Source organism: Streptomyces sp. TS71-3 (assembly GCF_018327685.1).
GTDB lineage: Bacteria > Actinomycetota > Actinomycetes > Streptomycetales > Streptomycetaceae > Streptomyces.
Genome location: NZ_BNEL01000001.1, coordinates 341163 through 398833, shown reverse-complemented (window position 1 = coordinate 398833; position 57671 = coordinate 341163). Strand labels below are relative to the sequence as shown.

Here is a 57671-nt window from a genome sequence, read left to right as displayed (position 1 = left end):
CTCGACGTCGTAGCCGACGCCCCGGGTCCCGTAGGAGCCCAGGTAGGAGAAGTCCTTGCGGAGCTTGGCGGAGTTGACCCCGGCCGCGGCCGCCAGCTCCTCGGAGGAGACAGTGGGAACCGATCGCTCCGACAACGCGGTGAGTGCCCTCAGGTACAGCGGGAGCCGGGCGACGGTGGCCTCGGGGATTCCTCGGCTGCGGGTCGCCGGTCGGTGCGTTCGGCCTGTTGCCACGATGCTCCTGCGGGTAGAGCGGGGCTGTGGGCGGTCATGCGTCCCGGGACCGCCCCGTCGTATGCAGGCTATGTCTTTGTGAACGCGTGCACAAAGATTGTGTCCGAATTGCCCGTCCAACGTGACCGGGGTCACGCGTCCCGGGAACCGGCCGGAAGATCCGCCTCTCAGGCGGCTCCGTTCCTCAATGGATGAGGGCAAAGCCGAACACACTCCTCACGATCTTCGCCCCCGAGATCCGACCGCCTTCGATCGTAAGCGTCATTCGGCCCCCGTTGCGCCGTCTGACATGACTGTTCCATCACGAACGACACACGCGACACGGGATGTCCGCGATACGAGACGGAGCGCCGCGGCCGTACGAGGCGCAGCGCCGCGGCCGACGGGCGGGCCCTACGCGTGAGCGCGCGGGCGGGCCCTATGACGTGAGCGGCCCTACGACGCGGGCGGGCGCTACGACGTGAGCGCGCGGCGCAGGCGGTCCGGGTCGACCCGCCAGAAGTCGTGCTGGGCGCCGTCCACCAGCACCACCGGGATCTGCTCCCAGTACTCGCGGTGCAACTCCTCGTCCTGGGTGATGTCGCGCTGCTCCCAGGTGGATCCGAGTTCGGCGCAGACCTTCTCCACCACGGCCTGCGCGTCGTCGCACAGATGACAGCCCGGCTTGCGGATCAGCGTGACGACCCGCTCCTCGGGGGGCTTCTTCCGGGGCCGCCGGAACACAGGGCTCATGCCCCCATTCTGACCCCGCTCCGCCCGCATTCAACGACTGGTCGCGGAGAGTTCACGCATCGCGAATCCGGGGGACTCCAGAGCATCGCACGAACTGGCTATGCTCACGTCATGTCCGCTCTGGGATGGCTCCCCCACCGCAAGCACTCCGCCACCGCGCGGAGCGTGCTGGCAGGTGAAGCCTCGGCCGAGGCCGCGCGCCAATCGTCCCTCGGGGAAGCCGCCGCCGCGGAGTTCCCCGTCATCGGGGACGAGAAGGCCGCCGCCTTCTTCGACCTGGACAACACCGTGATGCAGGGCGCCGCGCTCTTCCACTTCGGCCGCGGCCTGTACAAGCGGAAGTTCTTCCAGCGCCGCGAACTTGCCCGGTTCGCCTGGCAGCAGGCGTGGTTCCGGCTGGCCGGCGTCGAGGACCCGGACCACATGCAGGACGTCCGCGAGTCCGCGCTCTCCATCGTCAAGGGCCACCGTGTCGCCGAGCTGACGTCCATCGGCGAGGAGATCTACGACGAGTACATGGCCGGGCGGATCTGGCCGGGCACGCGCGCGCTCGCGCAGGCCCACCTGGACGCCGGGCAGCGGGTCTGGCTGGTCACCGCCGCCCCCGTGGAGACGGCCGCCATCATCGCCCGCAGGCTCGGCCTGACCGGCGCGCTCGGCACCGTCGCCGAGTCGGTCGACGGCGTCTACACCGGCAAGCTGGTCGGGGAGCCGCTGCACGGCCCGGCGAAGGCGGAGGCGGTGCGCGCGCTCGCCGTCGCCGAGGGCCTCGACCTGTCCCGGTGCGCGGCCTACAGCGACTCGCACAACGACATCCCGATGCTCTCCCTCGTCGGCCACCCGCACGCCGTCAACCCGGACACCAAGCTGCGCAAGCACGCCCGGGAGCACGAGTGGCGGCTGCGGGACTACCGCACCGCCCGCAAGGCGGCCAAGGTCGGGCTCCCCGCCGCGGCGGGCGTCGGCGCGGTCGCCGGGGGCACGGCGGCGGCGATCGCGTACTCACGGCGCCGCCACACGTGAGCCTGACGGCTCGGGCGACCCCGGAAGGGGTGCGGGGCTGTATCGATATGCGGCTCCGCCGCGCGGGCACGAGCAACCACCACCTGCCGGTGGTCGGGAAGACCAGAACCAGCCCCTTCAGGCCGGTGACGACCCGACGGTCACGTCGCGGCTCGTCGCTCCCCCACTGCCTTGAGGGCGTGGGAGGTACCCCCACCCCGCGCCCCGCATAGGGCTGAACGGAGCCGCGCGGTCCACGTACGGAGTACAAGCAGGCGCTCCGTTCGGCCCAACCACGGAGCCGCTTTCATGCGTCCGTACGGCGCAAGGGCACACAATCCGACTCAAGCACGGACACGCGCACGGACACGCGGCAATCTTGCCGTCTTACCCCTGCACACCCCTCGCCAGTCGCGTTGATGCCACTCGACCACAACACACCTCGGAACCAGACCGAACTCGAACCCAAACGATCAATATTCGGTCACCGATTGCTACTTGAACGGTCGTCGATCGATAACAGAAGCGACGGAACCGACGATTTGAGCAACTGGGTGTAGTGCTGCCTGTACGAAGCGTTATTCTCCTCAGACGAAAACCGGTACCCACGCGTCGCCACGACGGGTGAATGGTCCCGTACTGCACGTGATGGAAGCTCTGCCTCTGGGAGTCTTGTGTACCCACACGTCGGGGTTGACGCCTCGGGCCTGGCTACGCTGCGCGCTACGGTCCTCGACCGCCTGCGCGGCTTCGTCCCCACCGTCCAGACCGCGTACGCCGCACCCACCGCGTGCGCCGTAGCGTACGCCGTGCCCGCGGCCGTCACCGTCCCCACCCGCACCCCGCCTCGCGACACCCCCCGCCCCACCGGACCCGCCGGCCCCTGCTACGCCCTGGCCGACGGCAGCGCCGCGGTCGGCCGCCGGGGCCGCTCCGCCCAGCCCACCGCCCCCGCCGCCCGCCGCCCGGCCGCCGACACCGACAGCGCCCGCATGATGGAGCTGGTCGAGCGGGCCCAGGCCGGCGAGGCCGAGGCCTTCGGCCGCCTCTACGACCAGTACAGCGACACGGTCTACCGCTACATCTACTACCGCGTCGGCGGGAAGGCGACCGCAGAGGACCTGACCAGCGAGACGTTCCTGCGCGCCCTGCGCCGCATCGGCACCTTCACCTGGCAGGGCCGCGACTTCGGCGCCTGGCTGGTGACCATCGCCCGCAACCTCGTCGCCGACCACTTCAAGTCCAGCCGCTTCCGCCTGGAGGTCACCACCGGCGAGATGCTCGACGCCAACGAGGTCGAGCGCAGCCCCGAGGACAGCGTCCTGGAGTCCCTGTCCAACGCCGCCCTGCTCGACGCCGTACGCCGCCTCAACCCCCAGCAGCAGGAGTGCGTGACGCTGCGCTTCCTCCAGGGCCTCTCGGTCGCCGAGACCGCCCGCGTCATGGGGAAGAACGAAGGCGCCATCAAGACCCTCCAGTACCGCGCCGTCCGCACCCTCGCCCGCCTGCTGCCCGAAGACGCCCGCTGACCGCACCCGGCCGCCGCGCCCAGCCACCGCGGACGGCCGCCTTCGAACGGTCACCACGCGGCCCGTCGCCGCCGAGCGCCCCGTGCCTCTGAAGCCCCCCATCCCGGGCCTTCACCGGGGCCGCCCCCTCCCGGGCACCGCCGACCTCCCACGGCCCCTGCGGCCACCCCTGGGCGCACCCTGCCACCTCCCCACGCCCCGAGCCGCCGCCACTCACCGTCACCCGCGGACACCCTCCGGCACATCGAAACACCCTCCGGCACACGGAGAGCAATTGCCAATTCACCTACGGTGAAAGACATTTGGCGTCACGATCCGATCATCTTTCGTCCGTAACCCATGTGCCGCGCCACTCGTTGTGCGGGATGCAGGATCCCTGCGGTTGCACGCCCACTGCCCTGACTCACTCGATCGTGTGAGCCTGGTTGGACGCTGCAACCCCCAGGGACTCCTGGGGAGTCGACCGTCATGACGAGAGGAGGTGCCGCCAGTGATCGCAAACGTATCGGCACACCGGCGGGCGAACGCCTTCGCCCAGGCCCTGGAGGAGCGATCCGACCGGGGCACCGCTGCCGAGCGCCCCGAGCGCCCCGAGGAGCCGGCCGAACGCACCGAGCACGGCCGGATGACGGCCCTGGCCGGCGGCCTCGCCGACCTGCCGAAGCCCGAGCTGGACAGCGACGTCAAGACCGTCCAGCGCGCCCGGCTGGTCGCCGCGATGGAGGCTTCGCAGCAGAGCGGCGAGGCGGCCACGGGCGAGACCGGCGGCGCCGAGGCGGCCGTACCCGAGCAGCGTTCCCCCCGCCGCAAGTCCCACCGAGCGGGACCGCTGCGCGGCCTGCGCCCCAGGACCCGCCTGACCAAGGGCCTGGCCGCCGGCGGGCTCACGGTCGGCGTGGCCGCGGGAGCCTTCGGCGGCGTCGCCGCGGCCAGCACGGACGCCCTCCCCGGTGACTCCCTCTACGGCCTCAAGCGCAGCATGGAGGACGTCAAGCTGGGCCTCGCCGACAGCGACTCCACCCGCGGCCAGATCTACCTCGACCAGGCCTCCACCCGGATGAACGAGGCGCGAAGACTCATGGAGCGCCGCCGCTCCGGCCCGCTCGACACCGAGTCCGTCTCCGAAGTACGGCACGCTCTGGCCGGCATGCGCCACGACGCGTCCGAGGGCCACCGCCTGCTCTTCGCCGCCTACAAGCGGGACGGCTCGCTGGCGCCGATCGAGGCCCTCTCCTCGTTCTCCCAGTCGCACCGCGACAGCTGGACCACCCTGAGGGAGCAGCTGCCCGTCCAACTCGGAGACGTCCGCGACCAGGTCACCTCGGTCCTCGACGCCATAGACCAGGAAGTCGACCCGCTCCGCCGGCTGCTGCCGCGCACGCCCTCCCAGGGCCCCGGCAGCCAGCGGCCCGGCGCGGGCCGGGACTCCGCCGGCCCCTCCGGCTCCGGCAACCCCGAGCCCTCCGCGTCCGGCGGATCCAAGAACGGCAGCCGCGAGCACACCGGCGACCCCGAGCCGTCCACGTCCGGATCGGGTGACGGCGGCGGGCTCCTCGGCACCGGCCCCGGCGGCATCTTCGCCCCGCCGACGACCGACACCGATCCCCCGAGCCCCTCCGCCAAGGGCGGCCGGAGCAGCACCCCGGAGCCGGAGATCACCCTCCCGCCCCTCCTGCCCGACGTCCTCGGGCTGGGCATCGACGGCCAGGGCGGCAAGCAGAGGTAGCGGCAGAGGTTGCGGGGCCCGTTCGCCGCTGTGCCGCCCCGGGCCGCGCCGGCGGCACAACTCCAAGTCCCCTCAAAGCACGCGGAGTTGATCGTCGTGGCTGATCGCGCAGTTCCCCGCGCCCCTAAGCGGGCCGGGGCGCGAAGCCCCATGTACGGACGCGCCCCGAAAGGGGCGCGGGGAACTGCGCGAGCAACCACCCACCCACCGGTGGCCGGGACACGACAGAAGCAGCCCCTGCCCCCGCCCCGCCCGAGGCAGCGGGCAGATTCAGAAGAAGACCGACCGCCGCTGCACCAGCAGCCGATACAACGTGTGCTGAATCCGCTCCCGCACCTGATCCGTGAGGTTGAACATCAGCATCGGATCCTCCGCGGCCTCGGCCGCGTACCCTTTCGTCTCGATCGGCTCCCCGAACTCGATCGTCCACTTCGTCGGCAGCGGCACCGCCCCCAGCGCCCCCAGCCACGGAAACGTGGGCGTTACCGGGAAGTAGGGGATGCCGAGCACCCGGGCGACCGTCTTCGCGTTGCCGATCATCGGGTAGATCTCCTCCGCCCCGACGATCGAGCACGGCACGATCGGCACGCGGGTCCGCAGGGCCGTGGAGACGAAGCCGCCGCGCCCGAAGCGCTGGAGCTTGTAGCGCTCGGAGAACGGCTTCCCGAGGCCCTTGAAGCCCTCGGGCATCACCCCGACCAGTTCACCGCGTTCGAGGAGTACCTCCGCGTCCTCCGCGCAGGCCAGCGTGTGGCCCGCCTTGCGGGCGAGTTCGTTGACGACCGGCAGCATGAAGACGAGATCCGCCGCGAGCAACCGCAGGTGCCGGTCCGCGGGGTGCCGGTCGCGGACGGCGACCTGCATCATCAGCCCGTCCAGCGGCAGCGTGCCGGAGTGGTTCGCGACGATGAGCGCCCCGCCCTCGGACGGGATGTTCTCGATGCCTTTGACCTCGACGCGGAAGTAGTTCTCGTAGAAGAGCCGCAGCAGGGAGATCAGCACCTGGTCGGTGAGCTCGGCGTCGTAGCCGAAGTCGTCGACCTCGTAGTCGCCGGTGAGGCGGCGGCGCAGGAACGCGAGGCCGTTCGCAAGGCGCCGCTCCCAACGGCCGGGCTCGCCACCCGTCTCCTGGCCCGCGGAGCCGTCGCCGGCGCCCGTCTCGCCTCGGGCCCCTTCGCCGTCGGGCTTCCCGCCCGGAGCCTCTTCGCCGGCCGTACGGTCGGCCCCACGGCCGCCCGCGCGCTCGCCCGGCTTCGCGCCGCCCGCCGCCCCCCGGCCCGGCGCCGTGCGGGAGGCAGCCCGGGTGGGTGCGGGTCCCGAGCCCGCGGCGGCATCGTCGGCAGGGGCTGCCGCACCGGTGCCCTCCGCCCCGTCTTCCTCCGCGCGCTTGCCGCGACGTGCGGGGCGGCGGGGCGCCCGGCTGGTGCGGGTCCCGCGGGTCCCGGACGCGGGGCCGCTACCCGGTGCGCGGGATTCCGTACGGCGGTTCTGCTGGCCGGGCAGCGTCGCCACCTCACCCGCCGAACCCCGGGTGCCGTCCTCGGTGTCCGTGGAGTCCGTGGCGTCCGTAGCGTCCGCTTCCGCACCGCCCGCCGAGTCGTCCGTGTCGCGGGCGCCTCGGGTATCGCGGGCGCCTCGGGTGCGGCGGGTGTCTCGCGTGTCCCGGCCGTCGCGTCCGTCCCGGCTGTCCCGGCCGTCCGCCACGTCCTGGTCGCCGTCACCGCCGTCGTCGCCGTCCCGCGCGCCCCGGCCCTCGCGACCGTCATCACGGCCGCGGGCGCGGTCCGAACCGGTGGACTGGCCGCGGCGGCGCCCGGAGCGCTGCGCGCCCCCGCGCGACCTGTCGTCGTCGAAGGGAATGACCTTGGCGTCCGCCATCGTTGCTGCGCTCCTCTATCGACGCTGGTCGGAACGGCGTTCGTCGGCACCGGAGGCCGCCGCCGTCCCGGAAGCCGCCGCACCGGACGCGCCGGCCGGTTCCGGCCCGCCGCCCGTGCCGGGTCCGCCGGCCGCCGCGGACGCCGCACGGGCCACGAACGGCAGCGCGGCCACCCGGTCGACGGCCGCTGCCACCCGTTCGGGCGGCAGCAGTCCCGCGCCGCGGTCGCGGACGAACTCCGTGAACGTTTCGGCAGTGCTGTACCGGGGCGTGAATCCCAGGGTTTCCCGCATCCGCCCGGTCGACACCACCCGGCCGTGGGTGAGCAGCCGCAACTGCTCCGGCGAGAAGTCCGTGAGGCCGACGGTCCGCAGCGCCGTGCCGGCCCAGGTGACGGCGGGCAGCAGGACGGGGACGGTGGGGCGGCCCAGGCGGCGCGCGCACTGCGACAGCAGCAGGACTCCGTCCCCTGCGATGTTGAACGTGCCGCTGCTGGGTGCCTTCGGCTCGGCCTCGTACGCGGCCAGGGCCAGCACGTCCAGCACGTCGTCCTCGTGGACGAACTGGAGCCGGGGGTCGTAGCCGAAGACGGTCGGCAGCACCGGAAGCGAGAAGTACTCGGCGAGCGAGGTGTCCCCGGTGGGGCCGAGGATGTTCGCGAAGCGCAGGATGCACACGGCTACGTCGGGCCTGCGCCGCGCGAAGCCCCGTACGTACCCCTCGACCTCGACGGCGTCCTTGGCGAATCCTCCGCCGGGCAGCGACTTGGGGGGTGTGGTCTCGCCGAAGACGGCGGGGTCGCGGGGCGCGGAGCCGTAGACGTTCGTGGAGGACTTCACCACGAGGCGCTTGACCGTGGGCGACTTCTGGCAGGCACCGAGGAGCTGCATGGTGCCGATGACGTTGGTCTCCTTGACCGTGCCCCGGCTGCCGCCGCCGAGCGCGGTGCCCGAGACGTCCATGTGCACCACGGTGTCGACGGCGTGCTCGGCGAGCACGCGGCCGATCGCGGGCTGGCGGATGTCGGCCGCGACGAACTCGGCGCCGCCCAGGTCCTGCTCCGGTCTGACCGCGTCCACCGCGACGACACGTTCGACCCCCGGGTCCCTCGCCAGGCGCCGGACGAACCGGCTGCCGAGCTGCCGGGCGACCCCGGTCACGAGCACGATCCTGCCCAAGATCAGCGCCTGCCTTCCCACTCCGCGGAGCGCCGTGCCGTCAGGTGCCGACCGTACGCCGTTCCCGGCGCGGCTCAGCGGGACCTCCGCCGTGATCGCGCGCCGTCCGTACTGTCCTACAGCCAGACCGCCGCCGAGGGGACGTGACGCGGACGAGACGTTATCGGAACGCAAGCGGCTGTGGCCCTTCCACCGAGGGTGGAAGGGCCACAACGCGCGCTTGCTCCTGCGGTCGTCGCTACTTCTTGTTGCGACGCTGAACGCGGGTGCGCTTGAGCAGCTTGCGGTGCTTCTTCTTCGCCATCCGCTTGCGCCGCTTCTTGATGACAGAGCCCACTACAACCCTCGCTCACTTCTCATGGCGGCCCCTGATCGACAGGGGCAATCACACGGTGCGGGGCTGCATTGGGGCCCACACGACCTACGAACGGCTAGCCTACCCCGGCTGTACCCCAGGGTCGTAATCGAGGGGTCGGAAACCCTCAGGAGGAGCGGTTCACCCCGGGAACGGGGACCTCGTGAGAGGCGTCCGGCACCCCTCGCGGGGATTCCGAGAAGACGGCGGTCGGGCCGACTCCCCGGAATCCCGGATATCCACCGTCAGGCCGTCTCCACCCCCACATAAGAGTCGCGAAGGTACTCGTGAACCGCTTGCTCCGGGACTCGGAAGGACCTCCCCACCCGGATCGCGGGCAGATGACCGCTGTGCACCAGCCGGTACACGGTCATCTTCGACACACGCATCACCGAGGCGACTTCCGCCACGGTCAGGAACTGAACCTCGTTCAGAGGCCTCTCGCCAGCAGCCATGACACACCTGAACCTTCCGCACATGACGGGCACCGGCTTCCCCTCCGGTGACTCCTCGTCGCTGTGCGCTCACTCCCCAGAGTAGGGGCGGGTGATGCGAGTGGGGAAGAGGAGCAGCATTCAGCCGCCTACTGTGACAGACACGCCCGTTTGAGTACATAGCGAGTAAGCGGCCACTGGGACAGGGAGCGTAGGACGCCGACACCCCGAGCACCCCGTGGGACGCCCTCCCGGCCCGCACCTCCCGCCGCCGCCAACCCGCCCCCACCCGCCGCCCGGACGCCGCCGCACAGGCGCTGACCTGCGTCGATGCGGTGCCATCCAGGGCCGATGAGGGCTTCGGAACCGGCTCGGACGGAACGCCGGCGCGGCCGGAGCGAGACGCATGAGATGAGGTGGACGGGTGTGTGCGCCGGTCTCATTTGCCACGAGGCGTGCGCCGGGTTCCCGCACCAGAGCGACCGTTCATACGTCGTCGAGATTGCAGATGCGTAGACGGAACTGGGTCGTTTTGTCGACACGTCCACCATGCAATGAGCGGAGGGCGAACCAGTACACCGCCGACAAAGTGTCTGCACGGACCGACGGTTGGGGCGCCGCAACGGCCCGCCGGGGGTCTTCGCTGTGCGATCGCGAGCAGGGGACAGGGGGCGCGCCGGAGGCCGCCGGGAGCACAACCGGTCCCGTGCACGCCCCTGATGCTGCCGTATCGGACCGCCCCGGACAGCGGAATGGGGAAAACTTGCCGGGACGGAGGGCGGAGGACTACGGCAGTATGCCGCGCAGCGGGAACACCGCCTTCCGGGTGGCGCGCACCGCCTGGTCGAGCCGCGCCGCCGGGTCGTAGCCGTCCTCCCAGGCCGCGTACGCGACCGGCCAGCGGCCGTCCGTCATCCGCCCGGGCGCCACGCCCCCGCCCCTGGCGAGCACCTGGCCACGCCACTCCTCCGGAAGATGCTCCTCCGGCTCGATGGGACGGCCCGCGGCGATGGCCACCAGGTGCGTCCAGGACCGCGGGACGACGTCGACCACCGCGTATCCGCCGCCGCCCAGCGCGATCCAACGGCCGTCCGCGTGCTCGTGCGCCAGCTCATGGCAGGCGACCTGGGCGGCACGCTGGGCGTCCACGGAGAGGGTGAGGTGCGCCAGCGGGTCCTCGAAGTGCGTGTCGGCGCCGTGCTGGCTCACCAGCACCTGGGGGCGGAAGTCGGCCACCACCTCCGGCACCACGGCGTGGAAGGCCCGCAGCCAGCCCGCGTCGCCGGTGCCGGCGGGCAGGGCGATGTTCACCGCGGAGCCCTCGGCGCCCTCGCCGCCGGTCTCCTCCGGCCAGCCGGAGCCGGGGAAGAGGGTGCTGGGGTGTTCGTGCAGGGAGATCGTGAGCACCCGGGGGTCGTCCCAGAACGCCGTCTGCACGCCGTCGCCGTGGTGGACGTCGACATCGACGTACGCCACGCGCTCCGCGCCCAGCTCCAGGAGGCGTGCGATGGCGAGCGCCGGGTCGTTGTAGATGCAGAAGCCGGAGGCGGCGGAGGGCATGGCGTGGTGGAGGCCGCCGGCGAAGTTCACGGCGTGCAGGGCCTCGCCGCGCCACACGGCCTCGGCCGCGCCCACGGACTGGCCGGCGATCAGCGCGGACACCTCGTGCATCCGCGGGAAGGCGGGGTCGTCGAGGGTGCCGATGCCGTACTCCCCGTACGCGGAACCAGGGTCGGCGGAGGCCGCCTTGACCGCGTCGATGTAGTCGTCGGTGTGCACCAGCCGGAGGGTGGAGTCGCCGGCCGTCGGGGCGGCGACGACCTCCAGCTCCCGGTCGAGCCCGAACGCCGAGATCAGGCTTCTGGTGAGGCCCAGCCGGACCGGGTTCATGGGGTGGTCGGGCCCGAAGTTGTATCCCGATACTGCTTCATCCCACATCAAGTGCGCGCGGCCGCTCATGCCCGCCACCGTATCTGGCCCGGCCCGCGGCGAACGATCCGGCGTATCCCAGCGTCACCAGCACGAGCACCATCGGGACCAGCATCGCCGCCCGGTAGTTCCACGCGTCGCCGATCGCGCCGACCAGCGGCGAGCCGATGAGGAACCCCACGTAGTTGAAGACGTTCAGCCGCGCGACGGCCGCGTCCGAGGCCCCGGGACCGTGCCGCTCGGTCGCCTGCCGGCCCGCCGCCGCGAAGGTCTGCGGCACCAGGACGCAGAGCCCGAGGCCGAGCAGGGTGAAGCCGGCGATGCCCGCCCAGGCACCGGGCGCCCCCGCGACCACGGCGAAGCCGACCGCGGCGAGCACCGTCCCCGAGCGCACCACACCGACCGCCCCGAACCTGCGTACCCCCAGGTCACCGAGGGCGCGGCCGAGCAGCGTCATCGCCATGTAGACGTTGTAGGGGACGGTGGACAGCTGATCGGAGCCGCCCAGTACGTCCTGGAGGTACTTCGCGCTCCAGTTGGAGACCGTCGAGTCCCCGATGTACGCGAACGTCATCACCAGGCAGAAGGGCAGCAGGAACCTGAAGGCGAGGGTGATGGGGGCGGGTGCGGAGCCGGCAACCGGGCCGGGGCCGGGGTCAGGAGCCGATGCGGGAGTGGGCGTGGGCACGGCGGAGGGCTCCGCGGCATCGGGCCGCGCGGTGCCGTCGACGTACCACCGGCTGCCGAGCAGCGCGGCGGGCAGCAGCACCAGCACGACCGGGAGGTAGGTGAGGGGCAGCGGCAGTTCCCAGTGCGCGCCCGCCCAGGCGAGGGAGGCACCGAGGATCCCGCCCAGGCTGTACGTGGCGTGGAACCCGAGCATGATGCTGCGCCCGTACGCGTGCTGGAGGCTCACCCCGAGCATGTTCATGGACGCGTCCAGCGCCCCGACGGAGAGCCCGAACCCGGCGAGCGCCAGGGCCACCTGCCACACCAGGTGCCCGGACCCGGCGGCGAGCAGCGCCAGCAGCACCAGCGGCTGTGACCAGCGCAGCACCCGGCTGGGCCGGACCCGTCGCACCAGGCGCTCGGTGGACACGCTCCCGACGCCCGCGAGGACGGGCACGGCCGCGAGGAAGGCGGGCAGCAGCGCGTCGGACACCCCGTACCGGTGCTGGATGGCGGGGATGCGCGTCACGAGCAGGGCGAACGCGGCCCCTTGCGCGAAGAAGGCGAACGCCAGTGAGAACCTGCCGCGCCGCAGCACACCCGTCATGGCGGCACAGCGTACGGCCCCCGGCTACCGACGGGTAGACATGCGTCAGGCGCGATCGTCCTCACTCGCAACGGCGAGCGGGCGTACGGGCGCGGCCTGTTGGGGGCTGGTGGCGTCTCCCGCCAGGGCGTCTCCCAGGCCGTCTGCCGGGGCGTGTACTGGGGCGCCTCCCGGGGCGCCTCCTGCCGCTGACATGCCCTCTGCCGAGGTGCCTCGGGACGGGTCCCCTTCGGTCAGCAGCAGGGCGGGCAGCTGGACCATGTCGTCGAAGAGGTGCCGGGCGCCAGCGTCCAGGAGCCGCTGGGTGGGCGTCATGGCGGTGAATCCGTAGACGTCCATGCCGGCCGCGAGAGCCGCCTGGACCCCGAGGGGGCTGTCCTCGACGACCACGCAGCGGCCGGCGGGGACACCCATATGCGCGGCGGCGTGAAGGAAGAGGTCGGGCGCGGGTTTGCCTCGTCCCACGTCCTGCGAGCTGAAGATCCGGCTGTCGTCGAACCAGGCGTCGAGCCCGGTCTTGCGGTGCCCGACCCGGATCCGCCGATGGCTTCCGGACGAGGCCACGCAGTACGCGACATCGGAGGCTTTGAGCGTCTCCAGCACCGCCGGGACTCCGGGGACCACGTTCAACTCGCGCTCGAAGGCGTCGAACACGCGGGCGTGGTACCCCTCGTCGAAGTCGGGGGGCAGCTTCTGGCCGCTTCGCTCGAAGACGATGTCGTGGACGCGGTGCACGGCACCGCCGAGGTAGTCGCGGAGCGAGTCCTCGTACGTGGTGGGGTGCCCCAGCTCGGTCAGGTACTCGGCGAGAATCCGGTTGGATATCGGCTCGCTGTCGACGAGTACGCCGTCGTTGTCGAAGATGACCAAGTCGTAGCGCATGGTCTGACAGTAGAGGATGCGGCCACCCCAAAAAGCAGAGAGCCCTGGTAGCGGGTTTCCACCCGCTACCAGGGCTCTCCAACAAGGAGTTCGGCGGCGTCCTACTCTCCCACAGGGTCCCCCCTGCAGTACCATCGGCGCTGAAAGGCTTAGCTTCCGGGTTCGGAATGTAACCGGGCGTTTCCCTCACGCTATAACCACCGAAACACACACCACCAACCACCACACCCCCCACCCCATACGGGCAGAAGCATGTGTGTGGTTGTTCGTGGTTTCAGAACCAACACAGTGAACGCGAGCACCTGAGGACAAGCCCTCGGCCTATTAGTACCAGTCACCTCCACCCCTCACAGGGCTTCCAGACCTGGCCTATCAACCCAGTCGTCTACTGGGAGCCTTACCCCATCAAGTGGGTGGGAGCCCTCATCTCGAAGCAGGCTTCCCGCTTAGATGCTTTCAGCGGTTATCCCTCCCGAACGTAGCCAACCAGCCATGCCCTTGGCAGAACAACTGGCACACCAGAGGTTCGTCCGTCCCGGTCCTCTCGTACTAGGGACAGCCCTTCTCAAGACTCCTACGCGCACAGCGGATAGGGACCGAACTGTCTCACGACGTTCTAAACCCAGCTCGCGTACCGCTTTAATGGGCGAACAGCCCAACCCTTGGGACCGACTCCAGCCCCAGGATGCGACGAGCCGACATCGAGGTGCCAAACCATCCCGTCGATATGGACTCTTGGGGAAGATCAGCCTGTTATCCCCGGGGTACCTTTTATCCGTTGAGCGACGGCGCTTCCACAAGCCACCGCCGGATCACTAGTCCCGACTTTCGTCCCTGCTCGACCCGTCAGTCTCACAGTCAAGCTCCCTTGTGCACTTACACTCAACACCTGATTACCAACCAGGCTGAGGGAACCTTTGGGCGCCTCCGTTACCCTTTAGGAGGCAACCGCCCCAGTTAAACTACCCATCAGACACTGTCCCTGATCCGGATCACGGACCCAGGTTAGACATCCAGCACGACCAGAGTGGTATTTCAACAACGACTCCACGAACACTGGCGTGCCCGCATCACAGTCTCCCACCTATCCTACACAAGCCGAACCGAACACCAATATCAAACTATAGTAAAGGTCCCGGGGTCTTTCCGTCCTGCTGCGCGAAACGAGCATCTTTACTCGTACTGCAATTTCACCGGGCCTATGGTTGAGACAGTCAAGAAGTCGTTACGCCATTCGTGCAGGTCGGAACTTACCCGACAAGGAATTTCGCTACCTTAGGATGGTTATAGTTACCACCGCCGTTTACTGGCGCTTAAGTTCTCAGCCTCGCCCACCCGAAAGTGAGCTAACCGGTCCCCTTAACGTTCCAGCACCGGGCAGGCGTCAGTCCGTATACATCGCCTTACGGCTTCGCACGGACCTGTGTTTTTAGTAAACAGTCGCTTCTCGCTGGTCTCTGCGGCCACCCCCAGCTCAAGGAGTAAATCCCATCACCAGGAACGGCCCCCCTTCTCCCGAAGTTACGGGGGCATTTTGCCGAGTTCCTTAACCATAGTTCACCCGAACGCCTCAGTATTCTCTACCAGACCACCTGAGTCGGTTTAGGGTACGGGCCGCCACAAAACTCGCTAGAGGCTTTTCTCGACAGCATAGGATCATCCACTTCACCACAATCGGCTCGGCATCAGGCCTCACCCACAAGCCAGGCGGATTTACCTACCTGACGGGCTACACCCTTACCCCGGGACAACCACCGCCCGGGATGGACTACCTTCCTGCGTCACCCCATCACTCACCTACTAACCGCTTGGACCGGCGGCTCCACCACTTTCCCCGACGGTAAACCGGCAGGGAACGGCTTCACGGCCTTAGCATCACGATGCTCGATGTTTGACGCTTCACAGCGGGTACCGGAATATCAACCGGTTATCCATCGACTACGCCTGTCGGCCTCGCCTTAGGTCCCGACTTACCCTGGGCAGATCAGCTTGACCCAGGAACCCTTAGTCAATCGGCGCACACGTTTCCCACGTGTGAATCGCTACTCATGCCTGCATTCTCACTCGTGAACCATCCACAACTACCTTCCGGCGCTGCTTCACCCGGCACACGACGCTCCCCTACCCATCACAACACCCGTTAAGGCTCATGCTGCAATGACACGACTTCGGCGGTATGCTTGAGCCCCGCTACATTATCGGCGCGGAATCACTAGACCAGTGAGCTATTACGCACTCTTTCAAGGATGGCTGCTTCTAAGCCAACCTCCTGGTTGTCTCTGCGACTCCACATCCTTTCCCACTTAGCACACGCTTAGGGGCCTTAGTCGATGCTCTGGGCTGTTTCCCTCTCGACCATGGAGCTTATCCCCCACAGTCTCACTGCCGCGCTCTCACTTACCGGCATTCGGAGTTTGGCTAAGGTCAGTAACCCGGTAAGGCCCATCGCCTATCCAGTGCTCTACCTCCGGCAAGAAACACACGACGCTGCACCTAAATGCATTTCGGGGAGAACCAGCTATCACGGAGTTTGATTGGCCTTTCACCCCTAACCACAGGTCATCCCCCAGGTTTTCAACCCTGGTGGGTTCGGTCCTCCACGACCTCTTACAGCCGCTTCAACCTGCCCATGGCTAGATCACTCCGCTTCGGGTCTTGAACACGCTACTCAACGCCCTCTTCGGACTCGCTTTCGCTACGGCTCCCCCACAACAGGTTAACCTCGCAACATGCCGCAAACTCGCAGGCTCATTCTTCAAAAGGCACGCAGTCACGACACACCAACAAAGTTGGCATGCGACGCTCCCACGGCTTGTAGGCACACGGTTTCAGGTACTATTTCACTCCCCTCCCGGGGTACTTTTCACCATTCCCTCACGGTACTATCCGCTATCGGTCACCAGGGAATATTTAGGCTTAGCGGGTGGTCCCGCCAGATTCACACAGGATTTCTCGGGCCCCATGCTACTCGGGAAACTCTCAAACAAGTCGCAGACATTTCAGCTACGGGGGTCTTACCCTCTACGCCGGGCCTTTCGCATGCCCTTCGCCTACATCCACGATTTCTAACTTGCCTCACGACCGGCAGATCATGAAAGAAAGCTCCCACAACCCCCAAGACGCAACCCCTGCCGGGTCTCACACGCCCAAGGTTTAGCCTCATCCAGTTTCGCTCGCCACTACTCCCGGAATCACGGTTGTTTTCTCTTCCTGCGGGTACTGAGATGTTTCACTTCCCCGCGTTCCCTCCACACTGCCTATGAGTTCAGCAGCGGGTGACAGCCCATAACGACTGCCGGGTTACCCCATTCGGACACCCCCGGATCAAAGCTCGGTTGACAGCTCCCCGGGGCCTATCGCGGCCTCCCACGTCCTTCATCGGTTCCTGGTGCCAAGGCATCCACCGTGCGCCCTTAAAAACTTGGCCACAGATGCTCGCGTTCACTGTGCAGTTCTCAAACAACGACCAACCACCCACCACCCCAAGCAACAGCCTGAGTTCACCGGGGCCGGCAACCGAAAACACAACCACCACGTGGCCGTGCCCTCAGACACCCAACAGCGTGCTCAACACCTCAAGCCCTCGTAGTCCACGTTCCACGCCTCACAAGGAAGCAGTACTAGCGGCCCGAGCCGACTCAAGATGCCGAATAGTCAACGTTCCACCCATGAGCGAACCAGCATCGAACAATCGCCGATGTACTGGCCTCTGCGTCGGTCTAAGCCGACGTGGAGTGCTCCTTAGAAAGGAGGTGATCCAGCCGCACCTTCCGGTACGGCTACCTTGTTACGACTTCGTCCCAATCGCCAGTCCCACCTTCGACGACTCCCTCCCACAAGGGGTTGGGCCACCGGCTTCGGGTGTTACCGACTTTCGTGACGTGACGGGCGGTGTGTACAAGGCCCGGGAACGTATTCACCGCAGCAATGCTGATCTGCGATTACTAGCGACTCCGACTTCATGGGGTCGAGTTGCAGACCCCAATCCGAACTGAGACCGGCTTTTTGAGATTCGCTCCACCTCACGGCATCGCAACTCATTGTACCGGCCATTGTAGCACGTGTGCAGCCCAAGACATAAGGGGCATGATGACTTGACGTCGTCCCCACCTTCCTCCGAGTTGACCCCGGCGGTCTCCCGTGAGTCCCCAGCACCACAAGGGCCTGCTGGCAACACGGGACAAGGGTTGCGCTCGTTGCGGGACTTAACCCAACATCTCACGACACGAGCTGACGACAGCCATGCACCACCTGTACACCGACCACAAGGGGGACCGTGTCTCCACGGTTTTCCGGCGTATGTCAAGCCTTGGTAAGGTTCTTCGCGTTGCGTCGAATTAAGCCACATGCTCCGCCGCTTGTGCGGGCCCCCGTCAATTCCTTTGAGTTTTAGCCTTGCGGCCGTACTCCCCAGGCGGGGCACTTAATGCGTTAGCTGCGGCACGGACGACGTGGAATGTCGCCCACACCTAGTGCCCACCGTTTACGGCGTGGACTACCAGGGTATCTAATCCTGTTCGCTCCCCACGCTTTCGCTCCTCAGCGTCAGTATCGGCCCAGAGATCCGCCTTCGCCACCGGTGTTCCTCCTGATATCTGCGCATTTCACCGCTACACCAGGAATTCCGATCTCCCCTACCGAACTCAAGCATGCCCGTATCGACTGCAGACCCGGAGTTAAGCCCCGGGCTTTCACAACCGACGCGACACGCCGCCTACGAGCTCTTTACGCCCAATAATTCCGGACAACGCTTGCGCCCTACGTATTACCGCGGCTGCTGGCACGTAGTTAGCCGGCGCTTCTTCTGCAAGTACCGTCACCCTAAGGCTTCTTCCCTGCTGAAAGAGGTTTACAACCCGAAGGCCGTCATCCCCCACGCGGCGTCGCTGCATCAGGCTTGCGCCCATTGTGCAATATTCCCCACTGCTGCCTCCCGTAGGAGTCTGGGCCGTGTCTCAGTCCCAGTGTGGCCGGTCGCCCTCTCAGGCCGGCTACCCGTCGTCGCCTTGGTAGGCCATCACCCCACCAACAAGCTGATAGGCCGCGGGCCCATCCTTCACCGCCGGAGCTTTCCACACCAGAAGATGCCTCCCAGTGTCCTATCCGGTATTAGACCCCGTTTCCAGGGCTTGTCCCAGAGTGAAGGGCAGATTGCCCACGTGTTACTCACCCGTTCGCCACTAATCCCCGACCGAAGCCGGATCATCGTTCGACTTGCATGTGTTAAGCACGCCGCCAGCGTTCGTCCTGAGCCAGGATCAAACTCTCCGTGAATGTCTCACCCACACACACGGTGCGGGATTCACACATCACGAGAGCGGTGCAGGAAGCGGAATACAACTTCCCGCACACAGCGTCCTCGCTGTGTTCTTGTTACTTCAAAGGAACCACGTCACCACAAAGACCCAGTGCAAGCATCTTCGGGTAGACGGGGTATCAACATATCTGGCGTTGACTTTTAGCACGCTGTTGAGTTCTCAAGGAACGGACACTTCCTTCGTACTCACCACGAAAACCTGCTTCGCGGCTTTCCTCCGGGCGTTTCCCTTCGGTGTGTTTGTGACTCTATCAGACTGCCTCTCGGTCGTCTGACGCCCTGTCACCGGGCTGTCCGTCCCGCTCGGAGTGGGGCGAACGATGTGAGACTTTAGCGGAACCTCGTCCGTCCGACGTAATCGGGCGGCGCGTTCTTCCGAACGGCGATTCCTCATTCGCAGAAGCGCATAGCCAAGACCCGACGAGGATCTCGCCGAACTCCTGGTGGGCTGTTGCGAAATGGTGTCCGGGGACCGGCCGGGACCGGCGCTCACATCGGACAACCCGGAAAACAGTACGGAGCGGTCCCGGGCGTGTCAACTTGGTTTCCCGGGCACCCGGGACCTGCGCGGACAGCCGGCCGGTGGCGTAGTCTCCGGAGTCATGACGACGCATACGTGCACCCAGTGGTGGGCCGCCTGACGGCGGCCGGAGTGACGTATGCACCAGCGGCCGCCGCCTCGGCGGCCGCTCTTTCGTCTCCGCACCGGAGATCCGAACCCCGGCCGGCGGGCCGCGGCGGTCCTCTACGGAAGGCGGAGGGCGAGAGATGGCGCGGATCTTCAGCGGGGTCAAACCCAGCGGGCACCTGACCCTGGGCAACTATCTGGGGGCCATGCGGCGCTGGGCCGAGGTCGACCAGCACCGGGCGGAGGCGTTGTTCTGCATCGTCGACTTGCATGCCCTGACGGTGGCGCACGATCCGGCGCGGGTACGGCGGCTGACGCGCCAGGCGGCGACGCTGCTGCTGGCCGCGGGGCTCGACCCTGAGCGGTGCACGCTCTTCGTGCAGAGCCACGTGGACGAGCACGCGCGGCTGTCCTACCTGCTGGAGTGCGTCGCCACGGACGGCGAGATGCGCCGCATGATCCAGTACAGGGAGAAGTCAGCGCGGGAGCAGGCCAAAGGCGGCAGCGTGCGGCTGTCCCTGCTGACGTATCCGGCGCTGATGGCCGCGGACATCCTGGCGTACGGCACCGAGGAGGTGCCGGTCGGGGACGACCAGGCGCAGCACGTCGAGCTGAGCCGGGACCTGGCGGTGCGGTTCAACCAGCGGTACGGCCGCACGTTCGTCGTACCGCGTGCGACGGTCCCCGGCGTGGCCGCGCGGGTCATGGACCTTCAGGACCCCACGTCGAAGATGGGCAAGTCGCACGAGTCCGGCACCGGAATCGTCTACCTGCTGGACGAGCCGGAGGTGGTGCGCAGGAAGATCCTCCGGTCCGTGACCGACAGTGGGCGGGAGATCGTGTACGACCGTGCGGGCAAGCCGGGCGTCTCGAATCTGCTGGAGATCCTCGCGGCCTGTGAGGGTGGGGATCCCGAGGAGCTGAGCGGTGCCTACGAGTCGTACGGGGCGTTGAAGAAGGACGCCGCCGATGCCGTGGTGGAGCTGCTGAGGCCCTTGCGGGAGCGGCACCGGGAACTGGCGGCCGATACGGAGTACGTGGACGAGGTGCTGCGTTCGGGTGCGGAGCGGGCCAGGGCGGTCGCGAGACCGCGGGTGGACGCCGCTCACCGGGCGATCGGGCTGCTGCCGCCGGGTTGAGAGGCGAAGTGCTGGCGCATGTTGACTGCTCCCCTCTTTGAAGGGAGGGGGTTCCTTCCTTCGGAGGTGGGTGGGGATTCCTGGCTCAGGCTGCCCCTGGGAGCGGCGCTCCGGGAAGGTCTTACGCCCTCGACACCAGCCGGGTTCAGACCTGCCCGGACGAGCATCACGCGGGCGGAGTTCTTGTCTCTGGGGGCGACGGCTCCGCAGGCGGTGCAGGTGTAGGTGCGCTCGGACAGCGGCAGCGCGTGCTTGGTTCTCGCTCCGCACGATGCACAGTCCATGGTGGTGTGCGCAGGATGCACAAGACGGATGTCACGCCCGTGCTTGCGGCCCATCTCCATCAGCGCCTTCTTGGTGGCGCCGATCGCGGCGTCCGCCGCCTTGCGGGCCATCGAGGACTTGGCGAGGGACTTCGGGCGGAAGTCCTCCACGGCGATGACGTCGTGGTCCCTCACGACGTTCTTCGCCCACTTGCGGCCGGTGTCCTGCCGCTGCCGGGCGATCTTCGCGTAGGTTTTCGCCCGCCACCTCTTCGCCTCGCGGTAACCCTTCGAGGCAGCCTGCCCCTTGTTCGGTTTGCGGCGGGCCATCATCCGGTCGTATCGCGTCAGCCTGGCCTGCGCCTTACGGCCGTGCTGAGCGTGCGGGAGATCATATGCATCGGAAGTGGTGGTCGCGGTCTGCTTCACGCCCCAGTCCACGCCGAGCACCCGTCCGGTCCGCGGCAAAGGCTGCGCCTGGGTGGGGACCACGAACGAGCAATGCCAGTGTCCAACGCTGTCCTGGTACACGCGCACTGAGGAGGGCTCGGCGGGCAACTCCCGCGACCACACCACCGTCAGCACGATCCCGCCCGCCAGGTGCAGGCGATCGTCCTTCAGCCGGAATGAGCGCCGGGTGTAGTTCAGCGTCGGCACCGCCTCACGCTTCTTCTTCCACTTCGGCATACCAGCCCGGCTCTGCTGCGGGAGGCGTTCGCGGATGTCCTTGCGCGCCTTGGCACGACTCTTGCCGAAGTCCCGGATCAGTTGCTGCTGAGGAACCGAGCTGCCCTCGCGCAGCCATGGCGTATGCCTGCGCGCCTCGGTCAGCATCTTGTCGAGCTGCGCCGGGCCACAGGTCCGCTGTTCGCCCGTGGCCTTGTTGGGCAGGTCAAGAGCCTTGGACTTGGCGACGCACTCGTTCCAGATCCAGCGGCACCGGTCCCATTCCGCCAGCAGTGTCCTCCGGGCGGTCGACGACACGCGAAGCCGGTACGTGTACCGGGCGTACCCGATCCGACCGGCTTCACTTAGCGTCGTCATAGCATCAACGTAGCGTCATGCCGCGCTTCTCACTCCGGATTCTGGCAGACCTACACGAACAGGTGACCACTCAGGCTGCTACGGACCTGCGGTCCCTCAACCCCCGGACCCTCCACTTCCTCGCTGCCGCCCTCACCACTCCCCAGACGGACGCCGAGTCGCTTACGGCGATCCGCCTTCTCCTGCCCCACTCCGCGGGAAACCAGATTCCTCCCCGCCCTGAAGACCAGGGCACACTCCGAGAACCCCGGTGAACTCCGCCTTCTACGGCACCCCCGACCTGCACGCCTGGTGTGCGGACGCGGGAATCACCCAGCTCGTGGTGGCCGGGATCCAGACCAACATGTGCGTGGAGACGACCACCCGGATGGCCGGGAACCTCGGGTACGACGTGCTGCTCCCGCTGGACGCCACCTACACCTTCGACGAGGAGGGGCCGTTCGGCTGGCGGCGCCGCGCGCAGGAGCTGGCGGAGGCGACGGCCGTGTCGCTGCACGGCGGCGGGTTCGCGCGGGTGGTGCGGGCGGCGGAGGTGCTGGACGCGCACGGGCTGTCCTGCCGGCCGGGTGACCCAGGCCGGTGCTGGGGGCCCAGGCGGTACCAGGGCCCAGGCGGTACCAGGGCCCAGGCGGTACCAGGGCCCAGGCGGTACCAGGGCCCAGGCGGCACCGGGGGCCCAGGCGCGTTGGCCGTTCCGGAGGCCCGGACCCGTCAGCCCGTGCCGGAGGCCAGGGCGCGGCTTCGGTCGCGGGCAGCCTCCAGGGCGGCGATGAGGGCGGCGCGCACGCCGTGGTTCTCCAGCTCGCGGATGGCGTTGATGGTGGTGCCGGCCGGGGAGGTCACGTTCTCCCTGAGCTTCACCGGGTGTTCGCCGCTGTCGCGGAGCATCACGGCGGCGCCGATCGCGGCCTGGACGATGAGGTCGTGGGCCTTGTCGCGGGGCAGGCCGAGCAGGATGCCGGCGTCGGTCATGGCCTCGACGAGGTAGTAGAAGTACGCGGGGCCCGAGCCGGAGAGCGCGGTCGTGGCGTCCTGCTGTGCCTCGGGGACCCGCAGCGTCTTGCCGACGGCGCCGAAGACCTCCTCGGCGTGGCCGAGGTCGTCGTCGGTGGCGTGGCTGCCCGCGGAGATCACCGACATGGCCTCGTCGACGAGGGCGGGCGTGTTCGTCATGACCCGCACGACGGGCGTGCCCTCGGCGAGGCGCTGCTCGACGAAGGAGGTGGTGATGCCGGCGGCGCCGGTGATGATCAGGCGGCCGGCGGGGGTGTGCGGGGCGAGCTCGTCCAGCAGGGCACCCATGTCCTGCGGCTTGACCGTGAGGATCAGCGTGTCGGCGGACTTGGCGGCCTCGGGGTTGCTGACGGCCGCGACGCCGTAGCGGGTGCGGAGTTCCTCGGCACGCTCGGCACGGCGGGCCGTGACCAGCAGGTCGGCGGGCGCGCGGCCGGCCCGGATCATTCCGCTGAGCAGGGCCTCGCCGATCTTTCCGGTGCCGAGCACCGCGACTTTCTTGGTCATGAGCCTTGTCCTTCGGGTGCGTCGTCCGCCTCCCATCCTCGCACCGGGCGGGGTCCGCGGGACGCGCCTGTCCGCCGGTCGGGACGGCATGGCGACCGGCGGACGGAGGTGCGCACCGTCGCGGGGGCGCGGGCCGGGTGCCCGGACCGGCGCGCCTGTGCGGGTCAGGGCGTGCGGCGGCGGAGGGTGGCGGCGCCCAGGCCGAGGACGAGGAGGGCGCAGCCGGCGACGACCAGGCAGTCGCGGACGAAGTCGCCGGTGACGTCGGTGTGCTGGAGGACCTGGTTCATGCCGTCCACCGCGTACGACATGGGCAGCACGTCGGAGACGGCTTCGAGGGCCGGATGCATGCTGGGGCGCGGCGCGAAGAGGCCGCAGAGGAGGATCTGGGGAAAGATCACCGCGGGCATGAACTGGACCGCCTGGTACTCGGAGGATGCGAACGCGGACACGAAGAGGCCGAGCGCGGTGCCGAGGAGGGCGTCGAGCAGGGCGATGAGCAGCAGCAGCCACGGGGACCCGGTGACGTCGAGTCCCAGACCCCACAGCGCGAGCGCCGTGGCGAGGGCGGACTGCAGTACGGCGAGGGCGCCGAAGGCGAGGGCGTAGCCCCCGATCAGGTCGGCCTTGCCGAGGGGCATGGCGAGCAGGCGCTCCAGGGTGCCCGAGGTCCGCTCGCGCAGGGTCGCGATGGACGTCACCAGGAACATGGTGATCAGCGGGAAGATCCCGAGCAGCGAGGCGCCGATGGAGTCGAACGTGCGCTCGTTGCCGTCGAAGACGTAGCGGAGCAGGAAGAGCATCACGCACGGCACCAGGATCATCAGCGCGATGGACCGCGGGTCGTGGCGGAGCTGGCGCAGCACGCGGGCGGCGGTGGCGACGGTGCGGGTGAACGAGAGCGCGGGGCCGGGGCCGGGCGGCGCGGGGTCCGTGGTGCCGGGGGCCGCGGCGGCGGGGGCGGCGGTCATGGGCGGGGCTCCTTGCCGGGGCGGGGGTCAGCCTGGGCGGTGGGGGCGGCTGGCTGGTCGGTGCTGTGATCGGCGAGTTGGTCGGTGGGCTGGTCGGTGCTGTGATCGGCGGGTCGGCCGGTGGTCCGGTCGGTGGGTTGTTCCGTGGGGGGATCCGTGGGTCGTTCCGTGGGGTGATCCGTGGTCTGTTCCGCGGCCCGTCCGGCGGGCTCGGCGGCGTCCTTGCCTGCGGCTTCGTCGACCAGGCGGAGGAAGGCGTCCTCGACGGTGTCCGTACCGGTCCGGGCGCGCAGGGCGTCCGGGGTGTCGCCGCCGGCCTGCGCCCCCGCGCCGTCCCCGGTGAGGAACACGCCGTCGCGCATCAGCAGGAGCCGGTGGCAGCGCTCGGCCTCGTCCATGACGTGCGAGGAGACCAGCAGCGTGGTGCCGCGCTCGGCGGCCAGGCCGTGGAAGATGTCCCACAGGTCACGGCGGAGAACGGGGTCCAGGCCGACGGTGGGCTCGTCCAGGACGAGGAGTTCGGGGGCGCCGAGCAGGGCGACGGCGAGGGAGACGCGGCTGAGCTGACCGCCGGAGAGGTTGCCGGCGAGGGCGCCGGCGTGCGAGGTCAGGGCGACGTCGGAGATGGCACGGGTGACGTCCGCCCGGCGCCGGGCCGCGGCGGCGCGGCCGGGGGCGAGGACCGCCGCGAAGTACTCCAGGTTCTGGCGCACCGTCAGGTCGGTGTAGACGGACGGGGCCTGGGTGACGTAGCCGACCCGCGAACGGAGAGCGGCGCTGCCCGCGGGGCGGCCGAGCACGTCGAGGGTGCCGGTGACGCGGCCCTGCGTGCCCACGATCGCCCGCATCAGCGTCGATTTGCCGCACCCCGAGGGGCCGAGCAGCCCCGTGATCCGGCCGCGCGGCACGGCGAAGTCGAGGCCCCGCAGGACGGTGCGGCCCCCGCGCACGACGCTGAGGCCCGCTCCGCGCACGGCCGGGGACGTGACGCGGGCGTCCGTGGAACCTGCGGCGCTCGGGGGCGCGGTGGAACCCGGCGGTGTCGAGCCCGGCGGTGTGGAGTCCGGGGGTGCGGAGCCCCGAGGTGCGGAGGCCGGCGAGTAATTCATCATGCGATGAATAATGGCGACGGGGCGGCGTGGCGTCAAGAAGCTTCGGGGCGTGCGGAGGAGGGAGGGCCGAGACGTGCGGGGCGGGGGCGCTGGGCTTACCGGCCGGCGGCGGGGCACGCGAAGGAGCCCTGCCGGGCGGGAGTCCGCGGCAGGGCTGGGCTTGGGGCGGAGGTGCGTGGCGCGCGAGCTGCTTGGGGAGGCGGCTGCGCGCGCGGGCTGCGGCTCCGGGCTTGCGGGCTCCGGGCTTGCGGGCTTGCGGGCTCCGGGCTTGCGGGCTCCGGGCTTGCGGGCTCCGGGCTTGCGGGCTCCGGGGTCAGCTTGGCGGGCGGGACGCCGTGAGGAGGTCGACGACGTACGTCTCCTCGACCGTTCCGGCGGGGAACAGCTCGTTCAGGCGCTCACGTTCGCCTGCGAAGAAGTCGTCCACGGCCGCCCGGTCGTGCACCAGGAAGATCGAGTGGCTGCCGAGGCCGGCGAGGTGGTCGTCGAGCGGCAGCCGGCGGCTCCAGCGCACCTGGCGGTGGGCGAAGTCCAGGTCCGCGCCGGAGTCGCGCACCCTTCCCGCGGTGCCGTGGGCGCCCGTTCCCGATCCGAACCGCTCCTCGATCCTCGCGCGCTGGTCGGCCTGCCATGCGATGGCGTGGTCCGGAACGTTCCACCAGAGGGCGAGGGTGCCACCGGGGCGCAGCACGCGCATGGCCTCCGGTAGGGAGCGCGCGGGGTCGGTCCAGTGCCAGGACTGGGCGTACGTGACGAGGTCGGCCGAGGCGCCGGCCAGCGGAAGGGCGTTGCCGTCGCCGCGTACCAGCGGTACGCCGGGCAGCGCCCGGTGCAACTCGGCGGCCATGCCCGCGCCCGGTTCCACGGCGATCACCCGGGCGCCGCGGGCGGCGAGCAGGGCCGTGGAGATCCCGGTGCCCGCGCCGACGTCGACCACCCGGGCTCCGGCGAGCGGCCGGCCCGCCTGTTCCTCGATCGCGTCGAGGAGGGCCGGCGGGTAGGAGGGCCGGTAGCCGGCGTACTGGGCGGCGACCGCGTTGAAGGACTGCGCGCGGGCGGCGTGGACGGCACTGGCCTCGCGGGCGGCACGGGCGGCACGGGCGGCACGGGACGAACCGGTCATGCTGCGCTACTTCTTCCTCTTCTTCGTGCGGGTGGCCGGGTTGCCGGTACGGCGGGCCGTGCGGCGGGCGTGCTCCGCGCGGGCGCGCTCGTACTCCGCGCGGTGCAGGCGTTCGCCCGGGGCCTCGACGGCGCAGCGGACGGCGTACGCGAGCAGGACGCCGAGGAACCCTATGGCCATGAAGCCGCGCTGCGAGCCTTGCGGCGCACTCTGCTGCGGATCCTGCTGCGGGCCTTGCCGCGGGCCTTGGGCGGAGGTGTCCGGGCCTACGGCGAAACCGGACCAGGTGCGGCGAAATGCGGTCGCGCTGCAGACGGCTGTCACCGCCACCAGCAGGACGTTCACCAGGCCGCCTTCCGCGGCGGCCAGTCCCTGGCAGGCGAGGACGAGGACCAGGGCGCCGGCGGCGGCAGCGAGGAGGGCGGTTGCCGCGACGGCTGTGCGCCGGATCGCGTAGGTGCGGTCGCGAGTGAGCCAGGTGGTGCCGAAGAACCGGAGGGGCTGGGGTGCGGGGGTGTCAGGAGCGTCGGGGGTGCCGGGAGTCACGGAAGTGCCGGGAGTGTGCCGTGGGCTGGGGTGCGGGGCGGCTGGGGGGGGTGTGGGGTGGCGCGGAGGTGTGGGAGTGGCCGGGGGCGGGTTGGTTGCTCACCTGTCGAGTATCCGTCTCGGCGACGGTGGGACCCCTCGGGCTCGTGGAACCGTGTCGGGCCCGTCCCGCTGTGGCTGAGTGCGTCGTGCGCCGTACCGCTCGTGAGGGCCGCTCTTCATTTCTGACGGTGCGTCCTCGTCGGCGTACGGAGCGTGCCAGGGTGCCGGTATGTCTTGAGCGCCGGGGCGTGGCGTGCGGTGCGGTGGCGTGGGAACTGGCGGTCGAACCGCTAGTTTGTTCAGGGGCACGAGGGGCGGAATGTCGGGGGAGGTCGACCAGAGTGCAGCTCCGTGCGGGAGATCCCGAGACGATCGGCGGATACGCGATCCGGGAACGTCTCGGTTCCGGCGGCATGGGAACGGTCTTCCTGGCGCACACGCCGTCCGGCCGGCCCGTCGCGATCAAGCTGATCCACCAGCAGTACCTGGACGACGACGAGTTCCGGATCCGGTTCCGGCAGGAGGTCGCCGCGGCCCGGCGGGTCAGCGGCGCCTTCACGGCGGCCGTCGTGGACGCCGATCCGGACGGCCCCCATCCGTGGATGGCCACCACCTACATCCAGGGACCGACGCTCGCCCAGCGGATCACGGAGGACGGCGCGCTCGGCGGCGCGGCGCTGCGCACGCTCGCCATCGGGCTGGTGGAGGCGCTGCGCGACATCCACCGCGCGGGCGTGGTGCACCGCGACCTCAAGCCGTCGAACGTCGTGCTCTCCCCCGAGGGCCCCCGCGTGATCGACTTCGGGATCTCGCGCGCCACCGACCACCAGACGCTCACCATGACCGGCCGGGTCATCGGGACGCCGCCGTTCATGTCGCCGGAGCAGTTGCAGGCGCCGCGCGAGGTGGGGCCCGAGTCGGACGTGTTCTCCCTGGCCACCCTGCTCGTCTACGCGGCGACCGGCCAGGGGCCCTTCGACTCCGACAGCCCCTATATGACGGCCTACCAGGTCGTCCACGAGGCGCCGGTGCTGGCCCAGGTGCCCGCGCCGCTGCGTGCGGCCGTCGAGGCCTGTCTGGCCAAGGACCCCGCCAGGCGGCCGAACGCGGACGAGTTGCTGACGCAGCTGCGGGCCCTGCCCGAGGAGCTGACCGTCTCGCCCGCCGCCGCGGCCGCCGCGGCGGCACGTGACGCCGACCCCGACACCCGGCTGCTCTCCCCGCAGACCCGGGAGCGGTTGCGCAGGGCGCGCGCCGGGCGCGGGGACGGCGGGGACCGCGGGGACGACACCGAGGGCATGCCGACGGTCGCCCAGCGGTTCGCCGAGTCCCTCGCGGCCGACCACGGTGTCGAGTTCCTCGCCGACGAGAGAGGTGCGCCCTTCGACGGAGGCGCGCCCTTCGACGGTCGAGGAGCGTCCCTTGACGAGCGCGTGGCGTTCTCCGGTGACGACACGGTCATGCGGTCACCCGCCGCTGAGCCGGCGACCCACGACACCCACCCGCGCCGGGGTGCCCCCGCTCCCGTCCACCTCCCGCCCCGGCGCCTGTCCCCGGCCGGGGAGCCCGGTCCCGCACCCGGCGGCGCCCGGCGGCCCGCGCCCGGCTCCCGCCCCGGCACCGTGCCCGCCCCGCAGGGCCCCGCGACCACCGCGACCCCGGCGGGCGCTGCCGCGGGGCACTCCGCGGCCCCCGGCCCGTTCTCGGCGCGCGGCCTGCGCAGCCGCTGGCGGACGGTGGTCGCCGTCGCCGCCGCGGTGGCCGCGATCAGCACCGGAGTGGCCCTGCTGAGCGGCGGCGGCGCCGACCGGCCCCGGGGCGGCATGGCGGACGGGAAGGGGCGCGGCTCCGTCACCGTGGCCCAGGTGCAGCCGCCCGCGGGCTTCAAGCCCTGGCACGAGACGGTCGCCGGCGGCCAGGGGATCTCGGACGAGCTGCGCTGCGTCGCGCACGGCGACTCGGTCTACTGCGGCGGGGGCGGGGTGCTCGGCGTCCGGCTCAGGACGTCCGACGGCAGCCAGGTGTGGAAGCGGCCCAGCCCGGGCGTACCCGCTCAGGGCGTGTACATGGCGGGCTTCGCCGACGACACGATGATCGGGTACCGCATCACGTCCGGCGGCCAGGAAGAGATCGTCGGGCTCTCCGCGGCCGACGGCGAGGAGACGTGGTCGGTGCGCCCCGCGTCGAACTCGGCGACGTTCACTGGCCACCAACAGGACGCTGTGGTGTCCGGCTCCCGGGTCGTCTACGCCGACAACGCGTCCACCCGGATCGAGGCACGCGAGGCACGGTCCGGCGGGCGGAGCTGGGCAACGCCGTTCCCCGCCGGCCAGCAGTGCATCCCGCTGACCGCCGGAACACGCCTCTACGCGATGTGCGCACCGCGCGCCGAGGTCGCGGGGGTCGAGGTCAAGCACCCCGCCTTCCGTACGGTCGACCCCGCCACCGGCGCGCTGGGCGACCCGGTCGCCGTCGACGGACCCGTGTGGCCGGCGGGCGAGGCCGACGGTTCGCTGGTGCTACTGCGCAGGCACATGGCGAACGGCGGCGTCACCGGCTACACCGACGTGCTCCGGGTCGACCCGGACACCGGCAAGGTCGCCGAGGCCCCCCTGCAAGGCGCCGCGGGCGTGACCCCGGGAATGGCCGGCGGGACGCTCTACCTCACGGGCGCCGCGGGGCTCGTCAGGGCGATCGATCCGGTGACGGGACGCCAGAAGTGGGCGGCGCAGACGAGCCTGGAGTCCGCCTCGGGGCCGGTGCTGGCACACGGCGTGCTGTACTTCAGCTCGCCCACCGGAAGGGTGCAGGCGCTCCACGCGCGCGACGGGCGGCGGTTGTGGACCACCGTGCCGCGCTCCGACACCGTCAACTCGGAGTTGGCCGCCTCGCCGCGGGTGGCGGTGGCCGGCGGCGTCATGGTCGTCACGGCGGGCGACAACACCGTCTTCGGCTTCGCCACGGCGCGACCGCCGGAGGCGCCGTAGGGGCTTCGGCGTTGCCGAGGCCGGGAGTGGAACGCCTCGCCCGGCCCGACACCCGCGCTCACGCGCTGGGGCTCACGCCACAAGCGCCGGCGACGGGGGCGCGCCGCGCCACCCGCCGCCGGTCCAACTCCGTGCTCCTCGGGCTCCTCGGGCTCCTCGGGCTTGTCGGACTCCTCGGGAACCTCGGGAACCTCAGGCTCCTCAGCGTTCCGCCTCAGCAGCGGGGCGCCACGAACCCGTCGCTTCCGGTGCGGACATACGTGTCGGACACGTAGCGCCCGCTGCCTATGCGGTCCCAGATGTTCGAGGTGCCGAGCGGGCCCACGATGTTCTGACCCGGCGTCTGGCAGCTGATCGCGACCAGGCTTCCAGCCGAGACGGTGCCCACCTTGCGGTAGGACGTGCCGGGGCCCGAGCGGACGTTCACCTGCGCGACCACCGGGTAGCCGGTGGTCGCCGAGGCGAGCGCCACGGCCTCGGTGGCCTCCGACGGCTCGGCCTCCTGCGTTCTGTCCTCAAGCGGCTCCAGCGACTCAAGGGTCTCGGGTGTCTCGGGCGTCACAGTGCTCTCAGCCATGGGTCCTCCCCCATCAACGGCGCCCCGTCGGGGCGTGTACGGCGTCCTGATGGGCGCCGGTGTGCCGTAGCTCCCCATTGGACCTGTTCGGTGGCTTGTTCGCCACAAATAAAGCCATACGTAAAGACGCCCCCCGCGGCGTGACAGTTGCACCGCGAGGGGCGTGAAGAGTTGAGGGGGTGTCAGTGGGGCGCCCGGTGGGGGCGCCCCGGGGTGTCAGCCCAGCTTGGAGACGTCGCGCACGGCGCCCTTGTCGGCGCTCGTCGCCATCGCGGCGTACGCGCGCAGGGCGGTCGAGACGGGCCGGTCGCGGTCGGCGGGGGCGTAGACGCCGCCGCGCGCGGTGCGCCGGGCCTGAAGGGTGGCGTCGTCCACGAGGAGGTCGATCGCCCGCCCGGGGATGTCGATGCGGATCCGGTCGCCGTCCTCGACGAGCGCGATCGTGCCCTCGGACGCCGCCTCCGGGGAGACGTGGCCGATGGACAGCCCGGAGGTGCCGCCGGAGAAGCGGCCGTCGGTGATGAGCGCGCACGCCTTGCCCAGGCCGCGGCCCTTGAGGTACGAGGTCGGGTACAGCATCTCCTGCATGCCCGGTCCGCCCTTGGGGCCCTCGTAGCGGATGACGACGACGTCGCCCTCCGTGATCTCCTTGCGGAGGATCTTCTCGACGGCCTCCTCCTGCGACTCGCAGACCACCGCGGGCCCCTCGAACGTCCAGATCGACTCGTCGACGCCGGCGGTCTTCACCACGCAGCCGTCCAGCGCCAGGTTCCCCCTGAGGACGGCCAGGCCGCCGTCCTTGGAGTAGGCGTGGTCGACGTCGCGGATGCAGCCGGCGGCGGCGTCGGTGTCCAGGCTCTCCCAGCGCTCCGACTGCGAGAAGGCCTCCGCGGAGCGCTTGCAGCCCGGCGCGGCGTGCCACAGCTCCACCGCCTCCTCGGACGGCGAGCCGCCGCGCACGTCCCAGGTCTCCAGCCACGCCTTCACGGACGGCGAGTGGACCGTGTGCACGTCCTCGTTGAGCAGGCCGCCGCGGTACAGCTCGCCGAGGATGGCGGGGATGCCGCCGGCGCGGTGCACGTCCTCCATGTAGTACGTGCCCTGCGGGGCGACGTTCGGGGCGACCTTGGCGAGGCAGGGCACGCGGCGCGAGACGGCGTCGATGTCGGTGAGGTCGTAGGCGACGCCGGCCTCCTGTGCGGCGGCCAGCAGGTGCAGGATCGTGTTGGTGGAGCCGCCCATGGCGATGTCGAGCGCCATGGCGTTCTCGAACGCGGCGTGCGTGGCGACGGCCCGGGGCAGCACGGACGCGTCGTCCTCGTCGTAGTAGCGCCGGGTCAGCTCGACGACGGTGGACGCGGCGCGCTCGTAGAGCGCGCGGCGGGCGGTGTGGGTGGCGAGCACCGAGCCGTTGCCGGGCAGGGCGAGGCCGATGGCCTCGGTGAGGCAGTTCATCGAGTTGGCGGTGAACATGCCGGAGCAGGAGCCGCAGGTCGGGCAGGCGTTCTCCTCGATGCGGAGCATGTCCGCGTCGGAGACCGACTCGTTCACGGCGTCGGACATCGCGTTGATCAGGTCCAGCTTGCGGACCGTGCCGTCGACGAGGGTGGCGCGGCCGGCCTCCATCGGGCCGCCGGAGACGAAGATCGTGGGGATGTTGAGCCGCAGGGCGGCCATCAGCATGCCCGGGGTGATCTTGTCGCAGTTGGAGATGCAGATCAGGGCGTCCGCGCAGTGGGCCTCGACCATGTACTCGACCGAGTCGGCGATCAGGTCGCGGGACGGCAGGGAGTAGAGCATGCCGCCGTGGCCCATGGCGATGCCGTCGTCGACGGCGATGGTGTTGAACTCGCGCGGCACCGCGCCCGCCGCCTTGATGGCCTCGCTCACGATCCGGCCGACCGGCTGGAGGTGGGTGTGGCCCGGCACGAACTCGGTGAACGAGTTGGCGACCGCGACGATCGGCTTGCCGATGTCCTCGCTCGCTACACCGGAGGCACGCATAAGGGCGCGGGCGCCCGCCATATTGCGGCCGTGTGTGACAGTGCGGGACCTCAGCTCGGGCATCGTCGCTCGCTCCTTCTCAGGGATGACTCCCCGACGAGCCTACGCCGACCCTCCAGGATTCGGACAGGCCGTCCGTGATGCGGGATGGGGGTCTCGTTCCGCGAGCGGGTACGGGCCCGGGGGCTGGGGCCGGGAGCCGGGGCCGGCCGCGTTCAGGTCGCGGCGCCGCCGGAGCCCGTCAGGTGGCCCTGCACCACCGGTGCGACGCGCGTGATGATCTCGTCCACGGGTACGGACGCCAGCGGCTCGACCTTGATCACGTAACGCAGCATGGCGGCACCGACGAGCTGGGCCGCCGCGAGCTCGGCGCGCAGCTCCCCGTCGGGGAGGTCGAGCTGCCGCACGATCCTGCTGAGCAGGTGGGCGGCGACGAGGCGGCGGAACACGGCGGCCGCCGCGTCGTGGTTCACCGCGGAGCGGACGATCGCCAGCAGCGGGGCACGGGTAGCCGGGTTCTCCCAGATGCCGAAGACGAACCTGGTCAGCCGCTCGCCGACCGCGTCGAGGGGCCCCGCGGCCAGCGCGTCGGCGCCGATGATCGCGGGCGCGAAGGCACCGGCGACCGCGGCCTCGAAGACCTGGTCCTTGGTGCCGAAGTAGTGGTGCACCAGCGCGGAGTCCACCCCGGCGATCTTGGCGATGCCGCGCACGGACGCCTTGGCGTAGCCGCGTTCGGAGAACTCCTGGCGGGCCGCCTCCAGGATCAGGTCCCGGGTCCCCGGGCCCTGGTCCACCCCCGCGCGGGGCGGGCGCCCGCGGCGGCGGGGCGCGGTGTCCGTCATGACCGGGCCACGTCCTGCGCGCCCCGCGACGAGGCGAGGTGCAGCCGGGTGAACGCCAGCGCCTCGGCGAGGTCCGCCTCGCGCTCGGCGCTCGACATCGCGCGGCGGGTGTTGACCTCCACGACCACATGGCCGTCGAAACCGGTCGTGGCCAGGCGCTCCAGCAGCTCGGCGCAGGGCTGCGTGCCCCGGCCCGGCACCAGGTGCTCGTCCTTGTTGGATCCGGCGCCGTCCGCGAGGTGGACGTGCCCGAGGCGGTCGCCCATGCGGTCGACCATGTCCAGGGCGTCGGTGCGGGCGGTCGCGGTGTGCGAGAGGTCCACGGTGAAGTGGCGGTAGTCGTGGTTGGTGACGTCCCAGTCGGGGGCGTAGGCCAGCATCTCGCGGTCGCGGTACCGCCAGGGGTACATGTTCTCGACGGCGAACCGGATGTCCGTCTCGTTCGCCATCCTCCATATGCCGTCGACGAAGTCGCGCGCGTACTGGCGCTGCCAGCGGAACGGCGGGTGGACGACGACGGTGGCCGCCCCCAGGCGCTCAGCGGCGGACTTCGCGCGCTTCAGCTTCGTCCAGGGGTCGGTCGACCACACCCGCTGGGTGACGAGCAGGCAGGGGGCGTGGATGGCCAGGACGGGCATGCGGTGGTAGTCCGCGAGGCGGCGCAGCGCCTCGATGTCCTGGCTGACGGGATCGGTCCACACCATGACCTCCACGCCGTCGTAACCGAGGCGTGCGGCGGTCTCGAAGGCCGTTGCCGTCGGCTCCGGATATACGGAGGCCGTCGACAGGGCGACCTTCGCCTCGGGGATGCGTACGACGGGTTCAGCCACGGGAACCAGGTTACGGGGCGTCGGGAGTGCGGGGGTGTGGCGCTGTTCACGTCAGGGTGCCGGGGCGGGCCCCGGGCCCCCGGCTGGCTCGGGGAGCGGCGTTCACGGCTGGTGGTGGGGGTGCCCCTCCTGGGGCGGTGATGACGCTCACGTCTTGCCGTGGCCTCTTGCGCGGTTCCCCGCGCCCCTTTCCCGCCTTCGCCACCTGACGGTGGCCTGGCGGCGGCAGGGGCGGCCCCCTTGGGGTCGTGACGACGCTCACCTCACGCCGTGGCTCCTCGCGCAGTTCCCCGCGCCCCCATCCGGGCACGCCATACGCCGGGGCCGCCCCGGAAGGGGCGCGGGGAACTGCGCGAGCGGCCAGCGCGTACAGGAGATCCGGGCACGAGGGAACCACCCCACCGGGACGGTGGCGCACCGCGCCCGAGGGGCGCGGGGAACTGCGCGAGCAACCGTCCGCGGGCAGGCGATCCGGGAACGGCAGGACCACCCCACCGCAGCGGTGGCGCAACGCGCCCAAGGGACGCGGACCTCCGCGCGAGCGAGCGACCGGCCGCCCACGCACAGGTCCGGAGGTGCCAGAACCCCGTGGGGGGGCGCGCCGAAGGCCGGGGCGCCCCCACGCCGGCTGCAGGGCGCGGCAGCGCCTACGCCGAGGGGAGGCGGTCCATGCGGCGGAGGATCACGCCCTCGCGGAGTGCCCAGGGGCAGATTTCGAGGGTGTCCACGCCGAACAGGTCCATGGCGCCCTCGGCGACCACCGCGCCCGCGAGCAGTTGCCCGGCGCGGCCCTCCGAGACCCCGGGGAGCTGCGCGCGCTCCCGTGCGGTCATGCGGGCCAGCCGGGGCACCCAGTACTCCAGGGACTCGCGCTTGAGTTCCCGTTGCACGTAGAGCCCGTCGGCCGAGCGTGCGGCGCCGGCGATGCGGGCCAGTTGCCGGAACGTCTTGGAGGTGGCGACCACGTGGTCCGGCTTGCCGAACCTGCTGAACTCCCCCACCACCCGCGCGATCTCCGTGCGCGCGTGCTTGCGCAGCGCCCTGAGGGCCGCCTGGTCCGGCGGGTCCCCGGGCAGCCAGCCGGCGGTCAGCCGGCCCGCGCCGAGCGGCAGCGACACCGCGGCGTCCGGGTCCTCGTCGATGCCGAACGCGATCTCCAGGGAGCCGCCCCCGATGTCCAGGACCAGCAGCCGGCCCGCCGACCAGCCGAACCACCGGCGGGCAGCGAGGAAGGTGAGCCGGGCCTCCTCGTCGCCGGCGAGCACCTGGAGGTTGACCCCGGTCTCCCGCCGGACCCGGTCCAGCACCTCGTCGGCGTTGCCGGCGTCGCGCACCGCGGAGGTGGCGAACGGCAGCAGGTCCTCGACGCCCTTGTCCTCGGCGGTCTCCAGCGCGTCGCGCACGGTCTCGGTCAGCATCGCGACGCCCTCGTGCCCTATGGCGTCCCGCTCGTCGAGGAGCTGAGCGAGCCGCAGATCCGCCTTGTGGGAGTAGGCGGGCAGGGGCCGTGCCCCCGGGTGTGCGTCCACCACCAGCAGATGCACTGTGTTCGAACCCACATCGAGGACACCGAGTCTCATGCACGGAACGCTACTGCCCGTTGCGCCGGGCGTTGCTCCTGGTACCCGAACGCTTTGATTCCCAGGCGGGATCCACGGGGCGGGGCCCCGCTCGTGCACGGGACGCGCCTGGACGGCACCCGGGCGCACGCGTGCCCGGGGATGCCCTTGAGCGCCCGAGGGAACGCGCGCTCGGGTGATGCCCGGGTTGCCGCCCCGGCGCCGCATACCCTTGGAGTCGTGCCAAAGACGAAAAAGGCAAAGAACCACAAGTCTCCCGACCCCGCGTCCTCCGACGCCGGCGAGCGGCGCCGCAAGGAGCCGACGCCGCGGAACCGGCAGGACAAGGGTGAGGTGGCCGTGGAGGGCCAGGCGCCCGACCCCAAGCTGCCCCGGGAAGCACCGGCGCGGGAGCCCGGGGAGCCCGACGAGCAGGGGCTCGACTTCGCGCGGGCCTGGGTGGAGTTCCCGGACCCGGCCGACGAGGAGCAGGTCTTCCGGTGCGACCTGACCTGGCTGACGTCCCGGTGGAACTGCGTCTTCGGTGCGGGCTGCCAGGGCATCGAGGCGGGCCGCGCGGAGGACGGCTGCTGCACGCTCGGCGCGCACTTCTCCGACGAGGAGGACGAGCAGCGCGTCGCGTCCCATGTGGCAAGGCTCACACCGGACATCTGGCAGCACCATGACGTCGGCCGCGCCACGGGGTGGGTGCAGGAGGCCGACGACGGCGAGGGCGACACCGAGCGGCAGACCCGGCGCTGGCAGGGGAGCTGCATCTTCCAGAACCGCCCCGGTTTCGCGGGCGGCGCCGGCTGCGCCCTGCACATCCTCGCGCTGCGCGAGGGCAAGGAGCCGCTGGAGACCAAGCCCGACGTCTGCTGGCAGCTTCCCGTCCGGCGCAGCTACGACTGGGTGAACCGGCCGGACGACACGCGCGTGCTGCGGGTGTCGATCGGCGAGTACGACCGCCGCGGATGGGGTCCCGGCGGGCACGACCTGCACTGGTGGTGCACGTCCGCGCGGTCGGCGCACGGGGCCGGGGAGCCGGTGTACGTGTCCTACCGGGCCGAGTTGATCGAGCTGATGGGCAAGGCGGGGTACGACAGGCTGGTGGACCTCTGCGAGGAGCGGCTGGCCCGGGGCCTGCCGCTCCTCGCGGCCCATCCGGCGGACCCGGTGGCGAGCGCCTGAGCCTTTGCGGCCGCCCGCCGTGTCGGCGCGTCTCCGCGACCGCCCCGCTGCCCGAGAGGCGTGGGGGCGCCCTCAGCGGCTCCCCGCGCCCCAGCGCCCCTGGGGCAGTGGTGGGCTCACCTCGCCCTTCGGCCTCCCCACCGCCGGGAGCGTTCGCGCGGTTCCCCGCGCCCCTGGGGCAGGTGGGGCGCCTTCATTTCGACTTCCCCGCCATCGGGGTGTTCGCGCAGTTCCCCGCGCCCCTGGGGCAGTGGTGGGCTCGTCTCGCTCTTCGGCCTCCCCATCCCGAGATTCGGCCCCCATCCTGAGATGTCGTGCGCAGTTCCCCGCGCCCTCTTCGCAGGCGCTGTTCCGCGCTGCTCACGTGGGTGTCCCCGACGGAGCCGGGGGCGACGAGGTAGGCACCGTCGGGGACGGCTTGGCTGACGGGCTCGGCGGGGGCGGGCCGGACGGCGTGGGCGACGCCGGCGAGGTCGGCGACGGGTCTCCGGTCCCCCCGTGCCCGTTCGTCCCGTCGTGGCCGTGGTGCCCGTGGTGACCGCGCCCGCCCCCGTGACCGTGGTGCCCACGCCCGTGCCCGCCCCCGTGCCCGTGCCCGTGCTGCCCGCCGCCCTGCGCGCCCTGGTGGCCGGAGGGAACGTGGCCGGCGCCCGACGGCGTGCGGGCTCCGTAGCCGTCGACCAGGAGGACCGCCCCGGTCGGGGCCACCGCGATCCGTGCCGTCCAGTGGCCGGCCGGGGCGCGGTACGGGTCGGCGTGTACCCGGACTGCCGCGCTCTCGCCGGGGCCGAGCGTGCCGGAGGCCCGGCTGGGGTGGAGCCAGTGGGCGTTCCCGGTCCGCAGTGACCAGTGCACGAGCTCCGTCCGCGGTGCCGTGAGCGTGAGGTACGTGGTGTCTCCGGCGGGTCGCGCCGTGACGGTGAGGTCATGGCCGGACGGCGGGCCGCTCGGGCTGACGACCTCGACGGAGACCGTCGCCGGGGCACCGCGTCCGGACGCTTCCGGGGTGCCGCGCAGGCGGTCCCCACCGGCCGGGCCGCCGGCCGCGGCGACGGCGTCCCCGGTCGGCTCCGCCTCGGCCGCGCCTATGGCGACGGGGGACCCCGCGTCCTGGTCGGCCGTGGCGAACGAGTCGCCGCGGTAGGCCGCCCACAGGGAGAGCACCGGGGCGGCGAGCACGGCGGCGACGACAGCGGTGGTCACCACGCGGGCCCGCATCCGGCGGCAGCGCGCGAGGCGGTCCTTCGGGGCCACGGGGTAGCCGCGCCGGTCGAACCGGGGGCCGGCGCCCCGCGCGCGTGAGGCCGTCATCGCGCCGGGCAGGGCCGTCCGCGGCGCCACGACCAGCGGCAGGCCCACGGGGAGGACGCTGGTGCCGGGCCAGGCGTCCCGGGCGACCCCGGCGGCGGTGCGGCGGCAGCGGTGGCAGTCGTCGACGTGCCGGACGAGTTCGCGGCAGAGCACGGCGCCCAGCGGGTGCCCGCCGGCCAGGCCGGCCACGACCGGGCAGCCGCCCGCCGTCACGACGGCGACGGCGGCCCGGGTGCGCTCCACCTCGCAGGAGGCCGAGGCGATCAGCTCCCGGGCCACGGCCGGCTCGACGCCCAGCACGCCGGCGGCCTCGGCCGCGGTCAGCCGGTGCCGCACGGTGAGTTCCAGCGCTTCGCGCTGCTCGGCGGTGGTGCCGGCGGCCTCGGGCCACGCCAGCCGGGCGAGCTCCCCGCGCTCCCTGCGGTGCCCGCGCTCCTCCACCCGCTCCGCCCCGCGGGGCACCGCCCCGTCGCGCTCCGGCGCGCCGGACCATCCGGGACCGCCGGGCAACCCGGCACCGTCGAACGGCTCGGCACCGTCGAACGGCTCCCCGCCGGACAGGCGCCCGTGCGGGCGGCCGGGCCGTGCGAGGTGGCGCAGGCAGGCCCAGCGGACGAGCGCGTAGAGCCAGGCGCGGTGCTCGGCGGGATCCGTGGGGCCGGGGGTGCCTCCCAGGCCCCTCAGCCTCGCCCACTGCCGGGACAGCACGGGGAAGGCCCCCAGGCGCAGGCCGTGGCGGTCCTCGGCGAGGGCGAGCGCCTCGCCCAGGGCGGCCGTGGCCGCCGCGTGGTCGCAGAGGACGGACAGGCAGTACGTGAAGAGGCCGTCCAGGTGCCGTTCGTAGCGCGGGGGCACCCGCGGCCTGCGCCCGGCCTCCGGCGGCACCGTGCTGCGGCGCGTGCTCCGGTGCGCCTGACGTGCGCGGGTGGCGTGCTCGAACGTCTCCGGTCGGCTGCTCATCACCCGTGTGACCGTAGGCGGGGTGTGGCGAATCCTTCCTCCACTGAGGCCACTTTTAACCCTTTCAGGTGACGACATCCCTCGAAAGGAGACAGAGTGGTGGTATGGTGTCAAACTCGCTCGCTTGACGCCCGTCACCCGATCGGGGACGGGCGTCCGGACCATCCGGGCCGTGCCACCCTCCAGGCCATCTGGAGAACGCCGGCGGCCGGACCTGGCACGAGCCGAGTGACGTAACTCACCTCCGTACGACCGCAACCCCGGGGCCCGCAGCCCCGAGCCGGAGCCGGAGCACCCGACGGGGGCCGCGTTGTCGGTGGCGGGCGGTAACGTTCCGTGCCATGGCTGCCCGTACCAAATCCGGCAAGGACCGGCCGTCCTACCGCTGCACCGAATGCGGCTGGCAGACGGCCAAATGGCTCGGCCGCTGCCCCGAATGCCAGGCGTGGGGCACGATCGAGGAGTACGGCGCGCCCGCGGTCCGCACCACGGCCCCCGGCCGGGTCACGACCTCGGCCGTCCCGATCGGCCAGGTGGACGGCCGCCAGGCCACGGCGCGCAGCACCGGCGTCCCCGAGCTTGACCGCGTCCTGGGCGGCGGCATCGTCCCCGGCGCGGTGGTGCTTCTCGCCGGCGAGCCGGGCGTCGGCAAGTCCACGCTGCTGCTGGACGTCGCGGCCAAGGCCGCCAGTGACGACCACCGCACGCTCTACATCACGGGCGAGGAGTCCGCCAGTCAGGTCCGGCTGCGCGCGGACCGCATCAAGGCGATCGACGACCACCTCTACCTCGCCGCGGAGACCGACCTCGCCGCCGTCCTCGGCCACCTGGACGAGGTCAAGCCGTCGCTGCTGGTGGTGGACTCCGTGCAGACCGTGGCCTCGCCGGAGATCGAGGGCGCGCCGGGCGGCATGGCGCAGGTCCGGGAGGTGGCGGGTGCGCTGATCCGCGCCTCCAAGGAGCGCGGCATGGCCACCCTCCTGGTGGGCCACGTCACCAAGGACGGCGCCATCGCGGGCCCCCGCCTGCTGGAGCACCTGGTGGACGTCGTGCTGCAGTTCGAGGGCGACCGGCACGCGCGCCTGCGCCTGGTCCGCGGCGTCAAGAACCGCTACGGCACCACGGACGAGGTCGGCTGCTTCGAGCTGCACGACGAGGGCATCACCGGCCTCGCCGACCCCTCGGGGCTCTTCCTCACCCGCCGTGACGAGCCGGTGCCCGGCACCTGCCTGACGGTCACCCTGGAGGGGCGCCGCCCGCTGGTCGCGGAGGTGCAGGCGCTCACCGTCGACTCCCAGATCCCGTCACCCCGGCGCACGACCTCGGGCCTGGAGACGTCCCGGGTGTCGATGATGCTGGCGGTGCTGGAGCAGCGCGGGCGGATCACCGCGCTCGGCAAGCGCGACATCTACTCGGCGACGGTCGGCGGCGTGCGGCTCACCGAGCCGGCGGCGGACCTCGCCGTGGCTCTGGCGCTGGCCAGCGCCAGCGCCGACATCCCGCTGCCGAAGAACCTGGTGGCAATCGGCGAGGTGGGCCTCGCGGGCGAGGTGAGACGGGTCACAGGCGTCCAGAGGCGGCTCGCCGAGGCGCACCGGCTGGGCTTCACCCACGCCCTCGTACCGTCCGATCCCGGGAAGATACCGGCCGGTATGAAGGTCACCGAAGTAGCCGATATGTCCGATGCGCTGCGGGTACTGCCCAGGAGCCGTCGGCGGGAGGCCCCCCAGGAGTCGATGGACCGCCGGTAGACTTTGCCCCGGTCTCGCCCATCCGTACGAATGCGGGGCACGAGAACAGGGGCGGACCGGACCCGCGACCGGAGGAGTGCAGTGGCAGCCAACGAACGGGCGTCGGCTCCCGGCAAGACCGGGGGCTCCGGTGCCGATGGGCTGATGCGCGCCTCGCTGAGCGCCGTCGCGCCGGGCACCGCGCTGCGCGACGGGCTGGAGAGAGTCCTGCGCGGCAACACCGGCGGACTCATCGTGCTCGGATCCGACAAGACCGTCGAAGCCATGTGCACCGGCGGTTTCGTACTGGACGTGGAGTTCACGGCGACGCGGCTGCGGGAGCTGTGCAAGCTCGACGGCGGCATCGTGCTCGACAAGGACATCACCAAGATCCTGCGCGCCGGCGTCCAGCTCGTGCCCGACCCCACGATCCCCACCGAGGAGACCGGCACGCGCCACCGCACGGCCGACCGGGTCAGCAAGCAGGTGGGCTTCCCCGTCGTCTCCGTGTCGCAGTCGATGCGGCTGATCGCCCTGTACGTGGACGGGCAGCGGCGGGTGCTGGAGGACTCCGCTGCGATCCTGTCCCGCGCGAACCAGGCGCTGGCCACCCTGGAGCGGTACAAGCTGCGGCTCGACGAGGTGGCCGGGACGCTCTCCGCGCTGGAGATCGAGGACCTCGTCACCGTCCGCGACGTCACGGCGGTGGCGCAGCGCCTTGAGATGGTGCGGCGCATCGCGACCGAGATCGCGGAGTACGTCGTCGAGCTCGGCACGGACGGGCGGCTGCTAGCCCTCCAGCTGGACGAGCTGATCGCCGGGGTGGAGCCCGAGCGGGAACTCGTCGTGCGGGACTACGTGCCGACACCCACGGCCAAGCGGTCCCGGACGGTCGAGGAGGCGCTGTCCGAGCTGGACTCGCTCTCCCACGGGGAGCTTCTCGAACTGCCAACGGTGGCCCGAGCACTCGGCTACACCGGCGCGCCGGAGACGCTGGACTCCGCGGTCTCGCCCCGGGGTTTCCGGCTGCTCGCCAAGGTGCCGCGGCTGCCCGGGGCGATCATCGACCGGCTGGTCGAGCACTTCGGGGGCCTCCAGAAGCTGCTGGCGGCCAGCGTCGACGACCTCCAGACGGTGGACGGGGTCGGGGAGGCGCGGGCCCGGAGCGTGCGGGAGGGGCTGTCTCGGCTGGCGGAGTCGTCGATCCTGGAGCGGTACGTATAGCCTGCGGCTGGCTCAGCCGGCGGGGCGCGCACGGCGTACGTTCTGTTTCTGCTTGAGGGTGCTCGGGTTCGGCTTTCTTGGCCCGGTGCCTTCTGGTTCGTTGAGGGTCTGTTTGCGGGTCGGCGCCTTCTGTTTCATTGTGGCTGTTTCATTGAGGGTGCGGGGCCGCGGGGGATGTACTCCCCCAGTGCCTTGAGGGCCAGGGAGGTGCCCCCACGGTCCGGCGCCCTCTGTAAGGCTGCAAGGCTCGCCCTTGTCGTGGCGCCGGCCTCCCCCAGTGCCTTAATGGCCTGGGAGGTACCCCCAGCGCGCACATCCCCCCACGTCCCCTCCCGTCTCGTACGCGGCTGCGGCCCGGTGGCCCTTCTGGTGGTCTGATGGCGCTACCGCGCCACACACGCTGACCACCGCCGTGCCCATAGCGCACGGCAACCGGCCTACCGCGACAGGAGCGATCAGTGGACCTCCCACGTATCTTCACCATCCGCGAGAGCAGCCACCGGATCCACAACCCGTTCGACGCCGACAAACTCGCCCTGCTGGGCCGTGCCATCGGCCTGGTGTCCGGAGCGAGGGTGCTCGACCTCGCGAGCGGTACGGGCGAGATGCTGTGTACGTGGGCGCGTGACCATGGGATCACCGGGACCGGTGTGGACATCAGCACGGTGTTCACGGAGAAGGCCCGGGCGCGTGCCGTCGAGCTCGGCGTCGCCGACCGGGTGGGCTTCGTCCACGGCGAGGCCCGCGGCCATGTGGCGAGCCGTCCTGTCGATGTCGCCGCGTGCCTCGGCGCCACCTGGGTCGGGGACGGCGTGCCCGGCACCGTCGAGCTGCTCGGCCGCAGCCTGTGCCGGGGCGGCCTGATGCTGATCGGCCAGCCGTACTGGCGCCTCGACCCGCCGGACCAGGAGACCGTGGAGGCCTGCTGGGCCCGCAGCAAGGACGACTATCTCAGCCTGCCCGCGCAGATCGAGCAGTTCGGCGACCTGGGGTACGACGTGGTGGAGATGGTGCTGGCCGACCGGGGCTCCTGGGACCGGTACCGCGCAGCGCAGTGGCTCAACCTGCGCCGCTGGCTCGACGAGAACCCCGATGACCCGCTCGCCGCCGAGGTGCGGGCCGAGCTCACCACCTCACCCGTCCGCTATGCGCGGTACGAGCGGGAGCACGTGGGGTGGGGGGTGTTCGTGCTGATGGGGCGGTGAGGGGCGCGGAGGCTCCGGGTGCGTCTGTCCGGGCAGCGGGTGGGTCCGCTGCCCGGGTGTGGGCCAGGGGCCTGGCCGGTCCGCGCCCGGTTCACGGCCGGTGGCTGGCCGGCCCGCGCGGTCAGTCCTGGCTGAGCACGAAGGACGTGCGGACCTTCGGGTAGCCGGGGGCGCTGGCCTCGACCAGGTAGGTGCCGGGTGCCGCGGACGCCGTGGAGGGCGTGGCGCAGTGCGGGGCGCTGGGGGTGCGGTTCCAGGTGACGGTGTGGGTGGCGCCGGCGCCCGCGGGCACCCGGAGGAAGAAGCTTCCGCCGTCCTTGGGGCAGTCGTCGGACGCCCAGATCTGCTTGTCCGAGCTGGACTGAGTGATCGTCAGAACGGTGCCCTTGGAGCCCAGATCGATCTTGCAGTCACCGCCCGAGGTGTTCGCGGCGGTGAGCTGGAAGCGCGGACTGTGCCCCGGTGCATAGGAGTTGTCGACGCTGCGCAGCGTGAGCCGCACCGCGCTGTGCGAGCACGTGGGCAGGCTCGAACCGGCCGGCACCTCGCCCCCCGCACCACCGCCCGTCTGGGAACCGCCGCCCGCCGCGGCACCGCCTGCGGCCGCACCACCCGCGGAGCCACCGGAACCGGAACCGGAACCGGATGTCGAACCCGAACCGGAGCCGCCCGTACCGGCCGTGTCCCCGGCGCCACCGCTCGACGCGCCGCCGCCGTCGGACTCGTCGCGCCCACCGGGGTGTTCGCTGATCGCCGGCCCCGAGCCGGACGGGCCCGGAGTGATGGACGGGGCGGGGTTCTTGCCCTCGGACCCGCCGGAGCCCTTCCCGCCGCCCCCGCCCCCGGACGTCGCGAACCAGACGGCGAGCAGCACCACCACGGCGAAAAGGGCCAGCAGAAGGGCCCTCCGTCGCCAGTAGATGGAGGAGGGAAGCGGCCCGATCGGATTGCGCAGAGATCCCACGGCGCAAACTGTACGAGAGATCGGCGCGTCGTCTTGAGCCACCCGCCGTACCACGACGAATTTTGCCGATCATCATCTCGGCGAGAACCCGTGCGAAGGTCGCCGGCGGGGCGAACTGCCGTGTCCCGCCACTGCCCTTCGTCAGGTTCCGTACCGTCGCTCAACGACGTGTCGGTGCACGGCTTCCCGATCCGAGGACGCGGCGGACGCGCACAAGTCCAGCGGCACCAGCAGCACCGCATCGCGCACCGCGGCCACCAGCTCCGCCGGGTCCCCGACCCCGGCCCGCCGCTGGGCGATCCGGTCCACGATTCCGGAGTGCTCGGCGGTGGGGTTCCGGATTCGCCTACGATCCGCTCACGCGGCGGCTGGACGCCACCTGCCGCTGGTCGGATGTGCCAGGATGTGCCCGATTCTTACCGTTCGGGCCATGGATGGAATCGACGCCGATCTCTACGTCGGCATCACGGACTTCGCGCAGGACACTCCCAACTGGCTGAAAATCCTCGCCGAGTTCTGGACCGAGGCCGGAATGCTGCTGTTCTGCGCGCTGCCGGCGGCCGGCTGGTGGCGGGCGCGCCGGGCCGGTGCGCGGACCATGGCCCTGGCCCTGCTGGCGCCGGTGGCCGCCGCGCTGGTGTACACCACGACGGATCTGTTGGCCTCGCTCCTCCGCAGCGCTGCGATCGCGCGGCGTACGGGCGGCGCGGTGGCGTGCGGGACCCGGTCCCCGGCCCGCGGGTGCGCTCCGCGGTGGCGAGTGCCGGCAGCCGGAACGCGGCTGTGGCCGCCCGCTGCCTCCAAGGCCGGGCCCGGTGCGGTACGGCACGGTGTGGCACGGTGCGGTGTGGCACGGTGCGGTGTGGCACGGTGCGGTGTGGCACGGTGCGCTGCGGTCCGCTCTCGGCGCTGACGGCCCTCATGTTCCGGCGCCCTCACGTCTCGGGTGCCGCCATGTCCTGGCCGCCCTCACATCCCGGGTGCCCTCATGTCCTCTGACCCACGATCCAGCCGGCCCCATGGTCCGGCTGCTCTCACGGTCCGGCTGATCCCACACTCGGGCACACCAACAGGCACACACACGCACCCAAGAGGCCCAAGGGACCCACGCCCCGGGCGCGTAAGCCGCGGCCACCCCCGAGGCCGTGCGAGGATCGCTCTGTCATGACTGCGCCCACACAGAACCCCGCCCGCCCCTCGCCCGCGCCCGTGCCCGCGGCCCCCCGCGCCCCGGAGCACGCCCAGGATCTGCACACTCCCGTCCTCGGCTGGTTCGACCAGCACGCCCGTGACCTGCCCTGGCGCCGTCCGGAAGCCGGGCCGTGGGGCGTCATGGTCAGCGAGTTCATGCTCCAGCAGACCCCCGTCAGCCGCGTCCTGCCCGTCTACGAGCAGTGGATGGCCCGCTGGCCCCGGCCGGCGGACCTCGCCGCCGAGGCGCCGGGCGAGGCGGTCCGTGCCTGGGGGCGGCTCGGCTACCCGCGCCGCGCCCTGCGGCTGCACGGGGCCGCCGTCGCCATAACGGGACGGCACGGGGGCGACGTGCCCACCCAGCACGCCCAGCTGCTCGCCCTGCCGGGCATCGGCGAGTACACCGCCGCGGCGGTGGCCAGCTTCGCGTACGGGCAGCGGCACGCGGTCCTGGACACCAACGTCCGCCGGGTCCTGGCCCGCGCGGTGACGGGCATGCAGTACCCGCCGAACGCCACCACGGCCGCCGAGCGGAAGCTGGCCCGCGCGCTGCTGCCGGAGGATCCGGGCACCGCGGCGCGCTGGGCCGCGGCCTCCATGGAGCTGGGGGCGCTGGTCTGCACCGCAAAGAACGAGAACTGCTCCCGCTGCCCGATCGCCAACCGGTGCGCCTGGCGGCTCGCCGGCAAGCCCGAGCACGAGGGCCCCGCACGCCGCGGCCAGACGTACGCGGGTACCGACCGCCAGGTGCGCGGCAAGCTGCTCGCCGTGCTGCGCGAGGCCACCGGACCGGTGCCGGGTGCCGTGCTCGACCGGGTGTGGCACGAGCCCGTGCAGCGGGCCCGCGCGCTGGACGGGCTGGTCGCCGACGGGCTCGTCGAACCCCTCCCGCACGGCGCCTACCGCCTGCCGCTCACCTAGGGACGGTTGGCAGTTCCCGAGGGCCGTCCCTCCCCGCGCACGCCGGTGCCCACGCCGGTCCACCGCGCGCCGAACCGGCCGCCTGCGCCCCTCCCTTACCTCCTTCCTACATCTGTTACACAACCGACGGACAGCCGTGCGCCCGCCGCAGGCTGGCTCGCACAGCCCCGTGACAAGGCGCCCGTAGCGTCAGTTCCGACGCCGTGACACACCACCGCACCCGGCCGGCACACCGGCCACGGGGGTGGTGCACGCGGCGGTTCACCAGCGGAGAGCGAGCCGCGCACGATCCCGCGACGGGGCGGGGTGCGCGGATCGGCAACGTGCCGCGGGCGGCGAACGGACGGACCGGACCTCACCGGACGGCACCGGCGGGCACCCGCGGACGGCAGGCAACGGTCTGAGCGGAGGCGGTTGGAAATGGTGCACGGCGAGGTGCTTGAGTTCGAGGATTACGTACGCACCCGGCACGACGCCCTGCTGCGCAGCGCCCGCCGCCTGGTCCCCGACCCGGTCGAGGCGCAGGACCTCCTGCAGACCGCGCTGGCCAGGACCTACGGCCGCTGGGACGGCATCGCCGACAAGCGGCTCGCCGACGCCTACCTGCGCCGTGTCATGATCAACACGCGTACGGAGTGGTGGCGGGCGAGGAAGCTGGAGGAGGTCCCCACCGAGCAGCTCCCCGAAGCGGCCGTCGAGGACTCCACCGAGCAGTACGCGAACCGCGCGCTGCTGATGGACGCCATGCAGGTGCTGGCACCCAAGCAGCGCAGTGTCGTGGTGCTGCGACACTGGGAGCAGATGTCCACGGAGGAGACGGCCGCCGCTCTCGGCATGACCGTCGGTACGGTCAAGAGCACGCTTCACCGCGCGCTGGCCCGGCTCCGCGAGGAGTTGGAGAGCCGCGCCCGCGAGACGCGCGCGGTCGAGGAAGACGAGGAGAGGGAGCGTTGCGCGGCCTGAGCACACGGCGCCCCGGCGCGGACGGGGCCGGCGCGAACGACGCCGACGCGGGAGACGCCGATGCGGAAGGCGCCGGGGTGGGCCACACCGGCGTGGGCGACCCCGGCCATGGTCACGCCGGCGCGGGCCGCCGCGGCCCCCGCCCGTTGCCGTTCCGTCGAAGCCGCATCAGCCGCATGAGCCGCCGGTGCGGGCCGGGCCCCGTCCGGGCCGCCGTGGCGGTGGCCTCGGCCGCGTCCCTGGCGCTGATCGCCGGCTGTTCCACCGGCGGCACCGGCACGCGCGACGAGGGCCCGGCGCGCACCGACGAGGTCGGGCACGCCGCCGCGCCCTCCCCCACGCCGACCGCGGCACCCGTGCCCGCCAAGGACCGGATCGACCCGGTGAAGCTGGTGCTGGCCGACACGAAGGTGAGCCCGACGGTCAAGAAGGGGCTGAGGCCCTGCCGGACCAACGGCTACCCCGTCGACGTCTCCTACGGCAAGCTCACCGGCCCCTCGTCCTCCGACGTCCTGATCAACGTGATGACCTGCAACTCGGTCGGCGTAGGGTCGTACGTGTTCCGGGAGGACAAGGGTCGCTGGGAGAACGTCTTCCAGGACGAGGAGCAGCCCGTCTACGCGACGATCGACCGCGGTGACCTCGTGGTCACGCAGAAGGTCTACGAGCAGAGCGACTCGGTCACGTACCCCTCCAGCGAGGACGTGATCACCTACCGCTGGTCCGCGTCGGCCGGCCGCTTCACGGAGCAGGACCGCACGCACAACGAGTACAGCAACGCGGTGGGCGGCGACAAGACCGCGCCCGCCGACAACTGAACGCCACGCGGCAAGCGGCGAGCGACGTGCGGCATGCGGCGTGCGATGTGTGGTGTGCGGCACGCCGGGGCAGGGCGGGGCAGGGCGGCAAGAGCCCGGCACACGGCAACGGTGGACGGCACGGCGGCGGGCGACCGGCGGCGGGCGGTCCGGAGGGAGCGGCGGATTCGGATGACCCAGCGAACGGCAGAGCCCACCCATGTCCTGTTCGTCGAGGACGACGACGTCATCCGCGAGGCCACCCAGCTCGCCCTGGAGCGGGACGGCTTCGCGGTCACCGCCGTGCCGGACGGCCTGTCGGGTCTTGACGCGTTCCGCGCCGACCAGCCGGACATCGCGCTGCTCGACGTGATGCTGCCGGGCCTGGACGGGGTGAGCCTGTGCCGCCGGATCCGCGACGAGTCCACCGTCCCGGTGATCATGCTCTCGGCGCGCGCCGACTCCATCGACGTCGTACTGGGCCTGGAGGCGGGCGCGGACGACTACGTGACCAAGCCGTTCGACGGTGCCGTGCTGGTCGCCCGGATCCGTGCGGTGCTGCGCCGCTTCGGGCACGCGAGCGGAACGGCCGCCGGTGCGCGGCAGGGGCAGGCCGGGGCCGCGCCGGGGTACGGCGACGAGGGGCCGGCGGGCGTGCTGCGCTTCGGCGACCTGTCGGTCGACACCGAGGGCATGGAGGTGCGCCGCGCCGGTGAGCAGGTGGCGCTGACGCCGACCGAGATGCGGCTGCTGCTGGAGTTCTCCACCGCTCCGGGCACGGTGCTCTCCCGCGACCGGTTGCTCCAGCGCGTCTGGGACTACGGCTGGGGCGGCGACACCCGCGTCGTCGACGTCCACGTGCAGCGGCTGCGCACGAAGATCGGCCAGGACCGGATAGAGACGGTCCGCGGTTTCGGCTACAAGTTGAAGGCCTGACCCGGACATGCGGGATCGCACCTCACCGGCCGTGGCGCCCGGGAACACGGAGCGGGACGCTCGCCAGGACGCGGGCTCCGCGACGGCGTCCGGCCCCCGTCCAGAGCCCCGGCCCCGGCCCCGGCTGCGCGCCAGGCTGCTCGGCCGGCTGCTCGGCCGACTCCGGCTGCGTACCGGCGTGCGGTGGAAGCTCAGCGCGGCGATCGCCGCGGTCGGCGCGCTGATCGCGCTCGCGCTCAGCCTGGTGGTGCACAACGCCGTGCTGGTCTCCGTGCTGGACAGCTCGCGCGACGTGCAGGACGAGCGGATCCAGTTCGCCCAGCGGATCTACGAGTCGACGGGACGCCGGCAGTTCGGCACGACGGTCGACGACCCCAAGCTGCCGCACGCCCTCATGGAGAAGGCGGCGCAGGGCCGGCGGGCCACGTACGTCTCGGACGGCACCTCCAGCGGGCCCGACGTGTGGGCGGCGGTGCCGCTGAAGGACGGGCACGTGCTGTCGCTGCACACCCGGTTCACCGAGGGCAGCCGGCGGGTGCTTGACGACCTCGACAAGGCCCTGATCATCGGCTCGATCTCGGTGGTACTGGGCGGCTGCGCGCTGGGCGTGCTGATCGGCGGCCAGCTCTCGCGGCGGCTTCGGAAGGCGGCCGTGGCGGCGGGCGAGGTCGCGCGGGGGCAGGTGGACGTCCGGGTGAACGAGGCCATCGGCGGGGTGCTGCACGACGAGACGGACGACCTCGCGCGGGCCGTGGACGCCATGGCGGACGCGCTGCGGCAGCGCCTGGAGGCCGAGCGCCGGGTGACCGCGGACATCGCGCACGAGCTGCGCACCCCGGTGACCGGGCTGGTCACCGCGGCGGAACTGCTGCCGCCGGGCCGGCCGAGCGAGCTGGTCAAGGACCGTGCGCAGGCCCTGCGCACGCTCGTCGAGGACGTGCTGGAGGTGGCACGCCTGGACAGCGCGGCGGAGCGGGCCGAACTGCAGGACATCCTGCTGGGCGAGTTCGTCGCCCGCCGGGTGGCCCTGCTCAAGCAGGACGTGAGGGTGCACGTCGCCCACGAGTCGGAGGTCACGACCGACCCGCGGCGTCTCGAACGGATCGTGGGGAACCTGCTGGCCAACGCCGGGCGCCACGGCAGGCCGCCGGTCGAGGTGACCGTGGAGGGCCGGGTGATCCGGGTCCGCGACCACGGCCCCGGCTTCCCTCCGGAGCTGGTCGCGCGGGGCCCGAGCCGCTTCCGCACCGGCAGCGCGGACCGGGCCGGCCACGGGCACGGCCTCGGTCTGACCATCGCGGCGGGGCAGGCCCGGGTGCTCGGGGCCCGGTTGACGTTCCGGAACGTCCGCCCGCCGGGGGTACCCGACGACGCCCCCGCCGAGGGTGCGGTAGCCATCCTCTGGCTACCGGAACACGCCCCGACCAGCACGGGCAGCTATCCGATGCTCCAGATTCCGCCGCAGCCGGAGGAGTAACGAGGCGGCGGCACCTCGCGGAGGCCCCCCTGGCTCGGGGTGCGGCCCCGCCCTGGCGTGGCGCCCTGGCGTAGGGCTGTGTTGATATGCGGCTCCGCCGCGAGGGCGCGACAAGCCACGGCGAGACCCGCCCGTCGCCACCCCACGCAAAGGGGCCGTTCCTGTCGTTTCGGGACCACCCGCCGGCGGTGGTTGCTCGCGCAGTTCCCCGCGCCCCTTTCAGGGGCGAGCCCCCACAGTGGGGGCGACGGGGCCGCTAACAAGCCCAGTCCTTGTCCAGGTCCAACCCCTCCGAGCGGGCCTGCGTGAACGAGAACCAGTTCCCGGAGTCATCACGGAACAGCGCCTCCGTACCGTACGGCCGCTCCTGGGGCTCCTGCACGAACTCCACCCCGCGCGCCTTGAGCCGCTCGTAGTCCCCCCGCACGTCGTCGGTGCGGATCACCCCGGCACCGAGCATGCCCTTGCTGATCAGCTTCTTGAGCGCCTCGGCCGACTCGGGATCCATCGCGTTGGCGCCCGGCACCATCAGCGTGAGCTCCACGTCGGGCTGGTCCTTCGCGCCGACCGTGAGCCAGCGCATGCCGTCCTCCCCCATGGTCATGTCCTGGCGGACCTCAAGGCCCAGCTTCTCGGTGTAGAACTCCTTGGCCCGGTCCTGGTCCAGAACCCAGACAGTCGCGATGGCGAGTCCCTTGATCATTTCGTGCTCCCGCAGGTCAGGGGGGTGTTCCGATGTCCCCGCAACGGTAGCCAGCGCGCACCGCGGTCCGCTTCTCCAGAATTGCGCTACCTGCCGTAGATGCCCGGACCGGCACTCCCGCCGCCATCCCGGCCGGCACTCCCCTCGGCGTCCGGAACAACGCTCCCGGAACCGGGCTCTCCCCCACCCTCCGACAACGCCACCACCCGCGCACCCGGCAGCGGCCCGCGATGACCAGGACGGCGGCCCGCGATGACCGGCCATGGCTGGGCCCCCGGGCGCAGTACCGCGCTCCGGGGCCCTCAGGCCGAGAAGGCGCTGATCAGACGGCCTCTGCCACCGTCCGGTCGCGCTGCGCGGTGTCCCCTTCCGCGCCCTCGGCCGGCTTACCGGCCCCCGAGGAGTTCTCGGGTCCCGCGCCCCGCAGCGGGATCTCCTTGACGAATATCGCCCCGAGCAGGGCGATCACGGCCACCACGGCCCCGAGGACGAACGCCGAGTGCGTACCCGCCGACACCGCGTGCTGGTAGGCGTCGCGGGCACCCGCGGGCAGCTTGGCCAGGCTGGCGGCGTCGAGCTGGGCCGACTTCTCGGTGATCTTGCCGCCTATCGCGCCGGCGCGTTCGGCCATCACGTCCTTGACCCTGGAGTTGAAGAGCGCGCCCATGACGGCGACGCCGAAGGACGAGCCCAGCGTCCGGAACAGGGTGGCGGACGAGGAGGCCACGCCCATGTCCTTCATCTCCACGCTGTTCTGCGCGACCAGCATGGTGATCTGCATCAGGCAGCCCATGCCCGCGCCGAGCACCGCCATGTACACGCCGGAGGTGAAGCGCGAGGTGCCGGTGTCCATCAGGGACATCAGGAAGAGCCCGGCGATCATGAGGATGGTGCCGACGACGGGGAAGACCTTGTACCGCCCCGTGCTGGAGGTGACCCGGCCCGCGACCAGCGAGACGGCCAGCATCGCGAGCAGCATCGGCAGGAGCAGCAGGCCGGAGTTGGTGGCGGAGGCGCCCTGCACCGCCTGCTGGTACAGCGGCAGGAAGAGCGTCGCCCCGAACATCACGAAGCCGGTGACGAAGCCGATGACCGACATCAGGGTGAAGTTGCGGCTGCGGAAGATGTGCAGCGGCATGACGGGCTCGGATGCTTTCGTCTGCACGAACACGAACCCGATCAGGGCGGCCACGCCGATGGCGATGAGCTCCATGATCATTGCGGAGTCCCAGGCGTACTGGCTGCCTCCCCAGGTGGTGACCAGCACGATCGCGGTGATGCCGACGGTCAGCAGGCCCGCGCCCAGGAAGTCGATCCGGCCCTTCACCCGCTTCTTCGGCAGGTGCAGCACCGCGCTGACGGCGAGCAGGGCGACGATGCCGAGCGGCAGGTTGATGTAGAACGACCAGCGCCAGCCCAGGTGGTCCGTGATGGTGCCGCCGACCAGCGGCCCGCCGATCATGGCGACGGCCATCACCGCGGACATCATGCCCGTGTACTTGCCGCGCTCCCGGGGCGGGATCAGGTCACCGATGATCGCCATGACGCCGACCATCAGACCGCCGGCACCGAGGCCCTGGATGGCGCGGAACCCGATGAGCTGTCCCATGTCCTGCGACATGCCGCTCAGCGCGGAGCCGATGAGGAAGATCACGATGGAGGCGAGGAAGCTTCCCTTGCGGCCGTACATGTCGCCGACCTTGCCCCAGATGGGGGTGGATGCGGCGGTGGCCAGCGTGTAGGAGGCGACCACCCAGGACAGGTGATCGAGACCGCCGAGCTCGCCTACGATCGTGGGCATCGCCGTACCGACGATCATGTTGTCGAGCATCGCGAGCAGCATCGCGATCATCAGAGCCAGCAGGATGACTCGCACGCTGCGCGGCTGTTTGCCATCCTTCGGTACGGCATCTTCCACGTGCTGGGCCTGTGACATGGCCACCACTCCCCCCGGGGCTGTTTAAAGGAGACGACTCGAGACGGCCGGACCGGCGACGACGACACTTACTTGCCGCCCGGCTAGCTGACCGCACGAAAGCAAGGTAATCTGAACACTAGCCGGGCGTCAAGTAAGTTCCGGGGCTTGAGGAGTCACCCACGATGGACGGCAGCAAGCAGCAGCGGCGCGGCAACACGCGCCAGCGCATCCAGGACGTGGCCCTTGAGCTCTTCACGGAGCACGGCTACGAGAAGACCTCGCTCCGCGAGATCGCCGAGCACCTGGATGTCACGAAGGCGGCGCTGTACTACCACTTCAAGACCAAGGAAGACATCCTCATCAGCATCTTCGAGGACATCGGCCGGCCCATGGCGGACCTGATCGAGTGGGGCAAGCAGCAGCCGCACACCCTGGAGACCAAGCTCGAACTGCTCCGCCGCTACAGCGAGGCGCTGGCCACCGCCGCCCCCATGTTCCGGTTCATGCAGGAGAACCAGGCGACGGTGAAGGAGCTGATCCCCGGCGAGTTGTTCAAGCAGCGGATGTTCGCGATGTACGACCTGCTGAAGGAGCCGGGCGCCGACCTGACCGACCAGGTCCGCAGCATCACCGCCATCTTCACGATGCACGCCGGGACCTTCACCCTCAGGGAGGCCGAGGGCAGCCCCGAGGAGAAGCGCGAGGCCGTCCTGCGGGTCGCGATGGACCTGGTCGCCCAGGCGCACTCGGGCGAGCCCGCGCACCCCGCCGAGGCCGCCCGCGCCCACTCCGGCGAGGCCGGGGAGGCCACCGGGCCAGGGGTCCGCAAGGCGGACGGGGACGCGGCCACCGGGACGCACGACGGCGGCCGGTGAGAAGTCACCGGCCGCCGTACGCAGCCCTCGTCAGGGGGTCCCTGCGGTCCCTCTCGTCCCTCAGACCTTCAGGCCGTGGTGGGACAGGAAGGTGACGGGGTTCACAGCAGAGCCGTAGTTCGGCGTGTGGCGGATCTCGAAGTGCAGGTGCGGACCCGTCGTGTTGCCGGTGTCACCGCTCAGGGCGATGTGCTCGCCGGCCTTCACCTTCTCGCCGACGTGCACGTCGATCTGCGACAGGTGCGCGTACTGCGAGTACGTGCCGTAACCGTTGTAGATCACGATCGCGTTGCCGTACGCCGGACCGTCGCCACCGCCGTTGGGACCGGCCTTCACGACGACACCGCTGTGCGCGGCGCCCACCGGAGTGCCGACCGGCACGGCGAAGTCCTGGCCGGAGTGCTTGTGCGACCACAGGCCGCCCGCCTGGTCGAAGGACGCGGTGAGCTTGTAGTGGTGCACCGGCCGCACCCAGGTGAGCTTCTTGCCGTGGTGAGCGTTCTTGTGGTGGTCGCCATGCCGGCCACCGCCGCGGTGGTCACCCTTGCCGTGACCCTTGTCGGCACCCCGGCCGGCGTGGTCGTGGCTGTCGTTGCCGCCCTTGTGGTGAGTGTCGTCGCCACCCTTGTCGTGGCTGTCGTGGTGCGCGTCGGACGCCTGGTAGGACACGGGGACGAGCTGGGTAGAGGCAGCGGGCTCGGCCGGCGCGTCATGCACGGCGGGGCCGCCGTCCGCAGCGGCCGAGACCCCGGCTCCCAGCGCGGCCGAGGCGCCCACGCCCGCGGCGACGATGGCCACGCGGGTACGGAGCCGGGACGCGGCGGGACGACGGGACAGGGCACGCTTCAGCATTCTGATACCTCCGGACATAAATGGACCCGGCGGAAATCACGCCTATTGACGTACAAGCCGGGCTGGCCACCCCTTGGTAACCCGACCCCCGCCCCGCGACCAAAACCCCCACTTACTAAGCCCGCCCGTAGCGACCACGCCGGGAATACCCGACATACCACCCATTTGATAACGCAATAAATACGGTCAAACACAAATGAAATAGGTCACACACCTGCCAAGCCCAGGCCTCCCACCGGCCCCACCGCACCTCACGCGCACCACCCGCGGCAATCCGCCCCACTGGTTTCCCACACCACCGAAACCGCTACGACTATCCGGCCTCGTAGGCACGGACACCGCTGTGTGGCACGTCACCGGCGAGGCACCGGAGAAATCCGGGAAATGTGATGTGGGCTACGTGGGGCCGCCCGGAAAGGGACCCGGGGCATTGGCGCGGACCCGCACCGCCCACCGGGGCTACCCTCGTCGCGTCGGCACGCGGCTGACGCACCGTATCCGGGGGGACACGCATGGAGCCCGCAGTTCTCGGCAGCCGGCTGGCGTCGAGCCTGATGACACCGCTGGTCAGGAAGCTCTTCGTGGCGCCGGGACCAGGCGCGGGGCTGGCCGACCGCCCAGTGCGGCTCGGCCGCCTCGTCTCGTTCCGCGGCGAGCAGCGCACCCTCACCGAGCGGGACGTGCGGGGGCTCGCCCGGACTCTCGTAGACCGGGCGACGGACGCGCCCGGCGAGCGCCCCTTCCCCGCGGACGAGCAGGAAGCCGTCGTCGAGGCCGTCACCCGCGCCCTGCTGGCCTTCGGCGAGCTGGACATGGACGACGTCCAGGCGGTGCGGCTGGGCCACCGCGACCTTGCCCGCACGCTCCTCGCCGCGCGCCGGTACGACGGCGGACCGCCGCCGCGGGACGGCCTGTCGGCAGACGCCGCGCTCTTCGTGGAGTCGGCCGTCGAGTGGGCCTGCCTGCACGTCCTGCACTTCTTCACCCAGCGCTCCACCTTTGTGGCGCGAACGCTGGTGGAGCAGAGCCGCGGGCAGGCCGAGCTGATCGCCAGGGTCGACGAGCTGATCAGGCGCACCCCGCTCCCGGACACCCGCGACGCCACGTTCGAGCGCGCCTACCGGGCGTACATCCGGGGCCGGCACGGCAGGCTGACGATCTACGGCATCGACCTGAGCAATTCCCCCGGCAGATGGCCCCTCGACGCGGCGTACCTGAGCCTGGAGGCGACCGCGCCGGAACCGGTCGTGTACCACGGGGCGGGGCCGGAGGAGCACATACGGCACCCCCACCCCACCGGCCCGGCCCCCGCCGACCAGGCACTCGCCGCGCACCAGCGGGTCCTGCTGCGCGGGGCCGCGGGCTCGGGCAAGACGACTCTGGCGCAGTGGCTGGCGGTCTCGGCGGTCGCCGAGGAGCCGTCGACTCAGATGGCCTACCTGAACGGCAGGGTCCCGTTCGTGCTGCCGCTGCGCACCCTCACACGGCACGGCGAGCGGCTCCCGTCCCCCGCGGGCTTCCTCGCCGCCGTCGGCTCACCGCTCGCGGGCAGCCAGCCCGACGGCTGGGAGGCGCGGGTGCTTGCGGCGGGCCGCGGCCTGCTGCTCGTCGACGGCATCGACGAGGTACCGGAGGCCGAGCGGGCCCGCGCCAGGGCCTGGCTGGGCGAGCTGGCCGAGACGTATCCCGGCAACCGCTGGCTGGTCACCTCGCGCCCCTCCGCGGTCCGCGAGAACTGGCTCGCCGACGACCGCTTCACCGAACTCACCCTCACCGCCATGAACCCGTCGGGCGTCGCGGCCTTCATCCGCCGCTGGCACACCGCCGCCCGTACCGGCGACCCCGCCGAGGACGCCCAGCTCGACGCGTACGAGACCCAGCTCCTGGACGCCGTAAGGGGCAAGCCCGACCTGGGCCGGCTCGCGACCAACCCCCTGATGTGCGGCCTGGTGTGCGCACTGCACCGGGACCGCCGCGGCTACCTCCCGCACGGGCGCAAGGAGCTGTACGAGTCGGCGCTGTCCATGCTGCTGACGCGCCGCGACCGGGAGCGCGACATGGCGGGCCCCGAGCTGAGCGAGGAGCCGCAGCTCCAGCTCCTGCAACGCCTCGCGTACTGGCTGATCCGCAACGGCCGCACCGAGATGGACCGGGAGCGGGCGGAACGCACCATCGCGGAGGTACTGCCGGCGGTCCCCGCGGCGGCGGCACTGGGCGACGCCCCGGACGTGCTCCGGCACTTCCTCGTCCGCACGGGCCTGCTCCGCGAGCCGGCCCCCGGCACGGTCGACTTCGTGCACCGCACGTTCCAGGACTACCTGGGCGCGCGGGCCGCCGTGGAGTCCGGCGACTTCGGCCTCCTCGCGGAGCACGCGGCGGACGACCAGTGGGCGGATGTCATCCGCATGGCGGTCGCCCAGGGGCGGCCCCGGGAGCGGGCGGAGCTGCTGCGGCTGTTGCTGGAGGCAGGTGACGTCGCCCCGGACGACCGCACCCGCGCCCGAGCGCACCTGCTGGCGATGGCATGCCTGGAACACGCGACGGAGCTGGATCCTGCGGTACGGGCGGCGGTGGAGGAGCGGGCTTCGGGGCTGATACCTCCGCGGTCGGACGACGACGCGCGGGCCTTGGCGGAGGTGGGGCCGCTGGTGCTGGAGCTGCTGCCGGGGCCGGATGGCCTGTCCGACGAGGAGGCCGTGCGGGTGACGGGCACGGCGGTCCTGATCGGCACGGAGGCGGCGCTACCGGTGCTGGCGCGGTTCCGGTCGTTTCCCGCTTCCCGTGTGCGC

Annotated in this window: 38 protein-coding genes, 3 rRNA genes and 5 pseudogenes (2 of these 46 cut by a window edge); 18 read left to right on the top strand and 28 right to left on the bottom strand. The window is 71.3% G+C overall.

What is annotated here, in order from left to right; genetic code table 11:
* Window positions 1–234: pseudogene (locus Sm713_RS01740) on the bottom strand (redox-sensing transcriptional repressor Rex) (its annotated part extends 439 nt beyond the left edge of the window); the annotation flags it as partial.
* 453 nt (window positions 235–687) lie between these two features.
* A complete protein-coding gene (locus Sm713_RS01735) occupies window positions 688–966 on the bottom strand; it encodes a glutaredoxin family protein (RefSeq protein ID WP_212907935.1) in 279 nt (92 codons plus the stop codon).
* 111 nt (window positions 967–1077) lie between these two features.
* On the opposite strand from Sm713_RS01735, the gene Sm713_RS01730 reads away from it, so the two are divergent.
* The 3 genes from Sm713_RS01730 (at window position 1078) to Sm713_RS01720 (ending at window position 5223) form a co-directional block, all read left to right on the top strand.
* A complete protein-coding gene (locus tag Sm713_RS01730) occupies window positions 1078–1989 on the top strand; it encodes an HAD family phosphatase (RefSeq protein ID WP_212907934.1) in 912 nt (303 codons plus the stop codon).
* A gap of 653 nt (window positions 1990–2642) precedes the next feature.
* Window positions 2643–3497, top strand: a complete 855-nt coding sequence (locus Sm713_RS01725) for an ECF subfamily RNA polymerase sigma factor, BldN family (protein WP_212907933.1) — start codon at window positions 2643–2645, stop codon at window positions 3495–3497.
* A 490-nt stretch (window positions 3498–3987) separates the two neighbouring features.
* The gene (locus Sm713_RS01720) at window positions 3988–5223 is read left to right on the top strand and encodes a DUF5667 domain-containing protein (protein ID WP_212907932.1); all 1236 of its coding nucleotides are present in this window, start codon (window positions 3988–3990) and stop codon (window positions 5221–5223) included.
* A gap of 270 nt (window positions 5224–5493) precedes the next feature.
* Here Sm713_RS01720 and Sm713_RS01715 read toward each other — a convergent pair.
* The 10 genes and pseudogenes from Sm713_RS01715 to Sm713_RS01670 form a co-directional block, all read right to left on the bottom strand.
* Window positions 5494–6333, bottom strand: a pseudogene (locus Sm713_RS01715) (lysophospholipid acyltransferase family protein); the annotation flags it as partial.
* Window positions 6334–7116: 783 nt separating this feature from the next.
* Window positions 7117–8280, bottom strand: coding sequence for an NAD-dependent epimerase/dehydratase family protein (locus tag Sm713_RS01710; protein WP_212907931.1), 1164 nt, complete (start codon window positions 8278–8280; stop codon window positions 7117–7119).
* A gap of 238 nt (window positions 8281–8518) precedes the next feature.
* Entirely contained in the window at window positions 8519–8617 is a 99-nt protein-coding gene (locus Sm713_RS01705) for a 30S ribosomal protein bS22 (protein WP_003948845.1), read from the bottom strand.
* 263 nt (window positions 8618–8880) lie between these two features.
* Window positions 8881–9090 carry a helix-turn-helix domain-containing protein gene (locus Sm713_RS01700; protein ID WP_212907930.1) on the bottom strand — a complete coding sequence of 70 codons (210 nt, stop codon included), beginning with the start codon at window positions 9088–9090 and terminating at the stop codon, window positions 8881–8883.
* Between the two features lie 765 nt (window positions 9091–9855).
* The gene (locus Sm713_RS01695; protein WP_212907929.1) at window positions 9856–11028 is read right to left on the bottom strand and encodes an acetoin utilization protein AcuC; all 1173 of its coding nucleotides are present in this window, start codon (window positions 11026–11028) and stop codon (window positions 9856–9858) included.
* Window positions 10997–12274 (bottom strand): MFS transporter, encoded by a 1278-nt coding sequence (locus tag Sm713_RS01690; protein WP_212907928.1) that lies wholly within the window; start codon window positions 12272–12274, stop codon window positions 10997–10999. The genes Sm713_RS01695 and Sm713_RS01690 overlap by 32 nt, the downstream gene beginning before the upstream one ends.
* 237 nt (window positions 12275–12511) lie before the next feature.
* A pseudogene (locus Sm713_RS01685) lies at window positions 12512–13156 on the bottom strand (HAD family hydrolase); the annotation flags it as partial.
* Between the two features lie 88 nt (window positions 13157–13244).
* Window positions 13245–13361: ribosomal RNA gene (gene rrf / locus Sm713_RS01680) — 5S ribosomal RNA — on the bottom strand.
* A 99-nt stretch (window positions 13362–13460) separates the two neighbouring features.
* Window positions 13461–16583: ribosomal RNA gene (locus Sm713_RS01675) — 23S ribosomal RNA — on the bottom strand.
* A gap of 318 nt (window positions 16584–16901) precedes the next feature.
* A 16S ribosomal RNA gene (locus Sm713_RS01670) occupies window positions 16902–18430 on the bottom strand.
* Together the 16S, 23S and 5S rRNA genes form the textbook arrangement of a ribosomal RNA operon.
* 811 nt (window positions 18431–19241) lie before the next feature.
* On the opposite strand from Sm713_RS01670, the gene trpS reads away from it, so the two are divergent.
* The gene (trpS, locus tag Sm713_RS01665) at window positions 19242–20240 is read left to right on the top strand and encodes a tryptophan--tRNA ligase (RefSeq protein ID WP_212907926.1); all 999 of its coding nucleotides are present in this window, start codon (window positions 19242–19244) and stop codon (window positions 20238–20240) included.
* On the opposite strand, the gene Sm713_RS01660 is transcribed toward trpS, so the two are convergent.
* Complete coding sequence (locus Sm713_RS01660) at window positions 20207–21547, bottom strand: transposase (RefSeq protein WP_249416033.1); 1341 nt, start codon at window positions 21545–21547, stop codon at window positions 20207–20209. The two genes, trpS and Sm713_RS01660, sit on opposite strands and share 34 nt — an antisense overlap.
* 250 nt (window positions 21548–21797) lie before the next feature.
* Between Sm713_RS01660 and Sm713_RS01655 the strand changes: the two are divergent.
* A pseudogene (locus tag Sm713_RS01655) lies at window positions 21798–22091 on the top strand (isochorismatase family protein); the annotation flags it as partial.
* A 167-nt stretch (window positions 22092–22258) separates the two neighbouring features.
* Here the strand turns inward: Sm713_RS01655 and proC are convergent.
* From proC to Sm713_RS01630, 5 genes are all read right to left on the bottom strand, one after another.
* Window positions 22259–23068 carry a pyrroline-5-carboxylate reductase gene (gene proC, locus Sm713_RS01650; RefSeq protein ID WP_212907925.1) on the bottom strand — a complete coding sequence of 270 codons (810 nt, stop codon included), beginning with the start codon at window positions 23066–23068 and terminating at the stop codon, window positions 22259–22261.
* A 164-nt stretch (window positions 23069–23232) separates the two neighbouring features.
* The gene (locus tag Sm713_RS01645) at window positions 23233–24039 is read right to left on the bottom strand and encodes an ABC transporter permease (RefSeq protein WP_212907924.1); all 807 of its coding nucleotides are present in this window, start codon (window positions 24037–24039) and stop codon (window positions 23233–23235) included.
* Window positions 24036–25151 carry an ATP-binding cassette domain-containing protein gene (locus Sm713_RS01640; protein WP_212907923.1) on the bottom strand — a complete coding sequence of 372 codons (1116 nt, stop codon included), beginning with the start codon at window positions 25149–25151 and terminating at the stop codon, window positions 24036–24038. The genes Sm713_RS01645 and Sm713_RS01640 overlap by 4 nt, the downstream gene beginning before the upstream one ends.
* Before the next feature lie 313 nt (window positions 25152–25464).
* The gene (locus Sm713_RS01635; RefSeq protein ID WP_212907922.1) at window positions 25465–26274 is read right to left on the bottom strand and encodes a class I SAM-dependent methyltransferase; all 810 of its coding nucleotides are present in this window, start codon (window positions 26272–26274) and stop codon (window positions 25465–25467) included.
* Between the two features lie 6 nt (window positions 26275–26280).
* Window positions 26281–26820 carry an EamA/RhaT family transporter gene (locus Sm713_RS01630; protein WP_212907921.1) on the bottom strand — a complete coding sequence of 180 codons (540 nt, stop codon included), beginning with the start codon at window positions 26818–26820 and terminating at the stop codon, window positions 26281–26283.
* A gap of 383 nt (window positions 26821–27203) precedes the next feature.
* Here Sm713_RS01630 and Sm713_RS01625 point away from each other — a divergent pair, with 383 nt between their 5' ends.
* Window positions 27204–29849 carry a PQQ-binding-like beta-propeller repeat protein gene (locus Sm713_RS01625; protein WP_212907920.1) on the top strand — a complete coding sequence of 882 codons (2646 nt, stop codon included), beginning with the start codon at window positions 27204–27206 and terminating at the stop codon, window positions 29847–29849.
* Window positions 29850–30063: 214 nt separating this feature from the next.
* Here the strand turns inward: Sm713_RS01625 and Sm713_RS01620 are convergent, their stop codons facing one another.
* The 5 genes from Sm713_RS01620 to Sm713_RS01600 form a co-directional block, all read right to left on the bottom strand.
* Complete coding sequence (locus Sm713_RS01620) at window positions 30064–30426, bottom strand: SH3 domain-containing protein (RefSeq protein ID WP_212907919.1); 363 nt, start codon at window positions 30424–30426, stop codon at window positions 30064–30066.
* 216 nt (window positions 30427–30642) lie between these two features.
* A complete protein-coding gene (gene ilvD, locus Sm713_RS01615) occupies window positions 30643–32493 on the bottom strand; it encodes a dihydroxy-acid dehydratase (protein ID WP_212907918.1) in 1851 nt (616 codons plus the stop codon).
* Window positions 32494–32645: 152 nt separating this feature from the next.
* Window positions 32646–33275 (bottom strand): TetR family transcriptional regulator, encoded by a 630-nt coding sequence (locus Sm713_RS01610; RefSeq protein WP_212907917.1) that lies wholly within the window; start codon window positions 33273–33275, stop codon window positions 32646–32648.
* A complete protein-coding gene (locus Sm713_RS01605; protein WP_212907916.1) occupies window positions 33272–34105 on the bottom strand; it encodes a sugar phosphate isomerase/epimerase in 834 nt (277 codons plus the stop codon). The genes Sm713_RS01610 and Sm713_RS01605 overlap by 4 nt, the downstream gene beginning before the upstream one ends.
* Window positions 34106–34752: 647 nt before the next feature.
* Entirely contained in the window at window positions 34753–35685 is a 933-nt protein-coding gene (locus Sm713_RS01600) for a Ppx/GppA phosphatase family protein (protein WP_212907915.1), read from the bottom strand.
* Window positions 35686–35904: 219 nt separating this feature from the next.
* On the opposite strand from Sm713_RS01600, the gene Sm713_RS01595 reads away from it, so the two are divergent.
* On the top strand, window positions 35905–36855 hold the full coding sequence (locus tag Sm713_RS01595; RefSeq protein WP_212907914.1) for a hypothetical protein: 951 nt from the start codon (window positions 35905–35907) through the stop codon (window positions 36853–36855).
* A gap of 360 nt (window positions 36856–37215) precedes the next feature.
* Here Sm713_RS01595 and Sm713_RS01590 read toward each other — a convergent pair whose 3' ends face one another.
* A complete protein-coding gene (locus Sm713_RS01590) occupies window positions 37216–39126 on the bottom strand; it encodes a hypothetical protein (protein WP_212907913.1) in 1911 nt (636 codons plus the stop codon).
* Window positions 39127–39467: 341 nt separating this feature from the next.
* On the opposite strand from Sm713_RS01590, the gene radA reads away from it, so the two are divergent.
* From radA to Sm713_RS01575, 3 genes are all read left to right on the top strand, one after another.
* On the top strand, window positions 39468–40877 hold the full coding sequence (gene radA / locus Sm713_RS01585) for a DNA repair protein RadA (protein WP_212907912.1): 1410 nt from the start codon (window positions 39468–39470) through the stop codon (window positions 40875–40877).
* Window positions 40878–40958: 81 nt separating this feature from the next.
* Window positions 40959–42080 carry a DNA integrity scanning diadenylate cyclase DisA gene (gene disA, locus Sm713_RS01580; protein WP_212907911.1) on the top strand — a complete coding sequence of 374 codons (1122 nt, stop codon included), beginning with the start codon at window positions 40959–40961 and terminating at the stop codon, window positions 42078–42080.
* Between the two features lie 458 nt (window positions 42081–42538).
* Window positions 42539–43285: a class I SAM-dependent methyltransferase gene (locus tag Sm713_RS01575; RefSeq protein WP_212907910.1), complete on the top strand. Its 747-nt coding sequence runs from the start codon at window positions 42539–42541 to the stop codon at window positions 43283–43285.
* Between the two features lie 121 nt (window positions 43286–43406).
* Here Sm713_RS01575 and Sm713_RS01570 read toward each other — a convergent pair whose 3' ends face one another.
* Complete coding sequence (locus Sm713_RS01570; RefSeq protein ID WP_212907909.1) at window positions 43407–44249, bottom strand: hypothetical protein; 843 nt, start codon at window positions 44247–44249, stop codon at window positions 43407–43409.
* Window positions 44250–44679: 430 nt separating this feature from the next.
* Here Sm713_RS01570 and Sm713_RS01565 point away from each other — a divergent pair, with 430 nt between their 5' ends.
* The 6 genes from Sm713_RS01565 (at window position 44680) to cseC (ending at window position 50534) form a co-directional block, all read left to right on the top strand.
* Window positions 44680–45162, top strand: coding sequence for a hypothetical protein (locus tag Sm713_RS01565; protein WP_212907908.1), 483 nt, complete (start codon window positions 44680–44682; stop codon window positions 45160–45162).
* 251 nt (window positions 45163–45413) lie between these two features.
* On the top strand, window positions 45414–46361 hold the full coding sequence (locus Sm713_RS01560) for an A/G-specific adenine glycosylase (RefSeq protein ID WP_212907907.1): 948 nt from the start codon (window positions 45414–45416) through the stop codon (window positions 46359–46361).
* A 420-nt stretch (window positions 46362–46781) separates the two neighbouring features.
* The gene (locus tag Sm713_RS01555; RefSeq protein ID WP_212907906.1) at window positions 46782–47324 is read left to right on the top strand and encodes a SigE family RNA polymerase sigma factor; all 543 of its coding nucleotides are present in this window, start codon (window positions 46782–46784) and stop codon (window positions 47322–47324) included.
* 176 nt (window positions 47325–47500) lie between these two features.
* Window positions 47501–48142, top strand: coding sequence for a hypothetical protein (locus Sm713_RS01550; RefSeq protein ID WP_212907905.1), 642 nt, complete (start codon window positions 47501–47503; stop codon window positions 48140–48142).
* A gap of 171 nt (window positions 48143–48313) precedes the next feature.
* Window positions 48314–49057, top strand: a complete 744-nt coding sequence (gene cseB, locus Sm713_RS01545) for a two-component system response regulator CseB (protein ID WP_212907904.1) — start codon at window positions 48314–48316, stop codon at window positions 49055–49057.
* 7 nt (window positions 49058–49064) lie between these two features.
* Complete coding sequence (gene cseC / locus Sm713_RS01540; RefSeq protein WP_212907903.1) at window positions 49065–50534, top strand: two-component system sensor histidine kinase CseC; 1470 nt, start codon at window positions 49065–49067, stop codon at window positions 50532–50534.
* A 256-nt stretch (window positions 50535–50790) separates the two neighbouring features.
* Here the strand turns inward: cseC and Sm713_RS01535 are convergent, their stop codons facing one another.
* Both Sm713_RS01535 and Sm713_RS01530 read right to left on the bottom strand, forming a co-directional pair.
* Window positions 50791–51237, bottom strand: coding sequence for a VOC family protein (locus Sm713_RS01535; protein ID WP_212907902.1), 447 nt, complete (start codon window positions 51235–51237; stop codon window positions 50791–50793).
* A gap of 322 nt (window positions 51238–51559) precedes the next feature.
* Window positions 51560–53173, bottom strand: a complete 1614-nt coding sequence (locus Sm713_RS01530) for an MDR family MFS transporter (protein ID WP_212907901.1) — start codon at window positions 53171–53173, stop codon at window positions 51560–51562.
* A gap of 164 nt (window positions 53174–53337) precedes the next feature.
* On the opposite strand from Sm713_RS01530, the pseudogene Sm713_RS01525 reads away from it, so the two are divergent.
* Window positions 53338–53907: pseudogene (locus Sm713_RS01525) on the top strand (TetR/AcrR family transcriptional regulator); the annotation flags it as partial.
* A gap of 183 nt (window positions 53908–54090) precedes the next feature.
* On the opposite strand, the gene Sm713_RS01520 reads toward Sm713_RS01525, so the two are convergent.
* A complete protein-coding gene (locus tag Sm713_RS01520; protein ID WP_374196024.1) occupies window positions 54091–54879 on the bottom strand; it encodes a M23 family metallopeptidase in 789 nt (262 codons plus the stop codon).
* A gap of 515 nt (window positions 54880–55394) precedes the next feature.
* Here Sm713_RS01520 and Sm713_RS01515 point away from each other — a divergent pair.
* A protein-coding gene (locus Sm713_RS01515; RefSeq protein WP_212907898.1) for an NACHT domain-containing NTPase crosses the window boundary here: on the top strand, window positions 55395–57671 show its 5' portion. The gene runs 873 nt beyond the window's last position; 2277 of the gene's 3150 nt are visible here — the first part of the coding sequence; it begins with the start codon at window positions 55395–55397; the stop codon falls past the right edge of the window.

Excerpts from the sequence above, each read along its gene's own strand:
- Sm713_RS01735 (WP_212907935.1), bottom strand. The coding sequence starts at position 966 with ATGAGCCCTGTGTTCCGGCGGCCCCGGAAGAAGCCCCCCGAGGAGCGG.
- Sm713_RS01730 (WP_212907934.1), top strand. The coding sequence starts at position 1,078 with ATGTCCGCTCTGGGATGGCTCCCCCACCGCAAGCACTCCGCCACCGCG.
- Sm713_RS01700 (WP_212907930.1), bottom strand. The coding sequence starts at position 9,090 with ATGGCTGCTGGCGAGAGGCCTCTGAACGAGGTTCAGTTCCTGACCGTG.
- Sm713_RS01695 (WP_212907929.1), bottom strand. The coding sequence starts at position 11,028 with ATGAGCGGCCGCGCGCACTTGATGTGGGATGAAGCAGTATCGGGATAC.
- Sm713_RS01690 (WP_212907928.1), bottom strand. The coding sequence starts at position 12,274 with ATGACGGGTGTGCTGCGGCGCGGCAGGTTCTCACTGGCGTTCGCCTTC.
- trpS (WP_212907926.1), top strand. The coding sequence starts at position 19,242 with ATGGCGCGGATCTTCAGCGGGGTCAAACCCAGCGGGCACCTGACCCTG.
- Sm713_RS01660 (WP_249416033.1), bottom strand. The coding sequence starts at position 21,547 with ATGACGACGCTAAGTGAAGCCGGTCGGATCGGGTACGCCCGGTACACG.
- proC (WP_212907925.1), bottom strand. The coding sequence starts at position 23,068 with ATGACCAAGAAAGTCGCGGTGCTCGGCACCGGAAAGATCGGCGAGGCC.
- Sm713_RS01645 (WP_212907924.1), bottom strand. The coding sequence starts at position 24,039 with ATGACCGCCGCCCCCGCCGCCGCGGCCCCCGGCACCACGGACCCCGCG.
- Sm713_RS01640 (WP_212907923.1), bottom strand. The coding sequence starts at position 25,151 with ATGATGAATTACTCGCCGGCCTCCGCACCTCGGGGCTCCGCACCCCCG.
- Sm713_RS01635 (WP_212907922.1), bottom strand. The coding sequence starts at position 26,274 with ATGACCGGTTCGTCCCGTGCCGCCCGTGCCGCCCGTGCCGCCCGCGAG.
- Sm713_RS01620 (WP_212907919.1), bottom strand. The coding sequence starts at position 30,426 with ATGGCTGAGAGCACTGTGACGCCCGAGACACCCGAGACCCTTGAGTCG.
- ilvD (WP_212907918.1), bottom strand. The coding sequence starts at position 32,493 with ATGCCCGAGCTGAGGTCCCGCACTGTCACACACGGCCGCAATATGGCG.
- Sm713_RS01610 (WP_212907917.1), bottom strand. The coding sequence starts at position 33,275 with ATGACGGACACCGCGCCCCGCCGCCGCGGGCGCCCGCCCCGCGCGGGG.
- Sm713_RS01600 (WP_212907915.1), bottom strand. The coding sequence starts at position 35,685 with ATGAGACTCGGTGTCCTCGATGTGGGTTCGAACACAGTGCATCTGCTG.
- Sm713_RS01590 (WP_212907913.1), bottom strand. The coding sequence starts at position 39,126 with ATGAGCAGCCGACCGGAGACGTTCGAGCACGCCACCCGCGCACGTCAG.
- radA (WP_212907912.1), top strand. The coding sequence starts at position 39,468 with ATGGCTGCCCGTACCAAATCCGGCAAGGACCGGCCGTCCTACCGCTGC.
- Sm713_RS01565 (WP_212907908.1), top strand. The coding sequence starts at position 44,680 with ATGGATGGAATCGACGCCGATCTCTACGTCGGCATCACGGACTTCGCG.
- Sm713_RS01560 (WP_212907907.1), top strand. The coding sequence starts at position 45,414 with ATGACTGCGCCCACACAGAACCCCGCCCGCCCCTCGCCCGCGCCCGTG.
- Sm713_RS01555 (WP_212907906.1), top strand. The coding sequence starts at position 46,782 with ATGGTGCACGGCGAGGTGCTTGAGTTCGAGGATTACGTACGCACCCGG.
- Sm713_RS01550 (WP_212907905.1), top strand. The coding sequence starts at position 47,501 with ATGAGCCGCCGGTGCGGGCCGGGCCCCGTCCGGGCCGCCGTGGCGGTG.
- cseB (WP_212907904.1), top strand. The coding sequence starts at position 48,314 with ATGACCCAGCGAACGGCAGAGCCCACCCATGTCCTGTTCGTCGAGGAC.
- cseC (WP_212907903.1), top strand. The coding sequence starts at position 49,065 with ATGCGGGATCGCACCTCACCGGCCGTGGCGCCCGGGAACACGGAGCGG.
- Sm713_RS01535 (WP_212907902.1), bottom strand. The coding sequence starts at position 51,237 with ATGATCAAGGGACTCGCCATCGCGACTGTCTGGGTTCTGGACCAGGAC.
- Sm713_RS01530 (WP_212907901.1), bottom strand. The coding sequence starts at position 53,173 with ATGTCACAGGCCCAGCACGTGGAAGATGCCGTACCGAAGGATGGCAAA.